Below are 56731 nucleotides of genomic sequence, written 5' to 3'. Positions count from 1 at the left end.
CAGCGCCAGCAGGGCTATCGCGCCGAGCGTCGCCGCAAGATAACTGTGCCACCAGACGCCCGTGATATCGAAACCGAGCATCGGCGCGATATAGGCGGCGAGCAGGGCACCCGCGATTCCGATCAATATCGTCACGATGAAACCGCCGGGATCCTTGCCGGGCATGATCATCTTGCCGAGAATTCCCGCGACGAGCCCGATAAGAATCCAGCCAAGAAAAGAGTTTGGCATCGCTCACTCCCTCAATTGCGGCACGCCGCTGCGTGTCCGCGTCGAAACGTCCTCTCCATAACTCCGTTATGCAACCGTTTCTTTACGGCGGCGCCTCGCTGCACTTGCGAAAACAGCCTGAAACGGCCATGGCGAATCATTCGCAAAACGACCCTTGAGGTCGGTGCCTTATTTCTATAATACAGTCGGACGTTAACGACGCCATTTGGGGGCGGGACGGGGAAAGTGACGCACATGAACTACGGGAAGCCGGCCTTCGGCAGCGACGACCACCTGGCATTGCCGGGCACGGAGGGTCGTTCGCAGCGCCGTTGGTGGATCATCGGTGCAGCGATCCTTGCGGTCCTCGTCGTGGTCGGCGTCTATTTCGCCATGTCCGGCGGAAAGAAGGGCGACGCGGCGGCGACCGCCGCCACCGGGGTCGGCGGGAAGGACGAGCAGCTGCCGACCGTGTCGGTCGTCATCCCGGGCCGCCAGTCCTCCGCGCGCATCATCTCGGCGACCGGATCGCTGGCCGCCAAGCGCGAGATGCCGATCGGCGTCGCCGGCGAAGGCGGCATGGTCACGCGCGTCCTGGTTGAACCGGGGCAGTGGGTCGCCGCAGGCCAGGTGCTCGCGACGGTGGATCGTTCGGTACAGACTCAGACCGCCGAATCGCTCGCCGCGCAGATCAGGGTGGCGCAGGCCGATGCGACGCTGGCACAGTCGGAGCTCGACCGCGCCAAGCAGCTCGTATCGCGCGGCTTCATCTCCCGCGCCGACATCGAGACGAAGACGGCGACGCGCGATTCGGCCAACGCCCGTGTCCGCGTGGCGCAGGCCCAGCTTGCCCAGCAACGCGCCACGAACGGCCGGTTGGACATCCGCGCGCCGGCAGCGGGTCTGGTGCTGACGCGCGCGGTCGAACCCGGCCAGATCGTCAGCCCGGGCTCGGGCACGCTGTTCCGCATGGCCAAGGGCGGCGAGATGGAAATGCGCGCGCAGCTGAGCGAGGCCGATCTCACCGGCCTGCCAGTCGGTGTATCGGCACAGGTCACCCCTGTCGGCGGCCAGCAATCCTTCACCGGCCAGGTGTGGCAGGTCTCGCCGGTCATCGATCCGCAGACCCGCCAGGGCATCGCGCGTATCGCGCTGAGCTACAACCCGGCGCTTCGCCCCGGCGGCTTCGCCTCGGCGACGATCCGCCGCGGTTCGACCGACGTGCCGCAGCTCCCCAACTCGTCGATCCAGAGCGACACCCAGGGCAATTTCGTGTATCTCGTCGGCGAAGGCGACAAGGTCGTCCGCCGCTCGATCAAGCTCGGGGAAGTCTCCGACACCGGCGTGGCGATCACCGAGGGGCTGAACGGTACCGAGCGTGTCGTGCTGTCGGCCGGCGCATTCCTGAATGCTGGACAGAAGATCAAGCCAGTCCTCCAGAAAAAGCAAGGCTAAGGGTCTCTCCTCATGAGCTTTCGCAACATCTCCGCCTGGTCGATCCGGAATCCGATTCCGTCGATCGTGCTGTTCTTCATGCTGACGGTCGCCGGCATCGTCAGCTTCTGGACGATGGAGGTGAACAACGACCCGGACATCGATTTCCCGGTGGTGATCGTCCAGATCAGCCAGCCAGGCGCGGCCCCGACCGAGCTGGAGAACCAGATTACCCAGAAGGTCGAATCCGCGGTCCGCAGCCTGCAGGGCATCGACGAGATCAACTCCACGGTGACCGAGGGCAGCTCGACGACGGTGGTCCAGCTCAACATCGGCACCCCGATCGACCGCGCGGTCGAGGACGTGCGCAGTGCCGTGCAGCAGATCCGCTCCGACCTGCCCGACGGCATTCTCGAGCCGCAGGTTTCGCGCGCCAACACCTCCGGCAACGATCTCGCCAGCTATGCCGCGGTCAGCACCGACATGACGATCGAGCAGCTGAGCTGGTACATCGACAATAATGTCGCGAAGGAACTGCTGTCGGTCCCCGGCATGGCGACGGTCAGCCGCAATGGCGGCGTCGACCGCGAAATCCGCGTGATCCTCGATCCCGCCAGGCTTCAGTCGCAGGGGCTGACCGCGAGCCAGGTCAACCAGCAGCTGCGCCAGGTGAATCTCAACGCGGCCGGCGGCCGCGCCGAGATCGCCGGCTCCGAACAGTCCGTCCGCGTGCTCGGCAATGCCAAGAACGCTTTCGACCTCGGCCAGACCCAGATCGCGGTCGGCGGCGGCCGCACGGTCAAGCTGTCGGATATCGCCCAGGTCCGAGACCTTTACGCCGAGCAGCGTTCAGCCTCCGAGATGAACGGCCGCCAGGTGCTGAGCTTCGACTTCCAGCGCTCCAAGGGGGCGTCCGACGTGTCGGTCTATCACGGCGCCAAGGAGAAGCTGGCTGCGCTCGAGAAGCGCAATCCGAAGGTTCATTTCCAGCTGATCTTCAACGAAGTGAAATATGCCGAGCAGCAATATCACTCTGCGATGGAGGCGATGGTCGAGGGCGCCATCCTCGCCGTGCTCGTCGTGTTCCTGTTCCTGCGTGACTGGCGCTCGACGATCATCTCGGCGCTCGCCATCCCGCTCTCGGCGATCCCGACCTTCTGGTTCATGGACCTGCTCAGTTTCAACCTGAACCAGATGACCTTGCTCGCGCTCAGCCTGGTGGCGGGCGTCCTGGTCGATGACGCGATCGTGGAGATCGAGAACATCGTGCGCCACATGCGCATGGGCAAATCCGCCTATCAGGCATCGATCGACGCCGCTGACGAGATCGGGCTGGCCGTGCTCGCCACCACCATGTCGATCGTCGCCGTGTTCCTGCCCGTCGGCCTGATGCCGGGCGTTTCGGGTCAGTTCTTCAAGAATTTCGGCCTGACCGTCGTCGTCTCGGTGCTGATGAGCCTTGCCGTCGCGCGCCTCATCACGCCGATGATCGCCGCCTATTTCCTGAAGGCGCATGGCGAAGCCAAGCATGGCGAAGGCCGCCTGATGGACATGTACATGTCCACGCTGAAATGGACGCTGAGTCACCGCTGGTCGGCGGTCGTTGGCGGGGTCGTCTCCTTCGCGCTGACCATCGTGCTGTTCGCCACCCTGCCGATGACGTTCCAGCCCGATCAGGACCAGGATTCGAGCACCGCCACGATCGAGATGGTGCCGGGCACCACGCTCGACGACACCAAGCTGGTCGTGCGCCGCGTCGCCGACTTTCTGCGGAAGCAGCCGGACGTCGAATCAGTCTATTCGCGCGCCTTTGTCGGGAATGGCCGGGTCACCGCCATCTTCAAAGAGAAGAAGTCGATGAAGAGCATCGCGTTCGAGCGGTCGCTCGCGCCCGAGCTCGCGAAGATCCCCGACGCCCGCGTCTCCTTCCGGTCGAGCAATGGCTGGGGCGGCAGCGGCCGCGACCTGACCATCACGCTCGGCGGCGACGACCCCGTGTTGCTGACCGCGACCGCGGTGAAGATCGTCGAGCAGATGGGCAAGCTGCCCTCGCTCGTCGCGCCGCGCATCACCGGTGACCTGAAACGGCCGGAAATCGTCATCTCGCCGCGCATGGACCTCGCCGCCAATCTTGGCGTGACCACCCAGGCGCTGTCCTCGGCGATCCGCATCGCGACGCTTGGCGACATCGACCAGAACAGCGCGAAATTCTCGCTATCCGATCGCCAGATTCCGATCCGCGTCGCGCTCGACCAGAATGCCCGCCAGCGCCTGTCGACGATCCAGAACCTGCCGGTTCAGACGGCATCCGGCGGTTCGGTACCGCTCAGCCTCGTCGCCGAGATCGGCTTCGGCGCCGGCCCGACCAAGATCGATCGCGTGGCGCAGCAGCGCCAGATCACGATCGGCGCCGACCGCGGCAACGACACCAACGGCAAGCAAATCGTGTCCAGCGTCGCGATGAAGCAGATCCACGATCTGCCGGCGATGAAGAACCTGCCGGTCGGCATCAGCGAACTGACGCTTGGCCAGGCCAAGTGGCAGCAGGAGATGATCAACAACTTCATCGTCGCGGTGGTGGCAGGTATCTTCCTCGTCTTCGCCGTGCTGGTGCTGCTGTACCGCCGCCTGCTGCCCCCGTTCGTCAACATGCTGTCGCTGCTGGTGGCGCCGCTTGGCGGCCTGCTCGGCCTGCTGGTGACGGGCAATCCGGTATCGATGCCGGTCTATATCGGCATCCTGATGCTGCTCGGCATCGTGGCGAAGAACTCGATCCTGCTGATCGACTTCGCGCTGGAGGAGATGAACAAGGGCGTCGAGACCGTCACCGCGATCATCGATTCGGGGCACAAGCGCGCCCAGCCGATCGTCATGACCACGGTCGCGATGGTCGCCGGCATGGTGCCGACCGCCCTGTCGCTGAGCGGCGACGGATCGTGGCGCGCGCCGATGGGCATCGTCGTGATCGGCGGCCTCACCATGTCGACCGTGCTGACCCTGCTGATCGTTCCGGCCAGCTTCAGCCTGGCGGTCGGGATCGAGCGCTGGATCGGCCCGAAGCTCGGCCGCCGCCTGCTCACCTATCGTCCGGGCGACGATGGCCGGCCGGTGATCGACCACGACCCGGCCCCGCGAATCGGATCGAAGCCAGCGACGATCGACCATCGTCCAGGCGGCGACGAGCCCCAGCCTGCCGAATGACGCGACACCCCGGCCCCGGAAAAGATCGGGGCCGGGCGTCAAATCGACTCTCCACTTGAACAATCCCGGGTTTCGGGGATTGTTTCGGTCATGAAGCTACTCGCGCGCGCACCTCGTAACGGGGAAACCATCCCGGCGGGCCTGCGCCAGATGCGCTGGATCGCGACCGGGCTGCTGATCCTGATGGCGGCGATCTTCCTGACCGCCCGCGCGCTCGACCATGTCAACCCGGTGATCGGCTTCATCCGCGCCTTTGCCGAGGCGGCTATGGTCGGCGGCCTGGCGGACTGGTTCGCGGTCACCGCACTGTTTCGCCATCCGCTCGGCCTCCCGATCCCACACACCGCGATCATCCCGCGCAACAAGGATCGAATCGGCGAGACGCTCGCTGCCTTTCTGCGCGACAATTTCCTGGTGCCCGGCGTGGTGGCCCGGCGGATGCGCCAGCTCGACGTCGCAGGCGCCGCCGGCCGCTGGCTGGCGAGTCCCGCCGGTACCCAGGGGCGGTTGCGCAAGGGCGCCTCGCGCCTCGCCGCCAACATGCTCGAGGCGTTCGACCAGCAGCGGCTCGGCGGCATGGTCAAGGCGACGATCGGCCAGCGCCTGCGGGCGCTCGACGTCTCGCCGCTGCTCGGCCAGGCGCTGACCGCGGCGATCGCCGAAGGGCGGCACGCGCCGTTGCTCGACGGCATCATCCGCTGGGCAGCCAAGGTGCTGGCGGCGAACGAGCATATGATCCGCGCGATGGTGCACGAGCGCGCCGGCTCGGTGATGCGCTGGACCGGGCTCGACGAGACGCTTGCCAACAAGATCATCGATGGCCTCGACAATCTGATGCACGACATGGCCGAGGACCCCGACCATCCGCTCCGCGCGAAGGCCGAGGAAGGCCTGGTCGCCCTCGCCCATGATCTGCAACATGACGACAAGATGCGCGACCGGGTCGAGGCGCTGAAGGCGGAGATCATCGACAACCCGGCTATGCAGCGCTGGCTCGACGGGCTTTGGGAGAGCGCGCGTGCCGGGATGCTCCGCATCGCGCGCGACCCGGATGCGGTGCTGACCGGGCAGCTCGGCGAGGCGCTGCGGCAGCTGGGCGACACGCTGCAGCATGACGAGATGCTGCGCGCCACCATCAACCGCTTCGTGCGTCGCACGGCTGTCGGCATGGCGGCGGATTATGGCGACGGCATCGTCCGCCTCGTTTCCGAGACGGTGCGCGGCTGGGACGCCCATACCATCACCAGGCGGCTGGAAAATGCGGTGGGCAAGGACCTGCAATATATCCGCGTCAACGGCACGCTGGTCGGCGGGCTGGTCGGCCTGATCATCCACAGCGTGGACGTGCTGTTATGAGAGTGTGTCTGAAAATGCGCCGTAAGCGCATTTTTGCGGCACCGGCCCGCTCCCCCTCCCGGCCACCCACAGCGTATCCTGAATGGGTGGCCGGGAGGGGGAGCGGGCCGGTGCCGCCTGTAAAATTCGTCCTTCCGCGAATTTTCGAACCTATTCCGCCCCGCTATCGTTCCCAGTCGACGATCGGCCAGCCTTTTTCCCGGGCGAGCGTACGGAGCGGGCCATGCGCGTTCACGGCGAACGGCTCGTTGGCCCAGTCGAGCACGGGCGCGTCGGACACGTGATCCGAATAGAAACGGATATCTGCATCGGCCCGATTAATGTCGTTCGCCGACATCCAGGCCTGGATCATGCGGAGCTTCGCCGGACCGTAGCAATTCTCGCCCGCGATTCGGGCGCGCAGCCGGTCATCGACACGTTCGACCTCGGTGCCGATCACGTCATCGAAGCCGAGCCGGTCGGCGATCGCGCTCGCATAGAAGCGATAGGACGCCGTCGCCATCACCAGCCGGTAGCCCGCCGCCTTGTCGGCCGCGATCTGCGCGCGGGCGCCGGCGAAGACGCCCGACGCGACGACCGAATCGGCGAAGCGCCCGGCCGCCCGCTTCGCCTGGGTATCGCGCATCGCATGACCCAGCAGCAGGCGCTGCGTGATCTGTTTCAATCGGGCACGGTCGATCGCCTTCATCGCATAGGCGCCGGTCGCCAACCCGGCGAGCGGCAGCAGGGCGAGCCGCCACGGGGCCTGGCGCCGTGCGGTCCGGACCAGGAACGACGTCCAGGTCGGTGCATGGGTGATCGTCTTGTCCATGTCGTAGATGGCAAGCTTGTGCGGAGAAGGCGTTCGCATCGTCGCACCCTATGCACGGCGCGGCTTGCCGATCCAGCGAGATTGCACCAATGGTGCCTGATATGAACGAGATGGCCGCCTTCTCGCACGATAACGCCGGTGACGGCGGCATTTTGCGTTTCACCGGCAACCTGGCGCTGGCGCAGATCGGCGACCTGCCGGAACGGCTGCGGAGCTATGGCGGCAAGGTCGATGTGATCGACCTGAGCGGGATCGACCGGATCGACACGATCGGCGCCTGGCTGATCCATCGCTTCGCCGCCCAGCATAGCGCGCGAATCGAGGGACTGAACGAGGACAGCACGCACCTCCTCCAGCAGGTCGAGGCGGCGGACCAGCCCGTGGCGATGCGGCCGGCGGTCGGATCGGGCCTTGTGCGCGTGGTCGGCGAGGTCGGTGATGCCATCGTCATCAGCCTCAAGACGCTCTACGGCCTGCTCGGCTTCCTCGGCGCGACGGTGATCGCGTTCGGCAACGTCATCCGGTATCGCCGCTTTCGCTTCAACGCCACGGTGCAGCGTTTCGAGGTAGTCGGCGTCACCGCGCTCGCCATCATCGGGCTGATGAGCTTCCTGATCGGCATCGTCATCGGGCAGCAGGGCGCGGTCCAGCTGCGCCAGTTCGGCGCGGAAGTGTTCACGATCAACCTGATCGGACGGATCACGCTGCGCGAACTCGGCGTGCTGATGACTGCAATCATGGTCGCGGGGCGGTCCGGATCGGCCTTCGCCGCGCAACTCGGCACGATGAAACTGACCGAAGAGATCGATGCCATGCGCACCATCGGGGTCTCGCCGATGGAAGCGCTGGTGCTGCCGCGCGTCATCGCCGCGGTGGTGATGATGCCGTTACTCGGCTTCTATGCGTCGCTCATTTCGATCATCGGCGGCGGTCTGTTCTGCTGGATTTCGCTCGGCATCCCGCCAATCACCTTCGTCCAGCGCATCCGGGAGGTCGTGCCGATCACCGATCTGTGGGTCGGGCTGGTCAAGGCACCGGTGTTCGGCGCGATCATCGCCATTGCCGGCTGCTTCCAGGGCATGCAGGTCGAGGCCGATGCCGAACAGGTCGGCATGCGCACCACCTCCGCGGTCGTGCAGGCGATCTTCCTGGTGATCGTGCTCGACTCCTTTTTCGCGGTGTTCTTCACCTGGATCGGCTGGACATGAGCCCCGACAAGAACCCCGATAAGAGCGGCAACAGGAACGACGAAGCCGTCATCTGCGTCCGCGGATTGAAGAACAGCTTCGGCGAGCAGGTCGTCCATGACGGGCTCGACCTGGACGTGAAGCGCGGCGAGATTTTCGGCGTGGTCGGCGGATCGGGCACCGGCAAATCGGTGCTGATGCGCTCCATCATCGGCCTCCAGGTGCCCGACGAGGGCGAGATCACCGTGTTCGGCGAGAACACCGTCGACCTCGACGAGAATGAGGCGGTCAACATCCGCAAGCGCTGGGGCGTGCTGTTCCAGGGCGGCGCGCTGTTCTCCACCCTGACCGTGGCCGAGAATACCCAGGTTCCCCTGCGCGAATTCTACCCGGAGCTCGACCAGGCGCTGCTCGACGAGATCGCCGGTTACAAGGTGGTGATGACCGGCCTGTCGCCAGACGCAGGCCCCAAATTCCCCGCCGAGCTGTCGGGCGGCATGCGCAAGCGTGCCGGCCTTGCCCGCGCGCTCGCGCTCGACCCGGAACTGCTGTTCCTCGACGAGCCGACCGCCGGACTCGACCCGATCGGCGCAGCGGCGTTCGACGAACTGATCGCCTCGCTGCAGAAGACGATGGGGCTGACGGTGTTCCTGATCACGCACGATCTGGATACGCTCTATGCGATCTGCGACCGCGTCGCGGTGCTCGCCGATCAGAAGGTGATCGCGGTCGGCACGATCGACGAGCTTCTCGCGTTGGACCATCCATGGATCCAGGAATATTTCAAGGGTCCGCGCGGGCGGGCGGCCACTGCGACGCTAGAGCACAATCGGCACGGCGCGCAGGCCACGCAACGGGCGACCGCAAGGGCGACGGACGTCGCGACAGAAGACACAGGGGCTGAGGACTGATGGAAACCCGATCGAATCATGTCCTGGTGGGCGCCGTCGTGCTGATCCTGTTCGCCGTGCTCGCGATCTTCACCGTATGGATCGCGCGGCTGAGCGGCAGCTCCGAGAAGGAGTATGACATCTTCTTCAAGCAATCGGTCGATGGCCTGAACAAGGGATCGACGGTCGCCTTTTCCGGCGTGCCGTCCGGCCAGGTGAAGGAGATCGCGCTGTGGAAGCCCGATCCCCAGTTCGTCCGGGTGCGCATCAGCGTGAACGACGAGACGCCGGTGCTGCAAGGCACGACCGCGACGATCCAGGGTGTCGGCTTCACCGGCGTCAGCGAGATCCAGCTCGACGGCGCGGTCAAGGGCGCGCCGCCGATCGCCTGCCCCGAAGTGAAGCCAGAGAATGACTGCCCGTTCGGCGTGCCGGTCATCCCGCCCAAGCAGGGTGGCCTGGGCGCATTGCTCAATTCGGCACCGAAGCTGCTCGAACGCCTCTCGACCCTGACCGAGCGTCTGACCGAGATGCTGTCGGACAAGAACCAGCAGGCGATCACCGGTATCCTCGCCAACACCAACCGGCTGACCGGCGCCCTTGCCGATCGCGGGCCGGAGATCGCGGCGACCATCGCCGAGACCCGCGGCGCGATCCAGAAGGCCGGCGACGCAGCGCAGCAGATCGGCCAGCTCGCCGCCACCACCAACAGCGTGATGGGCGACGATGTCCGCCCGGCGATGCAGAACCTGAACAAGGCAGTCGCCTCCGCGCAGCACAGCATGGAAACGCTCGATGCCACGCTCAACGACGCACGGCCCGGTATTCAGTCCTTCTCCAAGCAGACCATGCCGGAAGTCGGGCAACTGGTCCGTGACCTGCGCGTGATGTCGGCTGCGCTTACCTCGGTCGCCGAGAAGATCGATCAGGGCGGTGCCGGCGCGCTGGTCGGCGGACCGAAACTGCCGGACTATAAGGGCAAGAAGAAATGAGGTCCCCGATGGCTTTCCGCACCCGCCCCTTCGGCCTCGCGCTTGCGCTACTGGCGACGGTGCCGCTTGCCGGCTGCGTCAGCTTCGGCGCCAAGCCACCGCCCTCGTTGCTGACCATCAGTTCCGCGGCCTCGATTCCGGCGGGGCAGACCCAATCGTCGGCAACGGCGGAGACGATCATCATCCTGGTGCCCGCCGTGTCCCAGGGGCTCGCCACGACCCGGGTGCCGGTGCAGACCAGCGCGACCGACCTTGCCTATATCGTCAACGCTCAGTGGGTCGAGCCGCCAGCGCGTCTGTTCGCCCGGTTGCTGTCGGACACGGTCAGCGTGAAGACCGGCCGTGTCGTGCTCGGCGCCCAGTCGATGCTCGAACCCGGTGCGCGCCTGTCGGGCGAGCTCCGCGCCTTCGGGGTTGAGGCAGGATCGCTTCAGGCGGTGGTGACCTATGACGCCGCGCTGACGCGCAAGGACGGCAATGTCGTGGAGAAGCGCCGCTTCGAGGCGCGCGTGCCCGTCTCGGCGATCGAGCCTGGCCCGGCAGGTGTGGCGATCAACCAGGCGGCCAATCAGGTGGCGGCGGAGGTCGCCGACTGGGTCGGCCGCTGACGGCGGCTATCGGGCGTCGGCGCGGCGGGTCGCCAATGGCAGGTCGCAGATGTCGATGCCGCCGAAGCCAATCGTCGGAGGGGCCGGGTTCTCGCGCAGCCTGACATAGGCGGCAAAGCGTGCATTGTCCGTGGCGCGATATTCGAACTTCGGCCGTTCGCTTGCCGGCATGTCGCTGGCCAGCCGCACCGACACGATGCCGGTGCGCTCGGGCTCGGTCGCATAGACGCCCATGGCGGCGTCGCTGCGCGGCATGGCCGACATGTACTTCATGCCCTCGATGATCCGCCCGACGATCGTGTAGTTGCGATCGAGCCGGCGCGCGGCGCCGCTGATCGGCGTGAACAGCTCCGCGCCGCTGCCGGTCTTGGGCAGCGAGTCCCGCGCCACGCCGACCGTCCCATAACAATGCGGCATCCAGGCAGCCTTGCCGTCGGTCGCGATCGGCCAGCCATCCGCGGTGACGCCGGATGCGGTCGAATAGGGGTCGCTTCGAGTCAGGCGCTGCGCCGCATTAAAGGCCGGAATGTCGAACTCGGTCGCGATCGGCTCGACCACGCCATCGGCGAGCGGCTTCTTTTCGGTGGCGTCGCCCCACTGGGTGACCCAATTCTCCTGCACGCGGTAGACGCTGGTGCCGTCCCACCAATGCGCCAGCGCGAGCTTGCGCACATTGGCGACATGCTCGGGCGCGAAGCGCGGGGCGAGCCGGACCACGACGATCCGGTTGCCCGTGAGAGTCACGACCATAAGCTCGTCATCGGGGACCGGACGCCAGTCGGCAGCGATCGCATCGGAGGGAAGCGGCGCCGCGGGCGCGGCCTGGACGCCGGCAAGCAGCGCGAGGAGGGAAATCAGCATGGCGGCGATCCTGACACGAAGCCTGGCATCCACGCAATCGTCCGTGGCTTGCGCACCCGCCCGTCACCCTCTAGGGGGCTGCGTTCCAGGGAATGCGGAGCGGTGGCCGAGTGGTCGAAGGCGCTCGCCTGGAAAGTGAGTATACGTCAAAAGCGTATCGAGGGTTCGAATCCCTCCCGCTCCGCCACGGACCTGTTCCCGGTGGTCCGCCACGGACCACCGGTATCGACTCTTCCATCCTGTAATCTGACACTTGGCAGACCGGCTCGGTCTCGGCTGTCCGTACCCGTTCGCACCCATCTGGCGAAAACGTGCAGGCGCGGTCGAAAACGTGGTACTTTCAAGAGACCTACATTGCTGACTTGCGATGATCTGGATGGACCGCGCTCCTCATCGATGAGCGAAAAGTCCAGTGCCGCCCAGTTCAGTGCCCCTGGGTCGGATGAAGCAGCCGCAGCGACGCCGGGGCTTTGCATTTGCGAATGACCGCGTCGGCCTGCCGCGCACGCTCTACCGTGAGCGCGGTGGTGGTCAGCGCGAAGCGGCGCTCACGGGCGACTTCGCCGGCAGTGAACGGTCTGGTCCCGACCGGCGCGCTGCCTTCGCCCAGCACGAACACGACGAAGTTCATCATGTCCGCCAGTTCGCCATCATCCTTTATCCGGCTCTGCGCGACGTTGGGCAGGCGCAGCAGATAGGCGCGCGCTTCGGGCGTGCACATGAACCAGCCGACCCGGCCGCGCAGCTCGGGCAGCTGGGCCGGGGCGGTGGAACCGTTCACGCCGTGACAGCCGGCGCAGTTTTCGAGATAGTTCAAGCGGGCGAACTCGGGATCTTCCATGACCGCGGGCGATGGTGGCGGTTGCTCCGCGCGGCCGGCGACAGACGCCGCCAACGTGATGATACCAAGCCACGAGATGATCCGCGCGCGACCGCGCATGTGCGTTCTCCGTCACCCGATTACGAGGCGCATCCGGTCAGGCCGCCCCGACCAGCACCGCGGTCGAGCAGTGATATTCCATGCTGGACGTGCCAAAGCACCAGATCACGTCATTGTTGAGCTGCGGCACGTACAGCGGCGTTTCGCGATCGGTATTGTCGCAATCGCACTTCGCGCAATAGGCCTTGCCGCAGCAATCGCGGTACGCGATCAGATAGGCCTTGCCGTCATCGGGGTTGATGCAGGTGCCGACCCAGGACACGGGCGAAGGCTCCGCGCCGGGCGGGCAGGTATGGATGCCACCGCCGCAACAGCCGCACAGGGATCCGTCGATCGCACAATAGCGCCAGTAATTGCATTTTGTTTCGTCGCTGGTCTGCGCGCTACGGGCGAACGCGGTCTTTGCCTCGGGCGAGCGATCAGGCTTGGCCGCCTCGGCGCGGCTGACCGGCAACACCGGGAATACCGGCGCTGCAATCAGCGCCATACCGAACTTGGCCAGCATCCCGCGACGCGAGGTGCCACCTGCGAAGCGCCGGAGCATGGTTTCGCCAAGGCGGTCAGGATCGAACTTCTTCATAAAATGTCCCCCTATGAGGCGCCGGGCGGTCGCGTCACGCCACCTTGGTCGTGAGCGTGCCGATGTAATCCTGCACCGACCGGACCCCCATCTCATGCGCGATCACCAGGCTTTCGAGATGTTCACGGCTGTTGACGAGACCCTTGGAGAGAATGACGCCATCGGCATCGATCAGCACGGCATAGGGTAGCTTGCCCACCGCGAACGCCTGACCGACTTCGGGACCGTTGATGAAAAGATAGCCTTCGAGGCCATGGCGCCCGATCAGGTCGCGCTGCATCTGCGGCGTGTCGTCGCCGACGAAGATCAACTGTGTGCGCTCATCGCGTGCGAAGGATTTCGCCATCGGGATCAGCGCCTTGCAGAGCGGGCATGTGGCAGACACGAACATCAGCAACCGAAGGGGGACGCCCGGCGCGCTGCCGCCGACGGTCTGCTTCCTGCCGTCGAGGGTGAGCGCCGGAACGGCTGGAGCGGCGTTGCCTATGGCCGGCCCTCCGGCAGTCGTGAGCGCACCGGCGGGCGCGACCCGCATGTGCAACACGCCCACCTGCCGCGCCAGCGCCAGCACCGCGACGAGCAGCAACAGGATGAGAATCCACGAAAGAATCTGGGAAACGACAAGGGTTGTCAGCATCGACCGTCAGCTCCGCTTGGCTGCAAGCGGCGACGCGGCGAGCGCCCCGATGGCATTGAGCAGCAAGGTTATCAGGAACAGGCCAAGACCACCGGCGATCGCCGCGACAAGATCCAGCGGACTGGCCGGAGCACTCGGCACCAGGCGGGTCAGCACGATAGCTGCCAACGCCAGATTGCGACTGACCAGCGACCATCGTAGCGTTTCCCGCAGATCCGACCGGCCACAACCGCAATCGATATGGCTGCGTCCGCGGCGGAGGTTGATCGCCATCGCACCGGCGAAGACGATCAGCAGCAGTGCAGCAGGCAGCACCGCCAGCCGCAACCCGCCAGCGAGCAGCGCCAGCCCGATCGCCAGTTCGACGACGGGGAGAGCGCGCGCGACGATCCCGACCAGTGCCTCTGGCAGCAGGCGATAATTTGCGACGATGCCGGGCATTAGTTGGCGATGCTGAAGCTTCACCAAGCCGGCGTGCGTGAAGACCAGGCCGACACACAATGCACCGGCCAGGCCGATCACGCCGTAGCCCAGGGTCAGCGCACCGGGCGCCATCGCCATGCTCATGACGGGTCGGCGGCGGCGATCACACCGCTACCCGCCTTTTCGAGCTTGAACGTTTCCGCCCAGCTCTTCGCATCGAGGATATGAACGGTGCCGGCCTCACCCGAGACGATCACTTTCGGCGCCGCCTCCTGCGTGACCTCGATCGTCGACGCCGGCTCTTCGAGTGGAATGCGCTTGACGACTTTCTTCGCGGCGAGATCGAGGTCCCAGATCTCGGTACCCGGTGCCTTGTGCGACCAATATTCGCCCATGTGCATCAGCACGTAGAGATGGCCCGACGCACGGTGCAGTGCCGCCTGCTGCCAGCCGCCGGGATACCAGTTGGCGTCCAGCGGCCTGGTCTCGCCAGGGCGGACACCGGCAGCCGCCTGTAACGAGAAGGGCGCGGAGACGGTCGGCGTGGCGCCGATCTTCGCGGTGTAGATCTGGCCCGTATAGCTGAGGAACACCGCCTCCTGCTTCACCCTGTCATAGGCAAAATTGTCGAAGATCGGATCGTCCGTCGCCGAGAAGAACGAGGCGGACCTCGTGATGACAGGCTTCGCGCCGGCGACGGCGACCGTGGCGATCGTTCCGTCCGAGCAAAGCGCCGAGAAGCCGACGCCCGGATTCGGGATCAGGCTCGCGCAGCCGGGCAGTTCCACGGTGCGCACGAACTTGCGCTTGGCGAGATCGATCACGTTCACGGACGATGCCGGGCTCAGATTATAGACGAAGGCCGTCTTGCCGTCGTCGCTGACGATGAAATTGTTCTTGCGCCCACCGATCAGGATGCGCCCGGGCATAGCGATTTCCGTCTGCAATTTGAGCCCGGACGAATCGTAGATCGTGACCATGTCCTGCCGCGTGCCGCGCCAGCCCTTGGTCCACAGCGTCTCCGACACGTAGTAATATTTGCCGGCCGGATCCATCGCCACATCGGCCAGCAAGGAGGTCTCGACCATGCCGAGCATCTTGCCGGTGGCCGTGTCGTAGATCGCGGTACCGGGGAAAACGAAGCCGCGATTGACGAGGATCCAGCTCGGCTTCGGTGAGGAGAGTGTAGCGACATCCGATGTCTCGGGAGCGACGCTGGCCGGCGTTTCGGCCCTGCCAAGGCTTGCCGCGGAAACGAGCGTGAGCGTCAGGGCAGATGCTGCAAAGAGCTTCGCGATGGCGACGGACTTCATCTTGCTTGGCCCCTTTTCTCGTGCTTCGCCGAGTGCCGAGACAGTAAACTGGACATGTGTCCAGTTTTAGTCAAGCGCTATTCGTACCTCCCTTGCGACATCGGCAGTTCCGGCCAGGGAGCCATCGACACTGGAGCCCGTGCTCGCAAAGGCCGCCCAGATTACCGAGCCCAGCCCCGCCGCTAGAGCCATCAATAAACCGGCCAATAAACCGGCAGGGCCCCACAGCGCCGTTACCAGCGTACCCAGGGCCGGACCGGCGATCAGGCCGAGGCTGTGCGTGCAGACCACGAAGGTTCGGAAGCGCGGATTCGTGCTGGTCGCCGCGGCGAGGCCCGAACAGCGGATGATGATGGCGGTCGAACCGATATTGAGCAGAATGATCGACACGATGAACGCGGCGTCCGCCTCGGGCACGGTCAGCATGATCGGTGAAACCAATGCCACGCCGGCCAGCAGACCGGTAACCGGCAGCGGCACCAGCGGTTTCTCGCGCATCACGGCGAAGGCGGTCAGCGCACCACTGATCGATCCGATCGCTACTGCCCGGCCAATCGTGCGATCGGCGAGGCCGGCGCTTGTCGCCAGTCCAGCCGAGAAGCTCCAGATCAGCATCGTGGCGCAAATGAACCAGAATGTTGCGGCCGCCAGCCACCAGCCGGCGACAGGTACGGCGTCGGGCGCGTCGGGGACAACGTCGCTGGCTCCTTCGGGCTCGGTCATCAGGAACAGCGCACCGAGCGCAGTCGCCGGAGCGACCGCCATCAGCGCGAGCGCGACGTCCGCGCCGACCGCGTGACCTACCTCCGGCAGTATGAGTGAAACCAGTGTCGACAGGACAAGCTGGATCAGGAACACTGCGCCGAACGCCCGGTTGGGGTTGCGCATCGCATAGGCCGCCATGGCGTAAGCATAGACGATGCCCATCGCGAGGCCGTAACAGCAGCGGATCGGCAGCGTCGTGGCGGTGTCGTCGACACTCGTCGTGATGAGGCTGCACATCAGGGCGATCAGCGCCGCGACGATCGCGGCCTGCCGCGTCAGCAGCGGGCCCAGGCGCCAGACCACAAGAGACCCGAGCGCCACACCGGTCTGCGTACCACTGACGATGATGCCGTGTGCGGCGATCGGCACATGCGACGCCTGCGACAGCAAGGTAAGAAAGACCGGGTCGATTCCAGGCTGGAGGCAGCCCATCGCTGCGGCTAGCGGTGCCGCTGCTGTTGCCGAGAAACCATGTGGACCGATCCTCTTCAAGCTCCGCCCCCGCCGCGGCGCATTTGCGCCCGTCAGCCGATCGCGGCAGCCTCTCCGAACCTCGTGCAGCCCTGAGCGGGCCGCTTTCTATCGCAAGCCGTCAATCTGGTCGGATGTGATCGTCTTGGCAAGCGTGACCAGTGACAGGGTAGCGAGATTGATGAATTCCGGCATTTTCGCGCTCCACGGTTTCTCATATCCAAGAAATGGCGTGGATCCTTCCATCGACGCGCTGATAAACAGCGCGACGGTCTCGACCTCGTCGGCCGACAGCGCCGGATTGAGGATGGCGACATATTCGCCGATGAAGTCATGCACCTTCTGGTAGAAGGCCCGCACGCGGCCGGCGACGAACTCATTCTGGTTGGCAAGCGCCCAAAGCTCGGTGAACAACCGCGTGGTCCGCTTGCCGGCGATATCCTCGAGGCAGATGACGATGATCAGGCGCAGCTTGTCTTCGGCGCTGATGTCGGCTTGGCGCACCCGGTTATCCAGCAGCTTGTCATAGCCCTCGAGCATTTCATCGAGCAGGATCTGGATCAGCATTTCCTTGCGCGGGAAATGGTAGCTGACGTTGCCGACCTTCAATCCGCATTCGGCAGCGATGCGGCGAATGGTGAACGCTGCGGCCCCCTCATCGATCAAGACGGTTCGTGCCGCCGTGAGGATTGCATCGACCGTTTCCGTGCCGCGCGTATAGGTACCCGGGCGCGCGGCCCACAACATGATACTTTCTTCGGTCATTAGGGTTTACCTACCATGGCTTGTTCGCCGTCGCCACCCCGCACGCCCGCCGGACGCCTCGCTGAAAAATGCGGCTTGACGAATACTTGATAATTGTCCAATATTCGCTTCGGGAGCTCAAGCTACTGAAAATCCAAAATATTTAATCGACCTCGGCCTTGTCGATACCTTTTGAGGGCGACATAGGCGGCGGGACCAAGGGGCGTGTGTCATGAGAGCTGGTTGGGGTGTGATGGCCATTGCGACACTCGTCCTGGCGGTGCCCGTCCCGGCGCTGGCGACAGGGCCGCAAACCTATTCGGCGCAATGCTCGATGTGCCATCAGCCCAGCGGCGCCGGCCTGCCGGGCAGCTTCCCGCGGCTTGCCGGTCGCGTACCCATAATCGCCGGCTCACCCGCAGGCCGCCGCTATCTGGCGATGGTGCTCCTCCACGGGCTCTACGGACCGATCACGGTCGACGGCAAACGCATCAGCGGGCTGATGCCTTCCATGGCGTCGCTCAGCGACCAGGCCGTCGCCGATGTGCTCAATAATGTGGTGACACTCGAGAAAACTGCCCGCAAGATTCCCCCGTTTACTGCTGCCGAGATCGGCGCGGTGCGCGCTGGTGGTAGCAAGACGGGGAGCGACGTCGCCGCTGAACGGGCTCGATTGGCAGGGCTCAAGCTGATCCCCTAGGCTCGGCGTCAACAGACTGGAAGGACGAGAATGGCCATTGTGCTGACCGTCAATCATGACCGACGGACGATCGATGCCGAGCCGGACAAGCCGCTGCTATGGGCGCTGCGCGAGGATCTCGATCTGCGCGGCACCAAGTTCGGCTGCGGCGCCGGGCTGTGCGGTGCCTGCACGGTGATCCTCGATGGCGAAGCGGTGCGATCCTGCCTGACACCGATCAGCGAAGCGGTCGGCAAGCGGATCGTCACGATCGAGGGCGTCACCACGCTGCCGGCGGGCAAGCGCGTGGTCGACGCCTGGGTCGATCTCGACGTGCCGCAGTGCGGCTATTGCCAGGCCGGGCAGATCATGTCCGCCACCGCCCTACTGACCAAAAAGCCCAGACCGGGACATGACGACATCGTCGCGGGCATGAGCGGCAATGTCTGTCGCTGTGCGACCTATATGCGCATCCGGAAGGCGATCCGCCAGGCGGCCGGTCTTCCGGCAGTGGAGAAGGAAGCATGAGCGGCACCGGTGTCGTGAGCCGCCGTTCGTTCATTGCCGTTTCGCTGGTGGGCGGCGTGGCGCTTACCTTCGAGGCGAGGCTCGCGCTTGCGCAGACGGTGGCAGGCGTCACCGAGCCTGTCGCGATCACCGCCTTCATCCGCATCGCCGCCGACAACAAGGTCACGATCGGCGCCAAGAATCCTGAGATCGGCCAGGGCATCAAGACGATGCTGCCAATGCTGATTGCCGACGAGCTTGATGTCGCCTGGAGCCAGGTCGTTATCGAGCAGACCGATGCCGACGAAAAAAGATTTGGCTCGCAATATGCCGGTGGCAGCACCGCGACTCCAACCAACTGGCTGCCGATGCGACAAGCCGGCGCGGCTGCCCGGCAGATGCTGCTGACCGCCGCCGCGAAACTCTGGGGCGTCGAGATAGGCACCTTGACGACCTCGGCGGGCTTGGTGTTCCACAAGGCGAGTGGCCGCAGCAGCCCCTATGCAGCGCTCGCCACGGAGGCAGCGACGGTGCCGGCGCCGGATCTGGCCAAGGTCCCGCTCAAAACGCCCGATGCCTTCACCATCATCGGCACCTCGCAGCGGGGAGTCGACACGCCGAAGATCGTCATGGGCGTGCCACTCTTCGGCATCGACGCCAAGCCACCCGGCATGGTCTACGCGTCCCTGCTCAAATGCCCGGTCAACCAGGGCACGCTGATCAGCGTCGATGACGCCGCGGTGCTCAAGCTGAAAGGTGTGATCGCGGTCGTGCCGATCAACGGCGGCAGTGTGCCGATGGGCAAGCACGATGCGCTGGCGATCGTCGCCACCAGCTGGTGGACGGCGCAAAAGGCGCGTGACCTGCTCGAACCGAAATGGGATACCACTGCACAGGCCGGCTTCTCGACCGAGGGTTATGCGAAGCAGGCGGCCGCATTGCTCGGCGTGCCCGCCCAGGTCGATCTCGCCAAGGCTGGCAATGTCGATGCGGCGCTCGCCGGGGCGGCCAAGACCGTCACCGCCGACTACTCCTATCCTTTCCTCGCCCATGCCACGCTGGAGCCGCAGAACTGCACCGCGATGTGGAGCACGGAGGGCAAGCTCGAGATCTGGGCGCCGGCGCAGGATCCCGCAACCGGTCGCAAGGAAGTCGCCGCCATGCTGGGCATCGCGCCGGACGCGATGATCATCCACATGACCCGGATCGGCGGCGGTTTCGGCCGGCGCCTGATGAGCGACTATATGGTAATGGCGGCGCAGGTGGCGAAGGGCGTGCCCGGCAAACCGGTCAAGCTGCTGTTCGATCGCACCGATGACCTGCGCAACGACTATTACCGCCCGGCTGGCTGGCATCGCCTGACTGCGGGGCTCGACGCCAAGGGCGGCATCATTGCCTTCAAGGACCATTTCGTCAGCTTCGGCGCGAACGGCAAGCCGCTCCGTGCCGCGGGCATGCAGGCAGGCGAGTTCCCCGGCCCGGTCATTGCCGACATGCATTATGGCGCGTCGTATCTCGCGACCAATCTCAATACCGGCTGGCTTCGTGCGCCGACCTCGAACGCGATGGCCTTCGTCATCCAGGGCTTTCTCGACGAGGTCGCCGAGGCAGCAGGAATCGACCTGCCCGAGCTGATGCGCCGCACCCTCGGTACGCCCCGCGCGCTTCCCGCCGAACGGGGACGGCCGGTCTTCGATACCGGCCGCGCGCGCGGCGTGATCGATGCCGTCTGTGCCCTGGCGAAATGGACCGGCAAGCCATCGGGCGTCGCCGGCAAGGGGCGCGGATTCGGATTCTATTTCAGCCATGGCGGCTATTTTGCGGAGGTGGTCGACATCACCGTGGCGGACGGCGGGGTGACGGTCGACAAGATCTGGATTGCCGGCGACATCGGCAGCCAGGTAATCAACCCGCTCAACGCCGAGCATCAGATGCAGGGCGCGGCAATCGACGGCATCGCGCAGGCGCTGGTCTGGCAGCCGATCGTGCAGGAGGCCGGCGCGGTCACGCAGGAGAATTTCAGCGACTTCCCGCTGTTGCGGATGGAGACGACGCCGCGCGACATCGCAATCACCTGGGTGAAGACCGACAATCCGCCGACCGGCCTTGGTGAACCGACACTCCCACCGGTCATCCCGGCGATCGGGAACGCGATCCGCGATGCCTCGGGCAAGCGCTTGCGGAGCCTTCCCTTCTCGCTGGCTTGAGGCGGCACCCGGTTTCCAAGCCTTTAGCGTCGCGACTGCGTCCGTGCGCCGTCGCCTGCCACTGATATCGCCTTGATCAGGGCCCCATGCCGCCCGGCCGAATGATTTTTATCGCACCGCAGCGAAACCTATTGACCAATTCTGGACGTATGTCCAAACTTGTCAAATAGACCGGAAATCGAATCGAGCCGGTCCTGTCTAAGGGGGATTTCGCGAGCATGGCCTTCCCGAAAACCGACTTCAGGATTTCTGATCCGGCGCACACGGCTGACGCCTTGCCGCGAAAGCGGTTCGCCCGTCTGCTCTCGGGACGCTCGCTGTTCGCTGCCGCAGCATTGTGCTCGGCGACCGCGGTGGTGGCCCAGGTCAACAGCGTCGGCGACATGCCGGAAACCGAGGAAGGAATTCCCGTCACCGACAGCGTGACGAAGGACAAATGCGGTGCCTGCCATACGCCCGACGCAAAGGGAAACCTCTCCCGCATCTCGTGGCTGCGTACCACGCCCGAGGCATGGGCCCAGGCGATCAAGCGCATGGTCAAGCTCAACGGCCTCGATATCACGCCCGAGGAATCGCGGCATATCGTGCGCTATCTTTCGGACTCGCACGGACTGGCGCCCGAGGAGGCGAAGCCGGTCATGTACCTGCCCGAGCATCGCATCATCGACGAGACCAATATTCCCAGCGAATCCGTGCGCGGCAGCTGCGCGGCCTGTCACGCGTTCGCTCAGCCCCTGTCCTGGCGCCGCTCCTCCAAGGAATGGAAGCTGCTGCAGGAATTCCATGTCGCGCTCTATTCGCAGGCCGACACGCAATATCGCCGCCCGGCGGTCGACGAGCCCGGTCCCGTCGTCGGAACGCCGACTCCGATCGTCCAGAAGCCGGGCGGCGTGCCGATCACGCAGGGTGCGGTCGCGCTCGACTATATGCGCAAGGTTGCACCGCTTCGCACGCCCGAATGGACTCAGTGGACCGCACGAATGCAGGCGCCGCGCCTGGCCGGAAAATGGCTGATCAATGCCCTGGTCGCCGGCAAGGGCCGCTATTTCGGCACCATGACGATCGCGCCCGGCGCCGAGGCCAGCGAGTTCAAGACGCAGATCGCGATGCGGTCGCTCGAAGACGGGGCCACCATGACGCGCAGCGGCAACGGCATCGTTTATGCCGGCTATAGCTGGCGTGGTCGCTCCACCGCAGGCACAGCTAAGTCACCGGAATCGCTTGACAATCCGACGCGCGAGACGATGTGGTTCTCGCCGGACCGCAAGACGGCGCAGGGCCGCTGGTTCTGGGGCGCCTATCAGGAGTTCGGCTACGACGTGAAGCTGACCCGCGCCGACGGCGGGCCGACCATCGCCGCGATCGCGCCCTACGCCGTCAAGGCGGGCAGCAAGGGCGTCGAGATACACATTTATGGCGACAGTCTGCCGGCCTCGCCGACGGTGAAGGATATCGATCTCGGCAACGGTCTTTCCGTCACCAGGGTCGTCTCCGCGACGCCCGGCGAGATCGTCGTCTCGGTCGATGCCGCCGCAAATGCGGTCGCCGGCTTGCGCGACGTGTCGGTCGGCAGCGCAGTGCTCAGCGCGTCGCTGCCGGTTTATCGGAAGATCTCCTACATCAAGGTCACGCCGGAAACCGCGATCGCCCGGCTTGGCGGCGAGAAGCACCCCAAGGGTTACGACCAGTTCGACGCCTGGGGCTTCGACAACGGCCCGGACGGAAAACCCTATACCGCCGACGACGTGAATGTCGGCATCATCCCGGCCGACTGGAGCGTCCAGGAATTCCAGGCGACCTGGTTCGACGACGATACCAAATTCGTCGGCAAGCTGAGCCCCACCGGGTTCTTCTCACCGAATGCCGACGGGCCCAATCCGGAGCGCAGCAATCTGCGCAACAATTACGGAGACGTGTGGGTCGTCGCCACCGCCAAGACGGAGAAGGACAGCCAGGGCAAGCCGCTTACCGGCAAAGCCTATCTGGTGGTGACCGTCCCCGCCTACAAACAATGGGATCAGCCGGAGGTATCACAATGACCGTCATGCTGAACCAGCGCTATCGGCGCGGTGAATTGCACGAGTTCGAGGCAGCCGAGAACGGCTTCATCTACCTGGTGTCCGCCGGCGCGATCTTCGCGCTCGACGATGTGACCAAATCGGTGATCGACCTGCTCGCGCAGGGCGACATGGACCATGCCGATCTGGTCGGCGCGCTGGTTGCGGCCGGCAATGCACGAGAAGATGCCGAAGGCCTGGTCCGGGAGCTGCGGCTGGTCGGGGTGATCCATTACGACCAGATCACCCCCGCGCGGCCGCCGGCCGGCCCGCCGATGGATTATCCCCTGCAGGCGCTGGTGCTCAACGTCACCAACCAGTGCAATCTCGCCTGCACCTATTGCTACGAGTTCGGTTCGGACAAGATCGCCACGCCGCAAGGCAAACCCAAATATATGACGCTGGAAACGGCGAAGGCGTCGATCGATTTTCTCCTGGAGAGTTCCGGCAATCGCGAAGCAGTCCATGTGACCTTCTTCGGCGGCGAAACCTTGATGAACTTCAAGCTGCTGCGCGAAGTCGTGGGCTACGCAAATGCGCAGGCTGCGGCGCAGGGCCGCAAGATCACCTTCAGCCTGACCACCAACGGCACGCTGCTGACCGACGAGATCATCGATTTCCTGTCGGACAATGCGGTCGGCGTCACCGTGTCGATGGACGGCCCCGCCGAGCTCCAGGACAAACGCCGCGTCTACAAGAACGGCAAGGGCAGCTATGCGGTGATCGAGCCCAGGCTGCGCGCGCTGATCGCCCGCCACAAGACCCGCGCCATCACCGCGCGCGTGACGCTGACCGACGGGGTCACCGACGTGATCCGCATCTATCGCCATCTGAAGGACGATATCGGCTTCCACGAAGTCGGCTTTGCCCCGGTGACGGCCTCCGACAACCAGGATTATTCGCTCGGCGACAACGGCATGGAGACCGTGCTCGACGGTTTCCATGTGCTGGCCGACGAATGGCTCGACTATGCGCTGCGTGGGCAGATGCACGGCTTCACCAACGTCAGCGAGACGATCGGCGAGCTGATCTCGGGCACCAACAAGTCGCATCCGTGCGGCGCGGGGCTAGGCCTGCTCGGCGTAAGTCCGTCGGGCGACCTCTCGCCGTGCCATCGCTTCACCGATGCCGACACCCATACGCTGGGAAATCTTACGACCGGGCTGGACCAGGAGAAGCGCGAGGACTTCCTGAACCGTGGCCATGTCGGCGCGAAATATGATTGCCAGTCCTGCTGGGCCCGGCCGCTCTGCGCCGGCGGATGCCACCATGAGGCGTTCGTTCGCTACGGCGACACCGGACACGCCAACCTTCATTATTGTGACTGGATCCGCAGCTGGACCGACACATGCCTCAAAATCTACGGCACCATCGCCGGTCGAAATCCCGGATTTCTTGAACATTTCGCAAAGAGGAAGGGCTTGTCATGAAGCATCTCAAGCCGATCAACATCAAGGCGCAGAAGATCGAACAGAGCGTCGACGCGGTCGACGATGAGGATGTCGTCGCGCTGCAGCAGCAGCCGGGCGGTCCGCGGCCGCATGTGCCGATGGGCTGTACCCTGTCCTTCTCGCCAGGCTGGGAAGTCGATGCGGGCGGCGGCACGGCGGGCCTGTGCCAGCCAGTCGAGCGCGACATCTATGATTGTTACGTGACCTGCTTCTGGCCGGTGCAGGTGCCCGATCATGTCAATTACTCGCCAGACTGGGCGAGCAATTGCGCCGCGGCGACGAAAGACTGGCGCAATCTGGATCTCGTCTTCCCCTGAAAGACAGGGTTCCCCGGACTTCAATGGCGGCACGGCCGCCCCTTCGAGGAAGAGCAGCAGCATGACCAAGCTTCGTCCCGTTCCCGGCCGGATAGCTGGAGGCATGAAATGCCTCGCCTCGGCACTCGGCGCGGCGCTGATCGCATTCGGCCCGTCTGCCGGGGCGGATACGCTTCTGCTCGGCACCTATCCCGACAAGATGTTCACCGTCGATGAGGCCACCGGCACGATCAAGGACCGAATCCACCTCGCGGCCGGGCTGCCGGTGTCGATGCGGTTATCGAACGACAAGAAGCTCATCTATGTCACGACGATCACCACCAGCGGTGTCGTCGTACTCGATGCCGCCACGCGCAAGGTGCTGAACGAATTCAGCCTGAACACGCCGACCACGCGCTATCGCTTCAACGGCGGCGTTCCCGATCCGACCGGTCGCTATTTCTACACGCAGCTGATTCAATTCGACAAGGAAGCCGACCGCTACAAGGTCAGCAAGCCGATGTTCGCGGTGATCGACCTGCAGCAGAAAAAGGTCACGCGGACCGCTGAACTCGAGGCGGAAGACGATACGCTCGCCGGCTCGCGCTCGACCTTCATGATCTCGCCGGACGGCAAGAAGCTCTACGCCTTTCGCGACAAGGTGCTGACGATCGACACCGCGACGCTCAAGGTCACCGACCGGCTCGATCTCGCCAAGCCGGAGACGACCGGCATGGAGAATGTGAGCTTCGGCGGCGGCGTGCAGGCGCTGCAGAATCCCAACGAGTTCGTCTCGCTGTTCAACGCTGCGGATCCCTACGTCCACAACAAGATCTTCGGCATCGGCCGCTTCGATCTCGTCAATGGAAAGTTCGATTTCTCACCGATAGGGCCGGTCCCGACCCAGATGTCGGGCCTCGAAGTGACGCCTGACGGCAAGGATGGCTACACCGTCGTGACGAACGGGACGCTGGGCAACAAGCGCTGCGAAATCTGGCATTTCAACATGGCCACGACCAGTTTGCTCGACAAATCCGAGTTCCATTGCCGCTCCCGCTTCACGTTCGGCATGTCGGGTGACGGTGCGAAACTCTATGTCTACGGCGCCAGCTACGACATCGAGGTCTATGACGCCAAAACACTCAAGCTGGATCGCACCTGGGATCTCGGGGCCGATGCAACCATGGCCGGCATGCTCACCCTGAAGTGAGCGCCGCGCCGGCAACAGTGCTGATACGCGGCGGCGGAGTATCCGTCGCGACAGCGCACAGGTTGCTGCGTTGCGAGGCTTTCGAAATGACCGGCGCGGGTGGTTTCGTCCCACCTCCCGCGCCGGTCATCATGCTGAGCGAATCCGCGCTCGGGCTGTTGCGTGATATATTCGAACGGCCGGATCTCTTTTGCGGGAATGTATCCGTCGAACGGCGGATCGTCGCCTGGGGCAGTGGGGAGCCCGCCACGCTGCCGCATAGCGCCGTCATCGTCCCCGGCACCGAGGTCGCGGCGGAATTGGCGTTGCCTCTCCTGCCCATCCCCGCATCCGGCGACGAGATGTTCTTTACGCTGCACGGTGCGCCCCCTTTTCCCGACGGAGCGCTACGTCATTTCGGCCGCCGCACGGCGATGGCGGCATCGGTCGATCTATCGCCGCGCGCCGACGAGCGGGCCTGTCATATCGAGGCCATCGAGTCCGGCTGGCTGTTCCTGATCCCTTGCGGGGCGGGCAAGGCCTGGCTGCTCGGGGTCGGCGACACCCTCGATGCGCTGTTGGGTCAGAGCCGGCTGGTTTCGGCGCAGGTCGGGCATCTCGGCCCCGTTGCCGCGCGCTTCGAGACCGCCCCGCGCATGCTGGAAAGCCTGGCGGGCGATGACTGGCTCGCCTGTGGCACCGGGGCAATCGCGTTCGATCCGATCTGCGGAGATGGCACCGCGCAGTCGGCACGCACCTCGATTCTCGCGGCTGCCGTGATTGCCGGCATCCGGGGCGACAATAGGAACAGGCGGGCGCTGCGCGGCCACTATCAATCGATGTTGCTCGCCGCGATGCGCCGCCATCTTCAGATAAGCCTGCCCTTCTATCGTACTGGGGGCACGTCACCCTGGTGGCGCGAACAGGCCGCGGCGGCGGCCGAAGGCTATGCCTGGTGTACCGCGCGACTGGCGACGATGCCCGAACCGGGCTTCGTGCTGCACGGCACGCGCCTGGTGCGGCGAGAGCTGGCCGCATGAACGCCCCCCCTGCCACACCCCCGGTTGCCGAATGGCGCACCTATCGGCGGCTCATACCCTATGTCACGCCCTATATACGGGCACTTGTCGGCGTGCTCTTCATCAGCCTGCTCGCGACCGCATCTGGCCTTGCCCAACCCTATCTGTCCAAACTGATGATCGACGACGCGCTGTTGAAGAACGACATGACCGCGCTCGTCGCCGTGTCGGGAGCGATGATCGCGGTGACGCTCGGCGGCTTCGCCCTCAACATTTTCGCAAGCTATCGGCACGTCTCGCTGTCGGCCGCCATGCTGTACGATATCCGGGTGGCGCTGTTGCGCCATCTCCAGACGCTGAGCCCGCGCTTTTATGGCGGGTTCCGGCTCGGCGACCTGATGTCGCGCATCAACAGCGATGTCAGCGACGTCCAGCGTGTCGCCGGCGACACCATGCTCTCCGCGTTGAGCAATATATTGTTCCTGATCGGCTGTGTCGGGCTGATGGCCTGGCTCAACTGGCGGCTGTTCCTTGTAGGCACCGTGCTGGTCCCGGTAGCGGTGGCGGTCTTCCTCCAGCTGCAGCGCAAGGTCACCAATTTGACGCGGGAGATGCGCGAACGCGGCGCCGATCTCGGCAGCCTGCTCGTCGATACGGTGATGGGCATGCGCGTCGTCGCTGCGCTCGGCGCCGAGGAGCATGAGGCAACGCGCTTCCGGACACGCAACAACGCCTTTGTCGGTGTGATGCTGCGCATGCAGGTCGCGTCGTTCATGGCCGGCGCGCTTCCCGGCACCCTGCTGGCGGCGTCGACATCGGCAGTGACACTTTATGGTGGCTGGCAGATCATGCACGGCCAGATGACGATCGGCTCGCTGGTCGCCTTTTCCGCCTATCATATGCGGGTATTCTCGCCGGTTCAGGCGCTGCTCGGTCTCTCTTCGGGACTTGCGTCGACGCGGGTGTCGCTGGCGCGGATCTTCGAGCTGTTCGACACACCCGCCGAGGTCACCGAAGCCGCATCGCCATTGACGGTCACCCCGGTGCGCAAGGAAATCCGGTTCGAGAACGTCTCCTTCCGGCATGATCGCGACCAGGTGTTGTCGGGCATCGACCTCGCGATTCCCGCCGGCACTTTCTGCGCGATCCTCGGCGAAAGCGGTGCGGGCAAGTCCACCATGGCCGATCTGATGGTACGGTTCCTCGATCCTGGTTCGGGCCGCATCCTGGTCGACGGGCAGGATCTGCGTACGCTGCGCCTTGCCGATCTGCGCCGTGAGATCCTGCTGGTCGATCAGGCGCCCTATCTTTTCAACGATACGATCGGCGCGAATATCGGGTTCGCTGTCGGCGAGGTCACTCGGTTGCAGATCATGACGGCGAGCGCCGCGGCGGGGCTCGAGCCGCTGCTCGCCCGCCTGCCAAAGGGTCTCGATACCCCGGTCGGGGAACGCGGCATGGCGCTGTCGGCGGGCGAGCGCCAACGGGTGACGCTTGCCCGTGCCCTGTTGCGCCGACCGAGCGTGCTGATCCTCGACGAGCCGACCGCCGCGCTCGATGCGGCGAACGAACGCCACATCGCCGAAGGGCTGCGCGAAGCGCTGCCGGAGGCCACCATCATCGTCATCACGCACAAGCCGGCGCTCGCCCGCCACGCCGACATGGTGGTGACGATCGAGCATGGTAGAGCCCTGATCACGGCAGGAGCCGCCATGGAGCACGCCTTTGCCTGATGCTCCTGCGCGGGCCTTCACCGGCAAAGGCGTACGAATTGCGGTGATCGACAGCGGCGTTCATCCGGACCACCCTCATATCCGCGCCGACCGCCTTCTGCCGGGTACGGCGATATCGTCGGACGGATCGATGGTCACAGACGACGGCGCCACGCTCGATCGCCTCGGCCATGGCACCGCCGTCACTGCCGCCATCCAGGAAAGGGCTTCCGGTGCCGAGATCCTGCCGATACGGGTCTTCCATGATGCGTTGAAGACGAGCGCCCGCGCCCTCGCGGCGGCGATCAGCCGCAGCCTCGATCTCGGCGCGAATGTGGTCAATCTCAGCCTCGGCACTACCAATCAGGCGCACCACGCGCTTTTCGCCGAGCTGGCGGCACGCGCGACGAGACAGGGCGCGCTGATCGTCGCGGCGCGCGAAGCGAACGGGGCGCCCTGCCTGCCCGGAGCGCTGGAGGGCGTCCTTGGGGTCGGCCTCGACTGGGATGTACCGCGCGAAACCTGGCTGGTCCGCGATGGCGTCTTCTACGCATCGGGATATCCGCGTCCGATCCCCGGCGTGGCACAGCGGCACAATCTCTACGGCATCAGCTTTGCGACGGCCCAGGCCAGCGGTTTCGCCGCCTGTGCTCTCGAGCGGCTGCAAGCGCGTGGGGCGGATTCGTCCCTGTTGCGCGCCACGCTGCTCATATCGGATGCGATGGCGACCGCCTGATTTTTCCGGCATTGGGTAGCAAATGTACCAAGGCGATGAGGAAGGCTTTTCTTGCGGTGGCGATTGCCATCATTTGCGGTGTCAGTCCGGCTTCAGGTTACCTCGCCGGATCGGAACGAACTCACCGCAACGTCGCAAGCCTTAAGGTCGATCATGTTCCGGTAAATGGCGCGTTCCTTAATAATACCGCCCCCTTTCTTGCCAATGAGAAACGATTGCTCGCTAACGCGCGGGGTATCGTGAAACGGGGTGAGATAAGCGAGATTTACGGCGACCATGCAGACCACCTCGTCGGTATCCTTCCCAGCCTCCCAAGGCAGGTGATTCGCAGCAGTCCGGTTGACGGCTCGATAGAAAGCCCGATCTTGCGGCATCATCGTTTTCTTGCCGCCCCACTTGTTGCCGTCACGCAATTCCGCTTGTTTGGCATCGAGCTTTTCTATGCACTCTGCCCCGGTGGCAAAGAGCATGACTGCGGCCATAACAAACTCGGTCGCGACAGTGCCGCCGATATTCTTGGCGACAACGCTGTAGCTAATTGCAAGTTCGGCGTCGGTAAGCTCGAAGCTATCGACCACCAACTCGACGCCGATCCATGGGCGCAATTCATTTTCCGACGTAGTCCGCGCGTGACTCAAGGTGGCGTCGGCGGCGTCGGCGCCCCGTTTGGTCTCGTTGGAAGCGTCGCGAGCGTATATGGCGGCAGCTATCGCAGCCGCCAATGTGATGAAGCCCCCGATAGTTTGAAACCAGGCTGTCCACAGCCCTTGGCTGGCGATCTGGGTTTGCGCTTCCGCAGCATCAGCGGCGCGCGTTTGCTGAATCAGGTCGCTTGTATTCTGGCGATATTCTTCGGCTTCCTTCTCACAGGCCTCTCGCTGGCGCGTAGCTTTTCGGCCAGCCCCTCCGGCCGCGAGGGTCTCTGGATCGCACTTCTGCCCGCCGGGAGTATAATGGTCAGCGCGGGCATTCTCTTGGCTGTACGGCTGTAGCTTGGGCACAGACGGCCATGTTCCGACGCCAATCGTTAGCGCGATGAGCGCTACACATCCAATCGCAACGTAGAGGCGCCAATTGCTTCCATGCATTGGATTAAAAACACCACTGTAAATTTACCCTGCGCCAGCTTGTTCCTGATGTTCGGTTCTGAGTCCACCACGTCTATTGCAGCCAGCTTTTCCGCGCAGGGCTGCGCTTCGACACCCCGAATGCCCAAAAAAATCCCCCCATGGCATCGCCATGGGGGGACAGATCACAAAAGAGCGGCGTCGCTCAATATTTCCAGCCGACCTTGGCGCCGAAGAACTGCGGCTTGATCGGGAACGTGCGCGACGAGTTCGAGCAGAAGGTGATCGAACAGAAGGTGTTCTTCGTCAGCTGACCGCGCTTGTCGAAAGCGTTCTGAATGAAGAAGTCGATGCTCCAATGGTCCTTCTTGATGCCAGCGGAGAAGTCGACGCTGGCAAAGCCGGGCGTATCGCCGAGCAGCGCGTTGTTGAAGACGTTCAGATCCTGCGTCGCCCCGGTCTGATAGAGCACCGCCCCCTGGAGATAGGCCTTATAGTCGCCAAGATAGGTGTCGTAGCGGACCGACGTCGTGCCCTTGAACTTCGGCTGGCGCGGAAGGCGGGTGCCATCGGCCGCCGCGACCTGTGGTGTCGGGGGGCTGGAGCCGGGCACCGTCGCGCCGGCCGTGCAACTGCTCAACTGGGAGATGGATAGCGACGCCGGGGTGAAGGCGAAGTTGCAGAAGTTACCCTTCAGCTTGGCGTCGTTATAGGCACCGGAGGTCGAGAAGGTGACCTTGCCGAGCCGCAGATCGGCGTCATATTCGACGCCCTTGACCTCCGCCTTGCCGGCGTTCCCGGTCATGCCGGCGCCCTGTGCGCCCGAGACCACCACGCTATACTGGATATTGTCCCATTTTTCGAAGTAGATGGCGGCATTGAACCGGAAGATGTTGTGCCAGGTGGTCTTCACGCCCAGCTCATAATTGGTCAGCGTTTCGGACTTGAACGGCGGCACCGTCGCGACGCCGACATTGCGGATACGCAGTGGCCGATTGAAGCCGCCGGGGCGGAAGCCGGTCGAATAATTGGCATAGACCATTTTGTCCGACGCGAACTGCCAGTCGAGCGCGACCTTATGCGTCTCGCCGCTTTCCGAATAACGACCAACCTGGTCGGCGGCGGCGAAGTTGGAGTTCAGGCACTGAAGGCGCTTCGCCGGTAGCGGCAAAGGGCATCCACGGGCCCCGGTCGGTACGTAAAGCGAGGTGACGGTGTTCGCGGCGGAGCCTGCCACGCCGCTGAAGCCCGAAGTCGCGTAGTCCGTCCAGAAATAGCGGATGCCGCCGGTGAACTTCAAATTGGGCGTGATGTTGTAATGGCCCTCCGCAAAGATCGCCTCGTCGTGATAAAGCTGGTCGGTCTCGCTGATGTAGAAGCCGTCCTGCTTTACTGCGGGGGAGCTGGTCACCATCGTGCCGCCCTGGGAAACCGGAATGCCGAAGCCCCCCGGATTGCTGTCGCCGCCCCCGGAGGCGGTATAGCCGGCGATCTGGTCGAGGCCATGAATGGCGTAATAGGTGTTGTTCTCCTGTTTCTGCCGCTGATAGAATCCGCCAATCGTTACGTTGAAGGGCCAGCTGCTGGGCGTGCTCAGGCGAACTTCCTGCGTGAACTTCGTCCTCTCGGTCCCGGAATGGAAATATTGCGTCGGATTGAGGAGCTTGTTGCACTTCAGCGTCGCGCCCGATCCGGTGCAGCCGCTCTTGTCGAAGAATTGCAGGTAATTCTCATATCCGGGGCCGAAGCCGTCATAGGTGACGGTATAATAGGTATAGTCGTTGCGCAGATTGGTCTTGCGCTTGAAAAAGCCCGTTGCCGAGACCAGGTCCCAGTCGCCGATATGGCCATGGATGCTGAGTGCCGCCTGAAACCATTTATCGTCCTGGCGGGTCAGGTCGTAATCATGGACTTCAAGGTCGCCCACACGCGGGTCATAGCCGAAATATCCATAGGCGATCTGACGCTGCGCGGTGATCGACGGCGTGACTTCCCAGCCCGGCGCCAGATCCCACAGCGCCTGCAACCGGCCGCCATATTCGTAGATCGGGTTGTAATCCTTCTTCGCGATCGACGCGTTGCTCAGCGTGTAGCTCGTCGCCGGATTATTATCGCCAAGCTTGAGGACGGATGAACGGCCGTCGTTGAACTTGCCGTTGTTGGGCGTGTTGTCGACATAGCCGCCGTCGTGCCGGTAATAACCCATGGCGCGGATGGCGATCGAATTGCTGACCGGGAGATTCAGGTAAGATTCGAACTGGCCGCCAAAGGCGCCCTTGCCGTATTTATTGGCCTCCGTATCGAAACCGAACTCGAACTTGTCGAGCTTGGGCTTGTTGCTGATGAAGCGGATGGTGCCTGCCAGCGAGCCGGCGCCATAAAGCGTGCCCTGCGGACCGGACAGCGCTTCAATTCGCTCCAGATCGTAGACGTGAATGTCGGGGACGCCGGTGCCGGTGATCGGAATGTCGTCGAGATAGTAACCGACCGAGGCATAGTTTCCGCCTGCCGGGACGATGCCGCGGAAATAGGCCGTCTGACGGCCCGGCCCAAGGCCCGCGAAGGACACCGAGGGAAGCAGCGCGACGAAGTCGGACAATCCATTGACCTGCCGCTGCTCCAGCTTCTCCATGTCGAGCGCCTGCATGGAGATCGGCACTTTCTGCACGCTCTGCGCCTGGCGCGTCGCGGTCACGACGATGTCGCCCAGCCCCGGTACGGAATCTTCTTCGGGTACGGGCGGCGTCGTGACATCCGCAGCCAGCACTGCGCGCGGTTCCTCGGCGGCAAGCGCCATGCCGGGTAGGGCAAGGCCGGCCAGAATGGTTGTCGCCCCCAAGGTTTTGATGAAGTGCGCCCGGCGGCGAGATTGCATTTTCATACCTAAAGACTCCCCTGATGAAAACTTCCTCCCTCTCCTCTCCAGGCTCGACGTCAGGCACGCGCATTTATTGCGCCGCACCATAGTCGAGGGCACTTTTTTGGCGCTGATCCCCGCCAGGCAAAAAGCCTCCGCAGCCGGAAACACCATGTGTTCTCCAGCTTGCCGCACGCGGGCGCAGCATAGTCTTCTGAGGTAACTTCCCCTTGGACGTCCGCCATTTTCTGTGAAATATGACGACCGTCCAAGTTTCATAATGCTGCAACGTAACAAAGAGTCAACTCAAATTTCGCCACCGTCCGGCGCCGCCGGAATCAGGGGTTGCGAAACCACCGAATCGGTTTCATTCTGCAAGTGCGAAGGAAAAAGGGGATCCCGATGGACGCCGCCGCCCGTACCGATCGCACCATGACGAGTAGCTCGCCGGCTCAAGCGCTCGAACAGGCCGCGCGCCTGATCGACACGCAGCCCGGGGCGGCGCTGGCCCTGGCCGAAGCCATGCTGGAACAGGCGCCGGGCTTCCCGCCGGCGGAATTTATCGCATGCCAGGCATTGCGGCGCCTGGGCGAACCCGCGACCGCGCTGCCACGGCTTTCGGCACTCGCCCGCAGCCAGCCGCGCGCACTGGCGGTGATCTGGGAACTGGCGCAGGCCGCGAGCGAGGCCGACGCCGCCGGTCAGGCTGTCGCCGCGCTGGAAAGCCTGACCCGGCAACAGCCGGCGGTGGCGACTGGCTGGTTCCTGATGGCGCAGCAACTGAGAAAGCTCGGCCGTACGGAAGATGCGTGGCGCGCCGATCTCTCGGGTGTTCACGCCTCCTCCCGCGACCCTGAATTGCTCGAGGCCGCGGTGGCGATGAACGAAAGCCGGCTCGACGATAGCGAGACCATGCTGAAGGCCCGGCTCGGGCGGCTACCCGACGATCCGACCGCCTACCGCCTGCTCGGGGAGATCGCGTGGCGACGCGGTGACATGACCGAGGCGCTGGCGCTGGTCGGACGCGCGGTCGACCTCGCCCCGGGCTATGATCTGGCCCGCGACTTCCTCATCCGCCTGCTGCTCCAGAGCAATCGCCTGCCCGAGGCGCTTGAGCATGCCGAGGTCCTGGCGACCTCGCCGTTGAAGAACCCCGGCAATGATGGGCTCAAGGCGTCGGTGCTGGTGCGCCTGGGTGACCAGGATCGGGCGAGGGAGATCTACGAGAAGCTGTTGGCGCAGCAACCGGATCAGCCGCAGGTCTGGCAGAATCTGGGCCATGTGTTGAAAACGCTCGGAAGGCAGGCCGATGCCATCCACGCCTATCGCCAGGCGGTTACCCACCAGCCCACCATGGGCGAAGCGTGGTGGAGCCTCGCCAACCTCAAGACGGTCAAGCTGGACGCCGAAGACATCGCCGCGATGGAACAGGCGCTCGACACCCTGGAGCAGAGCGAGGCCGACGCCCAGGAAGACATTTTCCATCTTCATTTCTCACTGGGCAAGGCCTTTGAGGACGCGAAGGATTATACCGCCTCCTTCCGCCACTATGATCTCGGCAACCATCTGCGCCGCCCGATGGTGGCACACGACGCCGACGACTTCTCCGCCGAAGTTGCCGCTACTAGCGCGACCTTCACCAGCGCCTTCCTGGTCGGCATGGGGGAAGGTGGCTGCCCGGCGCCCGATCCTGTCTTCGTCGTCGGCTTGCCCCGTGCCGGCTCGACCCTGGTCGAGCAGATCCTTGCGAGCCACAGCCAGGTCGAAGGGACGATGGAACTGGCGGAGATGATGATCATCGCCAGCCGCCTGCAATCGCGGGTCGACGAGGGCGAATTCCCTGATTTCCCCGCGATGATGGCCTCCCTCACGCCTGCGGACCGACTGCGCCTGGGAGAGGAATATATCGAGCGCACCCGCGTCCACCGCCAGTCGGACAAACCGCTCTTCATCGACAAGATGCCCAACAACTGGCAGCATGTCGGCCTGATCCGGCTTATCTTGCCGAACGCGAAGATCATCGACGCCCGCCGCCATCCGATGGCGTGCTGTTTCTCCGGATGGAAGCAGCACTTCGCGCGCGGCCAGGCCTTCTCCTATGACCTCGTCGATATCGGCCGCTATTATCGCGACTATGTCGTGCACATGGCGGCGTTCGACCGCGCCGCGCCCGGCGCCGTCTACCGCGTGATCTATGAACGGATGGTCGCCGATACGCCCGCCGAGGTCCGCCGCCTGCTCGATCATGTCGGCGTTCCGTTCGAGGAGGCCTGTGTGGAATTCTGGCGCACGCGCCGCGCGGTCCGCACCGCCAGTTCCGAACAGGTGCGGCAGCCCATTTTCACCGACGCACTGGACCATTGGCGGATGTACGCCGCGTGGCTCGGCCCGCTGGAGGCCATATTGGGCGATCTGGTTCAGCGATATCCGGAGAGTGCGTGACGCAGAACGATGCCCCGAGGTGGTGGCGAGCGGGGGAATGCGCGACATTGCACAGGCGAGCGGCCTCCTGTTCGCGTGAATCGGCCGGTCGCTATTCCATGCACCGCAGCAGCCGGTCGACCGTCGTCGTGGCGAAGGCCGCGAAATTGTCGGCCACGCCATAGGGGATCATCACCTCGCGCCCCTGGATCATCGCGCCGCAGCTATAGACGACGTTGGGAACATAGCCGTCCCGTTCGTCGGGGCTGGGGGCGAGGATCGGTTCGGGCGTGCGCGCCAGCAGCTTCGACGGGTCGGCCTTGTCGAGCAGGCAGGCGCCGATGCAGTAATTGCGCACCGTGCCCACGCCGTGGGTCAGCACCAGCCAGCCCTCGTCGATCTCGATCGGCGAGCCGCAATTGCCCATCTGGACGAATTCCCACGGATAGCGCGGCGAGACGATCTTCCCGCCGCCGTCCCAGTGAAGAATGTCGTCGGAGGTATGAAGCCAGATGCTCTCGCTGTCCTGCCGGCCCAGCATGGCATAGCGCCCGTCGATCCGGCGCGGGAACAGGGCCATGCCCTTGGCGCMCGCCGCATCGCCGGTCAGCGCGCACATAGTGAAATTGTGGAAATCATTGCCCGACAGCAGTTCGGGCCGCGCGTCCGCCCCGCTGAACGCGGTATAGGTGCCGTGATAGGTCACGCTGCCATCGTCATCGGTGAAACGAACGAGGCGGAGGTCCTCGATCCCCTGGCGCTGGCTCGGCAGCATCGGAAACAGCACGGTTTCCGATATGTCGCGGCTGCCGCCGCAATGGAGCTGGATCACCGCGAGCGAATCATCCTGCCCGTCGGCGATGATCGGCGGCACTGCGGTGGGGCTGGCCGGATCGACCTTGATATCGCCGCCGGGCATCCAGATGCCGGTGCGGAAGGTCACCGACGACACATGGCCCTCGCCGATCCCGCGCAGCGAGAGGATGAAGCGCACCGCGCCCTCGGGCACGCCCGACTGGTCCGGCGCCAGCACGGCGCTGGGGTTGAACAGCGCCGCCGCCTCGAACGAGAATTCCTCGCTGAAATAAGCGCCGATCAGGCGCCGCCGCGCGTCATCGACGATGACCTCTCCGGCCAGTTGCTTCGCGACCTCGTCGAAACGCCGCCGCAGCATGTCATCCACGTCGCGGTGGCGTTCGTCGAGCGAATGGGTGAGCAGCGCGAGTTCGCCGTCGAGCGCCCTGTCGTCGAGCGTCAGGATGCGATCGACGATCGCCTGCGCGCGTGGGTGCCCTTCGACCCGGAAGCGGCCGGGATATTCCAGCTCGAACGGCCGGACGACGGTGCGCGACGGATCGGGCCGCAGGATGATATCGTGATGATCGAGGACTGGCTCGGCCTGAAGCATCGGGGTTCCTGACCTATCGGGGTTGGCACGGCCGCAGGGAATCGGCGGCGTGGGTATCGGGCGCCTGAACGTGCATGATGGCCGGAGGGTCCATCATAGCCGGATCGGACGAGAGATCGGGCGCGAAATCATCGGGGCGCCAGCATGGCCGGCGGGGTCCCGAGCACCGCGCCGGTATAGCGTTCGACCACCTGGCTGAACGGCGTGCCGTCGGGCAGGCGCAGGACGGCGCGATGCTCGATCACATGCGCCGGAATCGGCAGCGGCCGGGCGGCATGGCGCGGCAGGGCCTCCGCCGCACTATCCCAGCCATCGGGCAGCGGCGACCAGAGCAAGGTCGCGCTCAGGGTCTGGCGACGGAAATGCAGCGCCTGCACCGCGCGGCCGAACGCCGTGTCGCCGGTATCGAGGACGTCGTTCATCGCCGGCGTGAGGCGCGACGGGACGTACCAGTTATCGGCTTCCGACAGGACATGGTCGCCGCAGCGCAGCCGCACCCGGCGATAGCGGACCGGTTCTTCCGCCCCGACCTGGAGCGCCGTGCGCACGTCCGGCGTCGCGACCTTGTCCTGCCCCTTGACCCGCTCCGCCACGATCCGGCTTCCGGCGGGCGCCAGCCGGCGGCGCGCGCACCAGCCATCCAGGGTCAGCGTCGCGCTGTCATGGCTGAGCAGTTCGGCGTTGAGCGTCTGCAACAGCGCCAGCGCGCCGGTGCGGGCAAGCGCCGTATCGGGCCAGGCGGGCGGCCGTACGTCCTTCGCCCGGGACACGCCGGGAAGGAAGGCCAGGGCGAGAGCGGCGGATGCCGTCAGGATACGAATCACGCGCCTTCATAGCGCCCGGACACCATGACACGCCACGCCCGATCGTCAGGCCGTCCCGTTCCGGCGTCGCGTGTCCCAGCCCTTGCGCGCCGCCGCCGACCGTTGTTCGGCCGAGCCCGATTCATGCGCCCGGCCGCCGCGCGACGAGGAGACATGGGTATCGGGCTCGCCCCTGCCCGATCCCGATTTGTTGCCGCCACCGGATTCCTTGTTCACCGTGGCCCAGGCGCGGCTCTCCGCCTCTTTCCTGGGCACGCCGCGATCCTCATATCCTTGCTCGATATGCTCGGCCTTGCGCTTCTGCTTGTCGGTATAGGCGCTCTTGTCTCCACGAGGCATGATCTTCTCCTGGTGAAATGATCAGCAACAACGCGCGGCGCAGAACCGATATCCCCGCAGCGAATTTGCCTAGCCGGAACTGCCTCTCCCCGCCGTCCGGGCGAACGGGAGAGGTGGTGTGGTCAATCGACGTTGCCGTTGACGGCCAGCGTCAGCGATCCCGCCGAGCCAGTCGCGACCGACAGCGCCTCATATCCCGACGTACCGAAATGCGTTGTCGCAAGCGGGTGCGTGTGCGTGGCCGTAATCACCACCACGCCGCAGCCGGCCGCCTCGGCGGCGGCGATGCCGGCCGACGTATCCTCGAACACGAGGCAGTCGGCGGCCGCAACGCCGAGGCGGGTGGCGGCGAGCAGGAAGCAATCGGGTGCGGGCTTGCCATGGTCGACATCCTCTGCGGCGACCATCACCGCCGGCATGGGCAGCCCGGCTGCCTCCAGCCGCCGTGTCGCCAGGGCGCGCGGGGCGGAGGTGACGATCGCCCAGCGCTCCACCGGCAAGGACGCGAGAAAGGCCGCGGCGCCGGCAATCGCCTCGACACCGTCGACATCCTCGATTTCGAGGCGGGTGATCTCGGCCGCCTCGGCCTCGGGATCGATGCCGGGCAGTCCAAGACGGCGAACCGTCTCGACGCTGCGCCTGCCATGGATCGTGGGCAGGAAGGCCTCGACATCGAGGCCATGGCGGCGCGCCCAGCCGGCCCAGACCCGCTCGGCCGCGGCGATCGAGGTGAGGATGGTGCCGTCCATGTCGAACAGGAATGCGGCGAAGCGGCGGTCGGGGAAGGGCTTGCTCATCGTGCGCGCTCCTGCGCCCGGCGGGCACCGGGTGCAAGCCGCGCGGCTATCGTCATTGCCTCGCGATGTCGCTAGAGCGCCGCCCATGCCGGCGCTTCACGCCCTTCGGAACGATCTCATCCAGCTTGCCGCGCAGGACCGGTTGCGCACGCTGGTGCCGCGTCGCGGCGTGGATGTTTCCTCCAACGATTATCTCGCGCTGGCGTCTTCGCCGCGGCTGACGCGCGCGGTGACGCAGGCCGCCGAACGCGGGGTCCCGGTCGGCTCCGGCGGGTCGCGCCTGTTGCGCGGCAATCACCCGGAGCATGAGTCGCTGGAGGCCGAGGCCGCAGCCTTTTTCGACAGCGAGGCGGCGCTGTTCTTCTCGAGCGGCTATACCGGCAACGCGACGCTGTTCGCGACCGTGCCGCAGCGGGGCGACCTGATCGTCCATGACGCGCTGATCCATGCCAGCGCGCATGAGGGCATGCGGCTGAGCCGGGCTGGCTCGGTATCCGCTGCGCATAACGATCCCGATGCCTTTGAGGATGCGATCACCGGCTGGCGCCGGGCGGGCGGCACCGGGCGGCCCTGGATTGCAGTGGAGAGCCTGTACAGCATGGACGGCGACCGGGCGCCGCTGGACGCGCTGGCGGCGGTCGCCGACCGGCATGATGCGATGCTGCTGGTCGACGAGGCGCATGCGACCGGGGTGTTCGGAGAGGGCGGGCGCGGCCTCGCCGCGGCGCTCCATGGGCGCGAGAACGTCATCACGCTCCACACCTGTGGCAAGGCGATGGGATGCGAGGGCGCGCTGGTCTGCGGTCCGGCGGTGGTGCGCGACTTCCTGGTCAATCGCGGGCGCGGCTTCATCTTCTCGACCGCCCCCTCGCCGTTGATGGCGAGCGCCGTGCGCGAGAGCCTGCGGATTCTGGCCGACGAGCCGGAGCGACGAGCCGCCCTGTGGGCGCTGGTCGGCACGGCAGAGCGGGCGCTGGAGCGCTGCGGCGTGGTGCCGACCGGATCGCAGATTCTGCCGCTGGTGCTGGGCGACGATGCGCGGACGATGCGGGTCGCCGCCGCTGTTCAGGCCGCAGGATTCGACGTGCGCGGCATCAGGCCGCCGACGGTACCGCAGGGCAGTTCGCGGCTGCGCATCTCGCTGACACTCAACCTGACGGCGGCGGAGGTTGATGCGCTGGCCGATGCCATCGCCGGGGCGTTGCGGTGACGGCGCCGCGGATCGTTATCACTGGCACCGACACCGATGTCGGCAAGACGGTGTTCGCCGCGGCGCTCGCCGGTGCACTGGGCGCGTCTTACTGGAAACCCGTCCAGGCCGGGCTCGCGGAGGGCAGCGACGCCGCCACCGTCGCACGGCTGAGCGGCCTGGCGCCGGACCGCATCCTGCCCGAGGCCTATCGGCTCGTCACGCCCTGCTCGCCCGATCGCGCGGCGGAGATCGACGGCGTGACGATCGATCCCGAGCGGCTGACGCCACCGACGGTCGACGGACCGCTGATCGTCGAGGGTGCCGGCGGCGCGCTGGTGCCGGTCACGGGCGATCTGGTCTTCGCCGACCTGTTCGCGCGCTGGAGCCTGCCGGTGGTGCTGGTGGCGCGGACGACGCTCGGCACGATCAACCACAGCCTGTTGTCGATCGAGGCCTTGCGCGCGCGCGGCGTACCGATCCTGGGCGTCGCCTTCACCGGCGACGCGGTCGAGCATAGCGAGGCGACCATCGCCCGGATCGGCCGGGTGAAACGGCTCGGCCGGTTACCGCATCTGGCCCCGCTCGACGCGGATACGCTCGCCGCCGCCTTTACCGCCCATTTCGACGTGACGGATTTCCGGTGAGCGGATCGGCGATCTGGCATCCCTTCACCCAGCACGGCCTGGGCGAGCCGATACCACTCGTCACCCATAGCGAGGGCGCGGCGCTCTACACCGCCGACGGACGTCGTGTCGTCGATGCGATCTCCTCCTGGTGGGTGACCACCCATGGGCACCGCAACCCGCGCATCATGGCCGCGATCGCCGAGCAGGCAGGCAAGCTCGACCAGATCATCTTCGCCGGCTGGACGCATGAACCCGCCGAGACTCTTGCGCGGGGCCTGCGGGAGATCATGCCCGCCGAGCTGACCCGGGTCTTCTTCTCCGATTCGGGGTCGACCAGCGTCGAGGTCGCGCTGAAGATGGCGCTCGGTTTCTGGGCCAATCGCAGCGAGCCCCGCCACCGTATCCTCGTGATGGAGCACAGCTATCATGGCGACACGATCGGCGCGATGTCGATCGGTGCGCGCGGCGTGTTCAACCGGGCCTATGCGCCGCTGCTGTTCGATGTCGGCACCCTGCCCTTTCCGGCGGCGGGCCGCGAACAGGATACGCTCGACGAGCTTGAGGCGGCCTGCCACGCTAGGCCTGCCGCGCTGATCGTCGAGCCGCTGATCCTCGGCGCGGGCGGCATGCTGACCTATCCGGCCCGGGTGCTGGCCGAGATGCGCGCGATCTGCGCGCGGCACGGCGTGCTGTTCATCGCCGATGAGGTGATGTCCGGCTGGGGCCGCACCGGCACCCTGCTGGCCTGCGAACAGGCCGATGTGGTGCCCGATATCCTCTGCCTGTCCAAGGGGCTGACCGGCGGCGCGGTGCCGCTGGCCGTGACCATGGCGAGCGAGCCGATCTATCAGGCGCACCTGTCGGAAGACCGGGCGCGGATGTTTTTCCATTCCTCCAGCTACACCGCCAATCCGATCGCCTGCGCCGCCGCCAACGCCAACCTCGCCATCTGGCGCGAGGAGCCGGTGCTCGAGCGGATCGCCGGCCTGGCGACACGGCAGCAAACGCGCCTGGCGAAGATCGCGGCCCTGCCGGCGGTGCTGAATGCGCGGCAGATCGGCACGATCACCGCGATCGAGATCGCCGACGCGACGGGCGATTATCTGTCGTCCATGGGCCCGCGCCTGCTTGCGTTTTTCCGCGACCGGGACCTGTTGCTCCGGCCTTTGGGCAACACCGTCTATGTCATGCCGCCCTATTGCATCGATGATGCGGACCTCGACCTGATCTATGCCGCGATCGCCGAGGCGTGTGAGGGGGGCGTTACCAGGTGATGGAGATGTGCTCGGCTTCCCAGGAACAGGCGGGGCACTTCGCAACAGCATTGCCCTTCCCCGGCGAAGGCCGGGGTCCAGTCGGGAAGGCAGATGTAACGGCGCGCAACGATCACCATGACTGTCCCCCAACTGGGCCCCGGCCTTCGCCGGGGAAGGCTGGAAGATTGGGTCGGTTGCTGGTTCCGGCACTGGCAATTTCGCTGCTCACCAACGCCTGCACCTCGAAACAAGCCGCCCCCACCTGCGCCGACCTCTCAAAAGCCCCGATGGTTGCTATCCCCGGCGGCAGTTTCACCATGGGCGACGACCCGCTCTACCGCGAGGAAGGCCCGCCCCGCACCGTCAGCGTCAAACCCTTCTGGATCGACTCCCATGAGCTGACCAACACCGAGTTCGCCGCCTTCGTGAAGGCGACCGGCTACAAGACCATGGCCGAGCGCGATCCGCCCAGATTGCCCGGCGCGCCGCCCGAGATGCTGGTACCGGGCTCGGCGGTCTTCGCCGTCCCCAGCCAGGACGATCCACGCTGGTGGCGCTGGTCGGTCGGGGCGCAGTGGCGGCACCCGTCGGGGCCGGCCGAATCGATTGCCGGACGCGACCATGAGCCGGTGGTGCAGATCGCGTTCGAGGATGCCGAAGCTTATGCGCGCTGGGCGGGCAAGCGCCTGCCGACCGAGGCCGAATGGGAATATGCCGCGCGCGCCGGGCAGAAGGCCCTGCCCGAGCCGGTCGATGGCGAGGGCCGCCCCCAGGCCAATTATTATCAGGGCGTCTTCCCGCAGCGTGACCTTGGGCTCGACGGCTACAAGGGACGTGCGCCGGTGGGGTGCTTCAAGCCCAATGCCTTCGGGCTTTACGACATGATCGGCAATGTCTGGGAATGGACCAGCGACCCAGGCGGACCACAGGGCGACATGCATGTGATCAAGGGCGGCTCCTATCTCTGCGCCGGCAATTATTGCGCGCGCTACCGCCCCGCCGCGCGCCAGTTCCAGGAGCGCGGGCTCGGTACCGACCATATCGGGGTGCGCCTCGTCGCCGACCGGCCGGTGCCGCCCCGCGATTGACCCGCGACCGATGATATGACACTTTGACTGCCAATATATAAGCAGGAGAGTCGGAATGCAGGTGCTGAGGACACCGGACGAGCGATTCGCGGGACTGGCCGATTATCCCTTCGCGCCGCACTATCTGACGGTCACCGATGCCGATGGCACCGATCTGCGGATTCATTATCTCGACGAAGGGCATCCCGACGCGCCCGCCGTGCTGCTGATGCATGGCGAGCCGAGCTGGTCCTATCTCTATCGCAAGTTCGTGCCCGTGCTGGTCGCCAAAGGCTATCGCGTGATCGCGCCTGACCTGATCGGGTTCGGCAAGTCCGACAAGCCGGCGGCGCGGGCCGATTACACCTATGAGCGCCATGTCGCCTGGATGAGCGACTGGCTGACCGCGCTCGACCTGACCGGCCTCACCCTGTTCTGCCAGGATTGGGGCGGGCTGATCGGGCTGAGGCTGGTCGCCGCCTTCCCTGGCCGGTTCGCCCGGCTGGTGATCGCCAATACCGGGCTGCCGGTCGGGACCGGGTCCTCGGCCGGGTTCGATGCCTGGCTTGCCTTCAGCCAGAATGTGCCGAACTTTCCGGTCGGCTTCATCGTCAATGGTGGCACGACGCGCGAACTGAGCCCGGCCGAGATCGCCGCCTATGACGCGCCCTTTCCCGACGAGAGCTACAAGGAAGGCGCACGGCAGTTCCCGACCCTGGTGCCGGTCACGCCCGATCATCCGTCGGTGGCGGAGAACATTGCCGCCTGGGAAGTGCTGGAGCGGTTCGAGGGACCGGTGCTGACCGCCTTTGCCGACAATGATGCGGTGACGCGCGGTGGCGAGAAGGTCTTTATCGAGCGGATGCCGGGCGCGCGACACCAGTTGCATGTGATCGTCAAGGATGCCGGGCATTTCCTGCAGGAGGACAAACCCGAGGCCCTGTGCACATTGATCGACAGCTTCGTGCGGCAGGGGCCGGCGGAGATCGCGGCATGAACGTCACCAATGCCGTCTTCCCCGGACCCGAACAGGCAGCGGCCTTTTTCGGCGGCGCCGAGGACGGACCGTTCGTCATGATCAACCTGCTGAAGTTCCGGGAGCGAGCCGAGTACGCCGATGGGTCCGAGCCCGAGCTGAGCGGGCGCGATGCCTATCGCCGCTATGGCAAGGCGGTTCAGGCCTGCCTTGCCTCGGTCGGGGCGCGATCGGTCTATGCCGGCGACGTCACCGAGCTGATGCTCGGCGAGGTCGACGAGCTGTGGGACATGGTCGCACTGGCGGAATATCCGTCCCGCGCGGCGATGATGGCGATGGTGTCCTCGCCCGACTATCAGGCGATCGAGAAGCACCGCATCGCCGGGCTTGCCGGGCAGCTCAACATCCGCACCAAGGCGCTGGGCGGATGACGCTGACCTATGACCTCTACTGGTCGTTCCGCTCGCCCTATTCCTATCTGGTCACGCCGCGGCTGGTCGCGCTGGAGCGGGACAATGACGTCGCCGCGACGGTCCGCCCGGTCTATCCGATCGCGGTGCGGCAGCCGGATTTCTTCGCCAACAACGATCTGCTCTGGGTGACCTATTTCCTGCGCGACATCGGCCGCAGCGCCGAGTTCGTCGGCCTGCCGTTCCGCTGGGCCTCGCCCGATCCGGTCAGGATGGACATGGCGACACGCACCTATCCGAAGGAGCAGCCTTACATCCACCGGCTGACCCATCTGGGTGTCGCCGCGGCCGAACGCGGGCGCGGTCTTGCCTTTCTCGACGAGGCCAGCCGGCTGATCTGGGGTGGCGCGGTGACCGACTGGCATCTCGGCGACCATCTAGCGCTGGCGGCGGGACGTGCCGGGCTAGACCTGGCCGAGATGGATGCGGCGATCGCAGCCGACCCGGAGCATTTCGTGGCGGTGGTCGAGGCCAATCAGGATGCGCAGCGGGCCGGCGGCCATTACGGCGTCCCGCTGATGGTGTTCGAGGGCGAGCCGTTCTTCGGCCAGGACCGGTTCGACCAGCTAAAATGGCGGATGGAGCAGCGGGGGCTGGTCAGGCGGTGACCGCCCCTTTTCGTCACCCCGGACTGGTTCCGGCATCCATGTCTCCACAAGCGCCGCAGTCCTTGCGTTTGCGGGCCGATGGCCCCCGGAACAAGTCCGGGGTGACGGGTTAGCCTGAGGCCCGCCTCCGTCGCCACCACACCGCCCCCGTCACCAGCGCGCCGAGCGCCAGCAGCATCGCCAGCGCCCTGAGCAGTTTCGGCCGCACGCTCTTGTTGAAGCCGTTGCGGTTGATCTGTGCCTCGGCGGTATAGCCTGCCGGCATCGGCAGCACCTGATCGCGCTTGGCGAACGCCGCATAGTCGCGCAGCAGGGCGGCGAAGAGAGTCGGCATCGCCGTCGCGAGATCGTTCGTCTCGCCGGGATCGCGGGCGATATCGTAGAGATGCCATTCGCCGGTGCCGGTCGGCGGAAGGTTCTTCACCAGCTTATAGTCGCCGCGAAACACCGCCGCATTGCCCGACAGCTCATAGCCGATCGCCTGGGTCGCCGGATGGACACCGGCCGCCGCGCCGGTCAGCACCGGCCAGAGATTGGCGCCGGTCATCGGCTCGACCGGCTTGCCGCGATAGGTGGCGCCGTGACCGGAAACCTGGGCGAGCGCGAGCAGGGTCGGGGCGATATCGGTGACATAGGCGAAGCTGCCGGCGATGGTGCCAGCCTTCATCGCCGGATTGCCCGGCCAGGCCATGATCAGCGGCACCCTCAGCCCGCCCTCGGTGGCGGAGAATTTATAGCCACGCAGCGGGGCGACGGCGGCGCTTGCCCAGCCCGGGCCGATCGAGGTGAAGGAGCCACGCCGGCCCTGGGAATCCGGCGCCAGATCGTAATGGATCCGGCTGTTCAGGCGACCGAGAAAAGTCCCCATCGGATCGAACGGCTCGGCGCCATTGTCCGACAGGAAGACGAAGACGGTATTGGTATAGTCGCCGGTCGCCTTGAGATGCGCGACCAGGCGGCCGACCTGGGCGTCCGCCGCCTCGGCCATGCCGCCATAGGCCGCCATGGCGCGGGCCTGCGCCGCGCGCTCGGCCTCCGGAAGGGCGTTCCAGTCCCGGGTGCTGCCCATCGTCACCATCGGGGTGGCGGCGGAGATGATGCCGAGCGCCGCCGCCCTGTCGCGCCGCGCGGTGCGCAGCGCCGTCCAGCCGCCCTGATAGGCCGTACGATAGCGCGCGATATAGGCGTCCGGCGCCTGGACCGGGATGTGGTTGGCGAGGAAGTTGATCGAGGCGAAAAAGGGTTTCCCGCCCGATCGCCCGCGATCGATATAATCGATCATCTTGTCGACGACGAAGCGCGACGAATAAAAGTCTTTCGGCAAGGTGGCGGGCCTGCCGTCCTCGGTCCAGTCCGCGGTGTCGTAGAGCCCTTCGATCGGGCGCTGCTCGAAATTGTCGGCGCCGGCATCGGCCAGCGAAAAGGCGTGGTCGTAGCCGCGTGCGGTCGGCAACTTGTCCGCCGTACGGCCGAGATGCCATTTGCCGGTGAGATAGGTGCGATACCCGCCGTCGCGGAACAGGCTGGCCATGGTCACCACCCGGTCGTTGAGCACCGTGTCATAGCCGGGTTTGCCGACATGTTCGGGCGGGATCGTCTCGGGCATGTTGCCCAGGCCGGCGCGGTGGTTGCTGACTCCTGTTTGCAGCATCGCGCGCGTCGGTGAGCAGGTGCCGGCGACATGGAAGTTGGAGAAGCGCACGCCGGCCGCGGCGAGCGCGTCGATATTGGGCGTGCGGATCTCGCTGCCGAAGCTGCCCACATCGCTGAAGCCCCAGTCATCGGCGAGCAGGATGACGATATTGGGCCGTTTCTTCTCCGCCGCCGCCGCGCCGGACGCGAGCGCGACCGCCGCGAGCAGGGTGATACCGCGCTTCACCGGTCGAGCAGCCGTGTCAGCGTGATCTCGTCGCCGCCGGCGGGCAGGCTCAGCATCATGCCATCCTCTCCGACCGTGATCGGGCCGTCATAATAGCGCCCGGCATCGCCCAGAAAGGCCGGATAGGCGAAGCGGATCGGCATTGGCGGGACGATGTGGTTGAGCATCAGATACCGCACGCCCGCTGCCTTTGCCGCCTGCGCCGCCTGTTCGGGTGTAGAGTGATAATCGATGATGTCGCGGGTGACCTGCGCCATATTGGCCTGTCCCCGCGCGTCGAGCCCCTTGGTCAGCAGGGCGACCAGCTTCGGCTGGAGTGCTTCGTGCACCAGCACGTCGGCGCCCTTCGCCGCCGCCACAAGCGTGGGCGTCGGTGCGGTATCGCCGCTCAGCACGACCGACCTGCCCTTATAGTCGAAACGATAGCCGACCGCCGGCTCGACCGGGCGGTGATTCACCCGGAACGCCGTCACCTTCACGCCGCCGTCATCGAGCAGCACCAGGCTGTCGCCCTGTCCGGGCGGCGGCAGCGCGAAGGGCAGCGCCGTCCCGCCGGCGCCCGCAGGCGGCAGGATCTTCGGGCCGTGGTGCGCGATGCGGTATCCGGTATCGAGCGTATAGGCAGTGCGGAATCCCGCCAGCACGCCCTCGACGCCGGCTGAGCCGTGGACGGGCAGGGGCGTCTGCCATGATTTGCCGGACCAGCGCAGCAACAGGATCTGGGCGAGGCCGTCGATATGGTCCGAATGATAATGGGTGAGGAACAGCGCCTCGATCCGGCCGGGCGGGATGCCCATCTGGACGATATTCTTTCCTCCGCCCTCGCCCGCATCGACCAAGAAGATGCGCTTGCCCGCGATCACAACTGTGCAGGGGCCGGCACGGGTCGGATCGGGCAGCGGCGAGCCGGTGCCGCACAGGGCGACGTGCAGTCCGTCGGGGAGGCCGGCGGTCGCATCGCGGCCGACGCGCTGGTCGACCACCCGTTCGAGCAGCGCCGTGCCGATCTGCCGCTGGAACAGCTTTACGCCGGCCAGCACGAGCACCACCAGCGCCGCACCGATGAGCGCCCATTTCAAAGGTCTGCGCATCTTTGTCTCTCCCGATCGGGAAGATGCGCCGATGAAGTGGCATTATCAATGCCAAATCTTGCAAAGGCCCCGCACAGTGATAGCATGCGGCAAAACAGGAGAGATGGTCATGCGGACGGCGATTCGTGGTGCGATCGCGCTGGTCGGGGTGTTCAACCTCGCGATCGGCCTCGCCTTTCTGGTCGCGCCCGCCCGGCTCGGCGTCCAGTTCTTCCTGCTGCCGGCCGGCATCCAGGGGCTGGCGACGATGCGGGCCGATTTCACCGCCTTTTTCGTGACCGGCGGCACCTTCGCTCTCCTGGGCGCCTGGCGCGGACGGGCCGAGCCGCTGACCGTGCCGCTGCTGCTGCTCGCCATCGCCTTGCTCGGGCGCTGCGTCGGCATCGCGGTGGATGGCGCCTCGCCGACCGCCTATGAACCGATGATCGCCGAGGCCGTGATGATCGCAGTCCTGCTCGCGGGGCGCCGCATCCTCTCCCTCCCGCGCTGAGGATCGACCGATGAAGACCTGGCTGAAAATCCTGCTCGGAACGGTCGCACTGCTGCTGGTCGGCGGGTATCTCGCCAGGGATTATGTGCTGCTCCACCTCGCCGGATGGATGTCGCCGCACGTCTATCCCAACCGGCCGGTCGCCTGGCAGAAGGGGCCGGCGACACCGCAGGTGCCGGCGAACAAGCGTCCGCCCAACATCGTCCTGATCGTCGCCGACGATCTCGGCTATAACGACATCAGCTTCAATGGCGGCGGCGTGGCCGGCGGCCTGCTCAAGACGCCCAATATCGACGCGCTCGGCCGGGGCGGGGTCAGCTTCGCCGACGGCTATGCCGGCAATGCTACCTGCGCGCCGTCCCGCGCCGCGCTGATGACCGGGCGCTATCCGACCCGCTTCGGCTTCGAGTTCACGCCGACCGATACCCGTTTCGCGCGCACGATCGCCGGCTTTCCGACGACATGGGCGCATCGCACCATCTTCGACGAGGATGCCGCACGGAACGACCCGCCGGCCGACGACAAGGGCGTGCCGGGATCGGAACTGACCATCGCCGAGCTGATGCGCGGCAGGGGCTATCACACGCTGCATCTCGGCAAATGGCATCTCGGCGGCGCCAAGGGCATGCGGCCCGAGGACCAGGGTTTCGACGAGAGCCTGGGCTTCATCATCGGCGCGCAGATGTTCCTGCCGGAGAACGACCCGAACGTCGTCAATTCGAAGCAGGATTTCGACCCGATCGACAAATATATCTGGGCGAACCTGCCGTTCAGCGTCCAGTATAACGGCAGCGCGCCGTTCCGCCCCAACCGCTACATGACCGATTACCTGACCGACCAGGCGATCGACACGATCCAGGCCAACCGCAACCGGCCCTTCTTCCTGTACCTCGCCTATAACGCGCCGCACACGCCGCTCCAGGCGCTGAAGGCCGATTACGACGCGCTGCCGCAGATCGCCGACCACCGCACCCGGGTCTATGCGGCGATGATCCGCGCGCTCGATCGCGGTGTCGGGCGGGTGACCGCCGAGCTCAAGGCGCAGGGGCTGGACGAGAACACGCTGGTCATCTTCACCAGCGACAATGGCGGCGCGCATTATATCGGCCTGCCCGACATCAACCGGCCCTATCGCGGCTGGAAAGCGACCTTTTTCGAGGGCGGGATGAAGGTGCCGTTCTTCATGCGCTGGCCGGCGCAGATCAAGCCGGGCACGCGCATCACCGGGCCGGTGAGCCATTTCGACATCTTCGCCACCGCCGGCAAGGCGGCGGGCATCGCCATGCCGCGCGACCGCGCCGTCGACGGCGTCGACCTCCTGCCCTTCGTCGAGGGCCAGAAAACGGGCAACCCGCACCAGACATTGTTCTGGCGCGACGGTGCCTATCGCGTGGTGCGCGACGGCGACTGGAAACTGCAGATGCTCGACCTGCCGCACAAGGCGCTGCTGTTCGATCTGCGCACCGACCCGACCGAGCAGCGCGACGTTTCGGGCCTGCAACCCGCCATCGTCGCCCGCTTGCAGGCATTGCTGGCAAAACATGATAAAGAGAGCGTCAAGCCTGCATGGCCATCGCTGATCCGGTCTCCGATCGCTATCGATAGACCGCTGGGCACCAAATCCAAACCGGGTGAGGCCTATATCTATTGGGCGAATTGATGGCTGAAGACGAGGTACGTTCCGCCGACGGGCGCAGGAGGCGGTCGGAATCGAGCCGCGACAAGATCGTCGAGGCGATGCTGGCGCTCGTCGCCGAGGGGAAGATCACCCCGAGCGCCGAGCAGGTCGCCGGCCGCGCCGCGGTAGGCCTGCGCAGCGTGTTCCGTCATTTCAAGGACATGGAGAGCCTGTATGCCGCCATGACCGCCAGGCTGGCACGCAATTACGAGATGTGGCTCGTCCCGTACAAATCGGATGACTGGCGCGAACAATTGTCCGAGACGACCGACCGGCGGCTGAGCACCTATGAGAAGCTGATGCCGTTCAAGCGTGCGGCCGACGCGCACCGGCACGAATCGGCGACGATCCAGGCCGAACATGCCCGGACCCTCGCCTTCATGCGCGCCAAGCTGAAATCGGTCCTGCCCAAGGAGATCGCCGACGACATGCTGGCCTTCGAGGCGATCGACCTGTTGCTGAGCTTCGAGACATGGCAGCGGCTGCGCATGGACCAGAAGCTGTCGGTGCGAAAAGCGGATGCGGTGGTGCGCGCGCAGGTTGATCGGCTGGCCCAACCGCGCCAGTGATGGGCGGGTGACCCCAGACGCCCCTTCCGCAGACCATTCCGGGCAGATCCCCGACGATATCCGCCATCCACCCTGGCTGATGATCGGTGCGGGCGCGGTTGCCCTGGCGGTGCTGATCCTCGGCCTGATCGGCACGCTGATCGATCGCGGGATCCAGTTCGATTTCGATCGCAACCTGCTGCTCGCGATGCGCCACGGCACGATGCACGGTGCGCCGATCGGGCCCTTCTGGCTGAAACAGGCGATGATCGACGTGACGGCGCTGGGCGGCGAGACCGGGCTGGTGATCCTCGTGACGATCATCGCCGGGTTCCTGGCAGTGCAACGCCACTGGCTGACCATGGCGCTGGTACTCGGCGGGACCATCTCCGGATCGATTGCCGTTGCGATAGCCAAGGCCCTGATCGGTCGCGCCCGCCCCGAACTGACCGATCATCTCGTCCAGGTAACCTCCGCCAGCTTCCCGAGCGGCCATGCGGCGAACAGCGCGATCATCTATCTCACCATCGCCTCGCTGATCGTGCAGATCGTCGAGGAACGACGCGCCCGCATCTATATCCTGATCGTCGCCGCGCTGCTCGTCACCGCGATCGGTTGCAGCCGGGTCTATCTCGGCGTGCATTGGCCGAGCGACGTGATTGCCGGATGGAGCTTCGGCACACTCTGGGCGCTCGCCTGGTGGGCGCTCGGTGCCTGGCTACGCCTCAGGCGTGCCGGCGCATCGACCATCTTCGCAGACGCGTAACGCCACGACCTGGCAACGCAGCAATGACAGCAGTTCGGCGATGAGGCGTGCACGGGCGACGGCGAACAGTTATTGATACCTTGTAACATGGCATATACTGCACTGCACAATGCCCCGTCGGAGTGTGCCATGACGTTGAAGATCGCCCTGCTTGCGGGATCCGCCCTGATGATCGCGAGCCCGGCGCTTGCGCAGGATGCAGCGTCGGCGCCGGTACGGGATTCCGCCCCTGTCGCCGACCAGGGCCATGACGTGATCGTCACCGCGCCTTTCCGCCAGAGCGAGACCGACGTTCTCTCGGGCACGTCAGTGGTCAGCGGCGAGGAACTGACCCGCAACCTGAAGCCGACGATCGGCGAGACACTGGCCAGGCAGCCCGGCGTTTCGGCGACCTCGTTCGGCCCGAGCGCGTCGCGCCCGATCCTGCGCGGCTTCCAGGGCGAGCGCGTGCGCGTGCTGACCGACGGCATCGGATCGATCGATGTCTCCAACACCTCGGTCGACCACGCGGTGATCATCGATCCGCTGCTGTCGGAGCGAATCGAGGTGCTGCGCGGCCCCTCCGCCTTGTTGTTCGGCTCCTCGGCGGTCGGCGGCGTGGTCAACGTCATCGATACGCGTATTCCCCGCGCCATTCCGGCCAGGGGCTATCGCCTCGACGGCATCGCGACCTATGGCTCGGCGGCGAACGAGCGGTCCGGGGGCCTTGCCGGCGATGTGGCGTTCGGCGAGCACCTCGTGCTGCATGCCGACGGCTCATATTCCAAGAGCGGCGACCTCAGGATCGGCGGCTATGCGCTGACCGACCAGCGCCGCCACGAAGCGATCGCGACCAGCAAGCTGCCGGCGGCCCCGCCCGCACCCGGCGAGGATCCGATCGACTATGCCGCGAATGCCGCGATTCGCGGCACCCTGCCCAATTCGGCAGCGGAGACCTGGACGGCGGGTGTCGGCGCCTCGATCATCACCGACACGGGCAGCCTGGGCGTATCGTACAGCCATTATGACAGCCTGTACGGCGTGCCGATCCGCTATGCGACGCTCCCCGATCAGGGCCAGGAGGCGCCGCGCCTCGACATCGTGCAGAACCGCTTCGACCTGCGCGCCGAGGTCAATACCGGCGGCGGCTTCCTCGACAAGATCCGCCTGCGCGCCGGCCATGCCACCTATCGCCATTTCGAGCTCGAGCCGGACGGCGCGATCGGCACCGCGTTCTACAATAACGGCACCGAGGCCCGGATCGAGCTGGTCCAGGCCAAGAAGGGTGCATGGGTCGGCGCGTCGGGCGTGCAATATTTCAACCGCGTGTTCGACGTGGTCGGCGACGAGGCGTTCCTGCCCAAGAACGAGACCAACCAGACCGGCCTCTTCACCTTGCAGCAGCTCGACATGGGCACGTTCAAGGCCGAGGCGGGCCTGCGCTACGAGCTGTCCGACGTCGCGGCGCGCACGCCACTCGGCGACGAGCGCTTCTTTGCCGGGCAACGGCACTTCGAAGCGCTGTCGGGATCGATCGGCGCGTCCTACGGGATCAGCGACGCGGTCCGCATCGGCCTGAACCTGTCGCGCACGGAACGCGCGCCTTCCGCCGAGGAGCTGTTCGCCAACGGCGCCCATGCAGGCACTCAGGCCTATGAGCTCGGCAATCCCGATTTCAGGCTGGAGAAGAGCTGGGGCCTAGAAGGCACGCTGCACGCGCATGGCAATGGCTTCAGCTTCGACGCGTCGGCCTATTACAACCGCTTCACCAACTATATCGCCGACATTCAGGTCGCGCAGGCGGTGTGCGAAGCCGCGGCCGCGCCGAGCGGGCGCACCGTCGAGTTTCCGTGCTTCCAGTCGCAGCAGACCGATGCGACCTATTATGGCGTGGAGGCCGAGGCGTCGGTGCTGCTTGGGCAGATCGGCGGCTACAAGATCAATGCCGATGTGCTGGGCGACTATGTCCATGCCTCGATCGTCGACCAGGGGCCGCTGCCGCGCATCCCGCCGGCGCGCGTGCTTGGCGGCGTCGAGGCGCAGGGCGACACGCTCAACGGCCGGCTCGAGGTTGAGCATGTGTTCGACCAGAACCGGATCGCGGCGTTCGAGACGCCGACCGACGGCTATACGATGGTCAATGCCTCGCTGGGGATCAAACCGTTCGGCCAGGCCAACAAGACGATGCTGATGATCAGCGCCAACAACCTGTTCGACGTCAATGCGCGCCGTGCGGCGAGCTTCCTCAAGGATTTCGCACCGCTCGCCGGCCGCGACATCCGCGCGACGCTGAAGTTCAACCTTTAATCCAATTGTCTCGCGCTCCCGCGATCCTATTGGGAGGGCGAAGGCCAGTCGAACCCCTATTGCCTGGCCGCGATCCCACTGAAGAAGCTGCGCAAGAGCTTTGCCAACCGGTCGAAGACCGGGGTGGCGGCGTAAGCTCCGAACGCCCTCCCCTTCAGGGAAGGGCGTTTCAGGATCAGAGCGCTTCGCCTTCGATCGGCGGCTTCTTCGACGCATCGGCACCGAGCGTCTTGTAGGCGAGGCCGCCGAGCAGCCCGCCAACGATCGGCGCGAGCCAGAACCACCAGAGCTGCTGCAGCGCCAGCCCGCCGACGACCAGCGCCGGGCCGGTGCTTCGCGCAGGGTTCACCGAGGTGTTGGTGACCGGGATGCTGATCAGGTGGATCAGGGTCAGCGCAAGGCCGATCGCGATCGGGGCGAAGCCGGCGGGTGCGCGGGTGTCGGTCGATCCCATGATCACCAGCAGAAAGAAGAAGGTCAGCACCGCCTCGATCGTCAGGCCGGCGACCAGCGAATAATGGCCGGGCGACAGCGATTCGAGCCCGTTCACTGCCATCCCGTTGGCCGGCAGCGTAAAGCCCGGCGCGCCGCTGGCGATGAAATAGAGGAGATAGGCGGCAACCGTCGCGCCGAGGACCTGGGCGATGACGTAGAGCGGGATGTCCTTGCCCGAGAAGCGCCCGCCGGCCCACAGGCCGAAGGTGACCGCCGGGTTGAGGTGGCAACCCGAGATATGGCCGATCGAATAGGCCATGGTCAGCACGGTCAGGCCGAAGGCGAGCGACACGCCGACAAAACCGATGCCGAGTTCCGGAAAACCCGCCGCCAGCACCGCGCTGCCGCACCCGCCAAATACCAGCCAGAAGGTACCGAGAAACTCCGCGAGCCCCCGCTGCGTGTTCGTCACCATGGTTTCCTCTTTCTTTACCGAGTCGTTGGAGGTGACGTTAGCGGCCGTTACGGAGACGTAAAGAGGTCAGTCGCGGTACGCCGCCCGCCTGAGCCGGTCGTTGATCGCCACGCCGAGGCCTGTTTGCGGGACGGGCGCGACGGCGATGCGCGGTTTTGTCGAGGAATCGGCACGATGCAGGGCGGAAAACAGCGCCGCCGCGGCTTCGGTCAGGTCGCCCGCCGCCGACAATGTGTCGTCGCCGGAGATAGAACCGAACCCGATCGACCACTCGTCGGGGGCGGGTGCACTGGCATTGATGCGCAGGGGTTTGGAGGGGGCGTAGTGGCTGTCGAGCTGGCCGGGCGCTGTCACTACTCTGCTCCCCCGCGAAGGCCGCGGCCCAGTATCGGAGAGACCGGTATCGGAGGGAGCCGCAACTGGGCCCCGGCCTTCGCCGGGGAGCAGGTCGGAGATGGCTTCCGCCGTAATCGGGCCCGGGCGCAGCACCTGCACGCCGTTGCCCGTCATCACGATCGTCGACTCCAGCCCCGCCTCGGTCGCGCCATCGTCGACGATCAACGCTATCCGCCCGCCCAGGCTCGCCAGCACATGCGCCGCCCGCGTGGGGCTGATCGAACCGCTGGCATTGGCCGACGGTGCGGCGAGAGGTTTGCCCGTCGCCTCCAGTAGCGCCCGCATCGCGCGGTGCGCCGGGACGCGGATCGCGATGGTATCGAGCCCCGCCGTGACCAGCGACGCAATCCCGGTGTCAGGCCGGAGCGGCAGCACGAGGGTCAGCGGCCCGGGCCAGAAAGCATCAGCCAGGTTGCTCGCCGCCGCGTCGAACGTCGCAATCTTCTCGGCCGCCGCGCGATCGAGCACATGAACGATCAACGGGTTGAAGCTCGGCCGGCCCTTGGCGGCGTAGATACCCGCCACGGCACGCGAATCGGTCGCGTCGGCGGCGAGGCCGTAGACCGTTTCGGTCGGAATCGCGACCGGATCGCCCGCCGCGATGACGGCGGCGGCTTCGGCGATTGCGGCCTCGCCGTAGGGTAAGGTGCGCGTTAGGGCGGGTGGGTTTGGCGGGCTCATCGTGCGGCGCTATAGCGCGGCCGATTGCAGGAAGAGAAATGTCATGAGTTTCACCGCCCCCACCGCCGACCAGCGCTTCGTCCTCGATCATGTCGTCGGCATCGGCACGATTGCCGACTCCGAGCGTTTCGCCGCCGCGACCGAGGACGTCGTCGAGGCGGTGCTCGAGGGCATCGGCGATTTCGCGGCCGGCGAATGGGCGCCCCTGTTGCGCGACGGCGATACGGTCGGCGCGAAATGGACACCCGACGGCGTCGTGATGCCCGATGGCTTCGGCAAGGCGTATCGCGACTATGTCGAGGGCGGTTGGGGCACGATCGGCGTGCCCGAGGCCTTTGGCGGCCAGGGGCTGCCCTTCGCGATCCAGACCGCGGTGCTCGACACACTCGGCGCGGCGAACATGGGCCTGGCGCTCGCGCCGACGCTGACGGTCGGCGCGATCGAGGCCCTGATCCATCACGGGTCGCCCGAGCAGCAGGCGCTGTACCTGCCGCATCTCGCAACCGGCGCCTGGACCGGCACGATGAACCTGACCGAGCCCCAGGCCGGATCCGACGTCGGCGCGCTGCGTACCCAGGCAAAGCCACGTGGCGACGGCACCTGGAGCATCAAGGGGACCAAGATCTTCATCTCGTTCGGCGACCATGACATGGCGCCCAACATCGTCCATCTCGTGCTCGCCCGCACGCCCGACGCGCCGCCGGGCACCAAGGGCATCTCGCTGTTCCTGGTGCCCAAATACCGGCTCGATGCGGACGGCAATCCTGGCGAACCGAACGATGTCCGCGTCGTTTCGATCGAGCACAAGATGGGGCTTCATGC

The 56731-nt window shown here is 65.6% G+C and carries 52 protein-coding genes and 1 tRNA gene (2 of these 53 only partly in view); 32 read left to right on the top strand and 21 right to left on the bottom strand.

Annotation, left to right across the window (positions count from 1 at the left end):
• On the bottom strand, positions 1–231 hold the 5' portion of the coding sequence (locus AC1DT7_RS02975) for a GlsB/YeaQ/YmgE family stress response membrane protein (RefSeq protein ID WP_478034105.1). 33 nt of this gene lie to the left of the window's left edge; 231 of the gene's 264 nt are visible here — the first part of the coding sequence; it begins with the start codon at positions 229–231; its stop codon lies off the left edge, out of view.
• A 234-nt stretch (positions 232–465) separates the two neighbouring features.
• Here AC1DT7_RS02975 and AC1DT7_RS02970 point away from each other — a divergent pair, with 234 nt between their 5' ends.
• The 3 genes from AC1DT7_RS02970 (at position 466) to AC1DT7_RS02960 (ending at position 6201) form a co-directional block, all read left to right on the top strand.
• Positions 466–1665: an efflux RND transporter periplasmic adaptor subunit gene (locus AC1DT7_RS02970; protein ID WP_478034104.1), complete on the top strand. Its 1200-nt coding sequence runs from the start codon at positions 466–468 to the stop codon at positions 1663–1665.
• A 12-nt stretch (positions 1666–1677) separates the two neighbouring features.
• Complete coding sequence (locus tag AC1DT7_RS02965; RefSeq protein WP_478034102.1) at positions 1678–4845, top strand: efflux RND transporter permease subunit; 3168 nt, start codon at positions 1678–1680, stop codon at positions 4843–4845.
• Between the two features lie 90 nt (positions 4846–4935).
• Entirely contained in the window at positions 4936–6201 is a 1266-nt protein-coding gene (locus AC1DT7_RS02960; protein ID WP_478034101.1) for a DUF445 domain-containing protein, read from the top strand.
• Between the two features lie 163 nt (positions 6202–6364).
• On the opposite strand, the gene AC1DT7_RS02955 is transcribed toward AC1DT7_RS02960, so the two are convergent.
• Complete coding sequence (locus tag AC1DT7_RS02955; RefSeq protein WP_478034100.1) at positions 6365–7051, bottom strand: HAD family hydrolase; 687 nt, start codon at positions 7049–7051, stop codon at positions 6365–6367.
• Between the two features lie 62 nt (positions 7052–7113).
• Between AC1DT7_RS02955 and AC1DT7_RS02950 the strand changes: the two genes are divergently transcribed.
• From AC1DT7_RS02950 to AC1DT7_RS02935, 4 genes are read left to right on the top strand one after another with little or no spacing between them, the layout of a single operon-like run.
• Positions 7114–8220 (top strand): ABC transporter permease, encoded by a 1107-nt coding sequence (locus AC1DT7_RS02950; RefSeq protein ID WP_478034099.1) that lies wholly within the window; start codon positions 7114–7116, stop codon positions 8218–8220.
• Positions 8217–9110 (top strand): ABC transporter ATP-binding protein, encoded by an 894-nt coding sequence (locus AC1DT7_RS02945; protein ID WP_478034098.1) that lies wholly within the window; start codon positions 8217–8219, stop codon positions 9108–9110. Before AC1DT7_RS02950 ends, AC1DT7_RS02945 begins: the two co-directional genes overlap by 4 nt.
• Positions 9110–10081, top strand: a complete 972-nt coding sequence (locus tag AC1DT7_RS02940; RefSeq protein WP_478034097.1) for an MlaD family protein — start codon at positions 9110–9112, stop codon at positions 10079–10081. The genes AC1DT7_RS02945 and AC1DT7_RS02940 overlap by 1 nt, the downstream gene beginning before the upstream one ends.
• Before the next feature lie 8 nt (positions 10082–10089).
• Positions 10090–10689, top strand: a complete 600-nt coding sequence (locus AC1DT7_RS02935; RefSeq protein WP_478034096.1) for an ABC-type transport auxiliary lipoprotein family protein — start codon at positions 10090–10092, stop codon at positions 10687–10689.
• A gap of 6 nt (positions 10690–10695) precedes the next feature.
• Here the strand turns inward: AC1DT7_RS02935 and AC1DT7_RS02930 are convergent, their stop codons facing one another.
• Positions 10696–11550, bottom strand: coding sequence for a peptidylprolyl isomerase (locus AC1DT7_RS02930; protein WP_478034094.1), 855 nt, complete (start codon positions 11548–11550; stop codon positions 10696–10698).
• A gap of 96 nt (positions 11551–11646) precedes the next feature.
• Between AC1DT7_RS02930 and AC1DT7_RS02925 the strand changes: the two genes are divergently transcribed.
• A tRNA-Ser gene (locus AC1DT7_RS02925) sits at positions 11647–11737 on the top strand.
• 237 nt (positions 11738–11974) lie between these two features.
• On the opposite strand, the gene AC1DT7_RS02920 is transcribed toward AC1DT7_RS02925, so the two are convergent.
• The 7 genes from AC1DT7_RS02920 to AC1DT7_RS02890 all read right to left on the bottom strand — a co-directional run bounded on the left by AC1DT7_RS02920 (position 11975) and on the right by AC1DT7_RS02890 (position 17426).
• Positions 11975–12490, bottom strand: coding sequence for a c-type cytochrome (locus AC1DT7_RS02920; protein WP_478034093.1), 516 nt, complete (start codon positions 12488–12490; stop codon positions 11975–11977).
• 37 nt (positions 12491–12527) lie between these two features.
• On the bottom strand, positions 12528–13070 hold the full coding sequence (locus AC1DT7_RS02915; protein WP_478034092.1) for a methylamine dehydrogenase light chain: 543 nt from the start codon (positions 13068–13070) through the stop codon (positions 12528–12530).
• 34 nt (positions 13071–13104) lie between these two features.
• The gene (locus tag AC1DT7_RS02910) at positions 13105–13656 is read right to left on the bottom strand and encodes a thioredoxin domain-containing protein (protein ID WP_478034091.1); all 552 of its coding nucleotides are present in this window, start codon (positions 13654–13656) and stop codon (positions 13105–13107) included.
• Positions 13657–13713: 57 nt separating this feature from the next.
• On the bottom strand, positions 13714–14274 hold the full coding sequence (locus AC1DT7_RS02905; RefSeq protein ID WP_478034089.1) for a MauE/DoxX family redox-associated membrane protein: 561 nt from the start codon (positions 14272–14274) through the stop codon (positions 13714–13716).
• Positions 14271–15443, bottom strand: coding sequence for an amine dehydrogenase large subunit (locus tag AC1DT7_RS02900; protein ID WP_478034087.1), 1173 nt, complete (start codon positions 15441–15443; stop codon positions 14271–14273). The genes AC1DT7_RS02905 and AC1DT7_RS02900 overlap by 4 nt, the downstream gene beginning before the upstream one ends.
• A gap of 66 nt (positions 15444–15509) precedes the next feature.
• Complete coding sequence (locus AC1DT7_RS02895) at positions 15510–16700, bottom strand: MFS transporter (protein ID WP_478034086.1); 1191 nt, start codon at positions 16698–16700, stop codon at positions 15510–15512.
• An 87-nt stretch (positions 16701–16787) separates the two neighbouring features.
• Positions 16788–17426 (bottom strand): TetR/AcrR family transcriptional regulator, encoded by a 639-nt coding sequence (locus AC1DT7_RS02890; protein ID WP_478034085.1) that lies wholly within the window; start codon positions 17424–17426, stop codon positions 16788–16790.
• A 229-nt stretch (positions 17427–17655) separates the two neighbouring features.
• Between AC1DT7_RS02890 and AC1DT7_RS02885 the strand changes: the two genes are divergently transcribed.
• The 10 genes from AC1DT7_RS02885 (at position 17656) to qhpE (ending at position 29276) form a co-directional block, all read left to right on the top strand.
• Complete coding sequence (locus tag AC1DT7_RS02885) at positions 17656–18123, top strand: c-type cytochrome (RefSeq protein ID WP_478034084.1); 468 nt, start codon at positions 17656–17658, stop codon at positions 18121–18123.
• A 30-nt stretch (positions 18124–18153) separates the two neighbouring features.
• Entirely contained in the window at positions 18154–18630 is a 477-nt protein-coding gene (locus AC1DT7_RS02880; RefSeq protein ID WP_478034082.1) for a (2Fe-2S)-binding protein, read from the top strand.
• On the top strand, positions 18627–20816 hold the full coding sequence (locus AC1DT7_RS02875) for a xanthine dehydrogenase family protein molybdopterin-binding subunit (RefSeq protein WP_478034080.1): 2190 nt from the start codon (positions 18627–18629) through the stop codon (positions 20814–20816). The genes AC1DT7_RS02880 and AC1DT7_RS02875 overlap by 4 nt, the downstream gene beginning before the upstream one ends.
• A 218-nt stretch (positions 20817–21034) precedes the next feature.
• A complete protein-coding gene (gene peaA, locus AC1DT7_RS02870; RefSeq protein WP_478034079.1) occupies positions 21035–22855 on the top strand; it encodes a quinohemoprotein amine dehydrogenase subunit alpha in 1821 nt (606 codons plus the stop codon).
• Positions 22852–24303 (top strand): quinohemoprotein amine dehydrogenase maturation protein, encoded by a 1452-nt coding sequence (gene peaB, locus AC1DT7_RS02865; RefSeq protein ID WP_478034078.1) that lies wholly within the window; start codon positions 22852–22854, stop codon positions 24301–24303. Before peaA ends, peaB begins: the two co-directional genes overlap by 4 nt.
• Complete coding sequence (gene qhpC, locus AC1DT7_RS02860) at positions 24300–24641, top strand: quinohemoprotein amine dehydrogenase subunit gamma (protein ID WP_478034077.1); 342 nt, start codon at positions 24300–24302, stop codon at positions 24639–24641. Before peaB ends, qhpC begins: the two co-directional genes overlap by 4 nt.
• Before the next feature lie 61 nt (positions 24642–24702).
• The gene (locus AC1DT7_RS02855; protein WP_478034075.1) at positions 24703–25830 is read left to right on the top strand and encodes a YncE family protein; all 1128 of its coding nucleotides are present in this window, start codon (positions 24703–24705) and stop codon (positions 25828–25830) included.
• Positions 25831–25916: 86 nt separating this feature from the next.
• Positions 25917–26849: a hypothetical protein gene (locus AC1DT7_RS02850; RefSeq protein ID WP_478034074.1), complete on the top strand. Its 933-nt coding sequence runs from the start codon at positions 25917–25919 to the stop codon at positions 26847–26849.
• On the top strand, positions 26846–28561 hold the full coding sequence (locus tag AC1DT7_RS02845) for an ABC transporter ATP-binding protein (protein ID WP_478034073.1): 1716 nt from the start codon (positions 26846–26848) through the stop codon (positions 28559–28561). Before AC1DT7_RS02850 ends, AC1DT7_RS02845 begins: the two co-directional genes overlap by 4 nt.
• Complete coding sequence (qhpE, locus tag AC1DT7_RS02840) at positions 28554–29276, top strand: subtilisin-like serine protease QhpE (protein WP_478034071.1); 723 nt, start codon at positions 28554–28556, stop codon at positions 29274–29276. Before AC1DT7_RS02845 ends, qhpE begins: the two co-directional genes overlap by 8 nt.
• Positions 29277–29368: 92 nt before the next feature.
• On the opposite strand, the gene AC1DT7_RS02835 is transcribed toward qhpE, so the two are convergent.
• The 3 genes from AC1DT7_RS02835 to AC1DT7_RS02825 are packed head-to-tail and all read right to left on the bottom strand — an operon-like array spanning position 29369 to position 33224.
• Entirely contained in the window at positions 29369–30277 is a 909-nt protein-coding gene (locus AC1DT7_RS02835; protein ID WP_478034069.1) for a hypothetical protein, read from the bottom strand.
• Positions 30278–30318: 41 nt separating this feature from the next.
• Positions 30319–30492, bottom strand: a complete 174-nt coding sequence (locus AC1DT7_RS02830) for a DUF6471 domain-containing protein (protein WP_478034068.1) — start codon at positions 30490–30492, stop codon at positions 30319–30321.
• 56 nt (positions 30493–30548) lie between these two features.
• Complete coding sequence (locus tag AC1DT7_RS02825; RefSeq protein ID WP_478034066.1) at positions 30549–33224, bottom strand: TonB-dependent receptor; 2676 nt, start codon at positions 33222–33224, stop codon at positions 30549–30551.
• Between the two features lie 378 nt (positions 33225–33602).
• Between AC1DT7_RS02825 and AC1DT7_RS02820 the strand changes: the two genes are divergently transcribed.
• Positions 33603–35642 carry a tetratricopeptide repeat-containing sulfotransferase family protein gene (locus AC1DT7_RS02820; RefSeq protein WP_478034065.1) on the top strand — a complete coding sequence of 680 codons (2040 nt, stop codon included), beginning with the start codon at positions 33603–33605 and terminating at the stop codon, positions 35640–35642.
• A gap of 91 nt (positions 35643–35733) precedes the next feature.
• Here the strand turns inward: AC1DT7_RS02820 and AC1DT7_RS02815 are convergent, their stop codons facing one another.
• From AC1DT7_RS02815 to AC1DT7_RS02800, 4 genes are all read right to left on the bottom strand, one after another.
• Positions 35734–37029 carry a glycoside hydrolase family 130 protein gene (locus AC1DT7_RS02815; RefSeq protein ID WP_478034064.1) on the bottom strand — a complete coding sequence of 432 codons (1296 nt, stop codon included), beginning with the start codon at positions 37027–37029 and terminating at the stop codon, positions 35734–35736.
• A gap of 128 nt (positions 37030–37157) precedes the next feature.
• Positions 37158–37853, bottom strand: a complete 696-nt coding sequence (locus AC1DT7_RS02810) for a hypothetical protein (RefSeq protein WP_478034062.1) — start codon at positions 37851–37853, stop codon at positions 37158–37160.
• Between the two features lie 45 nt (positions 37854–37898).
• Positions 37899–38192 (bottom strand): plasmid stabilization protein, encoded by a 294-nt coding sequence (locus AC1DT7_RS02805; protein WP_478034060.1) that lies wholly within the window; start codon positions 38190–38192, stop codon positions 37899–37901.
• Between the two features lie 122 nt (positions 38193–38314).
• Positions 38315–38989: an HAD-IA family hydrolase gene (locus AC1DT7_RS02800; protein WP_478034059.1), complete on the bottom strand. Its 675-nt coding sequence runs from the start codon at positions 38987–38989 to the stop codon at positions 38315–38317.
• 85 nt (positions 38990–39074) lie between these two features.
• On the opposite strand from AC1DT7_RS02800, the gene AC1DT7_RS02795 reads away from it, so the two are divergent.
• The 7 genes from AC1DT7_RS02795 (at position 39075) to AC1DT7_RS02765 (ending at position 45184) form a co-directional block, all read left to right on the top strand.
• A complete protein-coding gene (locus tag AC1DT7_RS02795; RefSeq protein WP_478034057.1) occupies positions 39075–40199 on the top strand; it encodes an 8-amino-7-oxononanoate synthase in 1125 nt (374 codons plus the stop codon).
• On the top strand, positions 40196–40825 hold the full coding sequence (gene bioD, locus AC1DT7_RS02790) for a dethiobiotin synthase (protein ID WP_478034055.1): 630 nt from the start codon (positions 40196–40198) through the stop codon (positions 40823–40825). Before AC1DT7_RS02795 ends, bioD begins: the two co-directional genes overlap by 4 nt.
• Positions 40822–42081 carry an adenosylmethionine--8-amino-7-oxononanoate transaminase gene (locus tag AC1DT7_RS02785; protein WP_478034054.1) on the top strand — a complete coding sequence of 420 codons (1260 nt, stop codon included), beginning with the start codon at positions 40822–40824 and terminating at the stop codon, positions 42079–42081. Before bioD ends, AC1DT7_RS02785 begins: the two co-directional genes overlap by 4 nt.
• 269 nt (positions 42082–42350) lie before the next feature.
• Positions 42351–43151, top strand: coding sequence for a formylglycine-generating enzyme family protein (locus AC1DT7_RS02780; RefSeq protein ID WP_478034052.1), 801 nt, complete (start codon positions 42351–42353; stop codon positions 43149–43151).
• A gap of 55 nt (positions 43152–43206) precedes the next feature.
• On the top strand, positions 43207–44127 hold the full coding sequence (locus AC1DT7_RS02775; RefSeq protein ID WP_478034051.1) for a haloalkane dehalogenase: 921 nt from the start codon (positions 43207–43209) through the stop codon (positions 44125–44127).
• Entirely contained in the window at positions 44124–44537 is a 414-nt protein-coding gene (locus AC1DT7_RS02770) for a DUF1330 domain-containing protein (RefSeq protein ID WP_478034050.1), read from the top strand. The genes AC1DT7_RS02775 and AC1DT7_RS02770 overlap by 4 nt, the downstream gene beginning before the upstream one ends.
• Positions 44534–45184 (top strand): DsbA family protein, encoded by a 651-nt coding sequence (locus tag AC1DT7_RS02765; RefSeq protein ID WP_478034049.1) that lies wholly within the window; start codon positions 44534–44536, stop codon positions 45182–45184. The genes AC1DT7_RS02770 and AC1DT7_RS02765 overlap by 4 nt, the downstream gene beginning before the upstream one ends.
• Positions 45185–45293: 109 nt before the next feature.
• On the opposite strand, the gene AC1DT7_RS02760 is transcribed toward AC1DT7_RS02765, so the two are convergent.
• A complete protein-coding gene (locus AC1DT7_RS02760) occupies positions 45294–47063 on the bottom strand; it encodes an arylsulfatase (protein WP_478034048.1) in 1770 nt (589 codons plus the stop codon).
• The gene (locus tag AC1DT7_RS02755; RefSeq protein ID WP_478034047.1) at positions 47060–48154 is read right to left on the bottom strand and encodes an MBL fold metallo-hydrolase; all 1095 of its coding nucleotides are present in this window, start codon (positions 48152–48154) and stop codon (positions 47060–47062) included. The genes AC1DT7_RS02760 and AC1DT7_RS02755 overlap by 4 nt, the downstream gene beginning before the upstream one ends.
• Before the next feature lie 109 nt (positions 48155–48263).
• On the opposite strand from AC1DT7_RS02755, the gene AC1DT7_RS02750 reads away from it, so the two are divergent.
• The 5 genes from AC1DT7_RS02750 (at position 48264) to AC1DT7_RS02730 (ending at position 53922) form a co-directional block, all read left to right on the top strand.
• Positions 48264–48644, top strand: coding sequence for a hypothetical protein (locus AC1DT7_RS02750; RefSeq protein ID WP_478034046.1), 381 nt, complete (start codon positions 48264–48266; stop codon positions 48642–48644).
• A 10-nt stretch (positions 48645–48654) separates the two neighbouring features.
• On the top strand, positions 48655–50304 hold the full coding sequence (locus AC1DT7_RS02745) for a sulfatase-like hydrolase/transferase (RefSeq protein ID WP_478034044.1): 1650 nt from the start codon (positions 48655–48657) through the stop codon (positions 50302–50304).
• Positions 50304–50891 (top strand): TetR/AcrR family transcriptional regulator, encoded by a 588-nt coding sequence (locus AC1DT7_RS02740; protein WP_478034043.1) that lies wholly within the window; start codon positions 50304–50306, stop codon positions 50889–50891. Before AC1DT7_RS02745 ends, AC1DT7_RS02740 begins: the two co-directional genes overlap by 1 nt.
• Before the next feature lie 7 nt (positions 50892–50898).
• Positions 50899–51636 (top strand): phosphatase PAP2 family protein, encoded by a 738-nt coding sequence (locus AC1DT7_RS02735; RefSeq protein ID WP_478034041.1) that lies wholly within the window; start codon positions 50899–50901, stop codon positions 51634–51636.
• A gap of 129 nt (positions 51637–51765) precedes the next feature.
• Positions 51766–53922 carry a TonB-dependent receptor gene (locus tag AC1DT7_RS02730; RefSeq protein WP_478034039.1) on the top strand — a complete coding sequence of 719 codons (2157 nt, stop codon included), beginning with the start codon at positions 51766–51768 and terminating at the stop codon, positions 53920–53922.
• A gap of 175 nt (positions 53923–54097) precedes the next feature.
• Here the strand turns inward: AC1DT7_RS02730 and aqpZ are convergent, their stop codons facing one another.
• Complete coding sequence (aqpZ, locus tag AC1DT7_RS02725) at positions 54098–54832, bottom strand: aquaporin Z (RefSeq protein ID WP_478034037.1); 735 nt, start codon at positions 54830–54832, stop codon at positions 54098–54100.
• A gap of 66 nt (positions 54833–54898) precedes the next feature.
• The gene (locus AC1DT7_RS02720; protein ID WP_478034035.1) at positions 54899–55909 is read right to left on the bottom strand and encodes an L-threonylcarbamoyladenylate synthase; all 1011 of its coding nucleotides are present in this window, start codon (positions 55907–55909) and stop codon (positions 54899–54901) included.
• 43 nt (positions 55910–55952) lie between these two features.
• Between AC1DT7_RS02720 and AC1DT7_RS02715 the strand changes: the two genes are divergently transcribed.
• Positions 55953–56731, top strand: the 5' end (the start) of a protein-coding gene (locus AC1DT7_RS02715; RefSeq protein WP_478034034.1) for an acyl-CoA dehydrogenase. It continues 946 nt past the right edge of the window; the window shows 779 of its 1725 coding nt (coding positions 1–779); it begins with the start codon at positions 55953–55955; its stop codon lies off the right edge, out of view.

The sequence above is a fragment of the Sphingomonas sp. P3_C6 genome (assembly GCF_056402595.1).
The sequence above is the reverse complement of the archived record's forward strand: the minus strand, read 5'-3'. Positions and strand labels throughout refer to the sequence as shown.

What these genes read in the sequence shown, in the direction of transcription:
- AC1DT7_RS02970 (WP_478034104.1), top strand. Translation starts at nt 466, where the DNA reads ATGAACTACGGGAAGCCGGCCTTCGGCAGCGACGACCACCTGGCATTG.
- AC1DT7_RS02965 (WP_478034102.1), top strand. Translation starts at nt 1,678, where the DNA reads ATGAGCTTTCGCAACATCTCCGCCTGGTCGATCCGGAATCCGATTCCG.
- AC1DT7_RS02960 (WP_478034101.1), top strand. Translation starts at nt 4,936, where the DNA reads ATGAAGCTACTCGCGCGCGCACCTCGTAACGGGGAAACCATCCCGGCG.
- AC1DT7_RS02955 (WP_478034100.1), bottom strand. Translation starts at nt 7,051, where the DNA reads ATGCGAACGCCTTCTCCGCACAAGCTTGCCATCTACGACATGGACAAG.
- AC1DT7_RS02950 (WP_478034099.1), top strand. Translation starts at nt 7,114, where the DNA reads ATGAACGAGATGGCCGCCTTCTCGCACGATAACGCCGGTGACGGCGGC.
- AC1DT7_RS02945 (WP_478034098.1), top strand. Translation starts at nt 8,217, where the DNA reads ATGAGCCCCGACAAGAACCCCGATAAGAGCGGCAACAGGAACGACGAA.
- AC1DT7_RS02940 (WP_478034097.1), top strand. Translation starts at nt 9,110, where the DNA reads ATGGAAACCCGATCGAATCATGTCCTGGTGGGCGCCGTCGTGCTGATC.
- AC1DT7_RS02935 (WP_478034096.1), top strand. Translation starts at nt 10,090, where the DNA reads ATGGCTTTCCGCACCCGCCCCTTCGGCCTCGCGCTTGCGCTACTGGCG.
- AC1DT7_RS02930 (WP_478034094.1), bottom strand. Translation starts at nt 11,550, where the DNA reads ATGCTGATTTCCCTCCTCGCGCTGCTTGCCGGCGTCCAGGCCGCGCCC.
- AC1DT7_RS02920 (WP_478034093.1), bottom strand. Translation starts at nt 12,490, where the DNA reads ATGCGCGGTCGCGCGCGGATCATCTCGTGGCTTGGTATCATCACGTTG.
- AC1DT7_RS02915 (WP_478034092.1), bottom strand. Translation starts at nt 13,070, where the DNA reads ATGAAGAAGTTCGATCCTGACCGCCTTGGCGAAACCATGCTCCGGCGC.
- AC1DT7_RS02905 (WP_478034089.1), bottom strand. Translation starts at nt 14,274, where the DNA reads ATGAGCATGGCGATGGCGCCCGGTGCGCTGACCCTGGGCTACGGCGTG.
- AC1DT7_RS02900 (WP_478034087.1), bottom strand. Translation starts at nt 15,443, where the DNA reads ATGAAGTCCGTCGCCATCGCGAAGCTCTTTGCAGCATCTGCCCTGACG.
- AC1DT7_RS02890 (WP_478034085.1), bottom strand. Translation starts at nt 17,426, where the DNA reads ATGTTGTGGGCCGCGCGCCCGGGTACCTATACGCGCGGCACGGAAACG.
- AC1DT7_RS02885 (WP_478034084.1), top strand. Translation starts at nt 17,656, where the DNA reads ATGAGAGCTGGTTGGGGTGTGATGGCCATTGCGACACTCGTCCTGGCG.
- AC1DT7_RS02880 (WP_478034082.1), top strand. Translation starts at nt 18,154, where the DNA reads ATGGCCATTGTGCTGACCGTCAATCATGACCGACGGACGATCGATGCC.
- AC1DT7_RS02875 (WP_478034080.1), top strand. Translation starts at nt 18,627, where the DNA reads ATGAGCGGCACCGGTGTCGTGAGCCGCCGTTCGTTCATTGCCGTTTCG.
- peaA (WP_478034079.1), top strand. Translation starts at nt 21,035, where the DNA reads ATGGCCTTCCCGAAAACCGACTTCAGGATTTCTGATCCGGCGCACACG.
- peaB (WP_478034078.1), top strand. Translation starts at nt 22,852, where the DNA reads ATGACCGTCATGCTGAACCAGCGCTATCGGCGCGGTGAATTGCACGAG.
- qhpC (WP_478034077.1), top strand. Translation starts at nt 24,300, where the DNA reads ATGAAGCATCTCAAGCCGATCAACATCAAGGCGCAGAAGATCGAACAG.
- AC1DT7_RS02855 (WP_478034075.1), top strand. Translation starts at nt 24,703, where the DNA reads ATGACCAAGCTTCGTCCCGTTCCCGGCCGGATAGCTGGAGGCATGAAA.
- AC1DT7_RS02850 (WP_478034074.1), top strand. Translation starts at nt 25,917, where the DNA reads ATGACCGGCGCGGGTGGTTTCGTCCCACCTCCCGCGCCGGTCATCATG.
- AC1DT7_RS02845 (WP_478034073.1), top strand. Translation starts at nt 26,846, where the DNA reads ATGAACGCCCCCCCTGCCACACCCCCGGTTGCCGAATGGCGCACCTAT.
- AC1DT7_RS02825 (WP_478034066.1), bottom strand. Translation starts at nt 33,224, where the DNA reads ATGAAAATGCAATCTCGCCGCCGGGCGCACTTCATCAAAACCTTGGGG.
- AC1DT7_RS02820 (WP_478034065.1), top strand. Translation starts at nt 33,603, where the DNA reads ATGGACGCCGCCGCCCGTACCGATCGCACCATGACGAGTAGCTCGCCG.
- AC1DT7_RS02805 (WP_478034060.1), bottom strand. Translation starts at nt 38,192, where the DNA reads ATGCCTCGTGGAGACAAGAGCGCCTATACCGACAAGCAGAAGCGCAAG.
- AC1DT7_RS02800 (WP_478034059.1), bottom strand. Translation starts at nt 38,989, where the DNA reads ATGAGCAAGCCCTTCCCCGACCGCCGCTTCGCCGCATTCCTGTTCGAC.
- AC1DT7_RS02795 (WP_478034057.1), top strand. Translation starts at nt 39,075, where the DNA reads ATGCCGGCGCTTCACGCCCTTCGGAACGATCTCATCCAGCTTGCCGCG.
- AC1DT7_RS02780 (WP_478034052.1), top strand. Translation starts at nt 42,351, where the DNA reads ATGGTTGCTATCCCCGGCGGCAGTTTCACCATGGGCGACGACCCGCTC.
- AC1DT7_RS02775 (WP_478034051.1), top strand. Translation starts at nt 43,207, where the DNA reads ATGCAGGTGCTGAGGACACCGGACGAGCGATTCGCGGGACTGGCCGAT.
- AC1DT7_RS02770 (WP_478034050.1), top strand. Translation starts at nt 44,124, where the DNA reads ATGAACGTCACCAATGCCGTCTTCCCCGGACCCGAACAGGCAGCGGCC.
- AC1DT7_RS02765 (WP_478034049.1), top strand. Translation starts at nt 44,534, where the DNA reads ATGACGCTGACCTATGACCTCTACTGGTCGTTCCGCTCGCCCTATTCC.
- AC1DT7_RS02755 (WP_478034047.1), bottom strand. Translation starts at nt 48,154, where the DNA reads ATGCGCAGACCTTTGAAATGGGCGCTCATCGGTGCGGCGCTGGTGGTG.
- AC1DT7_RS02750 (WP_478034046.1), top strand. Translation starts at nt 48,264, where the DNA reads ATGCGGACGGCGATTCGTGGTGCGATCGCGCTGGTCGGGGTGTTCAAC.
- AC1DT7_RS02745 (WP_478034044.1), top strand. Translation starts at nt 48,655, where the DNA reads ATGAAGACCTGGCTGAAAATCCTGCTCGGAACGGTCGCACTGCTGCTG.
- AC1DT7_RS02740 (WP_478034043.1), top strand. Translation starts at nt 50,304, where the DNA reads ATGGCTGAAGACGAGGTACGTTCCGCCGACGGGCGCAGGAGGCGGTCG.
- AC1DT7_RS02730 (WP_478034039.1), top strand. Translation starts at nt 51,766, where the DNA reads ATGACGTTGAAGATCGCCCTGCTTGCGGGATCCGCCCTGATGATCGCG.
- aqpZ (WP_478034037.1), bottom strand. Translation starts at nt 54,832, where the DNA reads ATGGTGACGAACACGCAGCGGGGGCTCGCGGAGTTTCTCGGTACCTTC.
- AC1DT7_RS02720 (WP_478034035.1), bottom strand. Translation starts at nt 55,909, where the DNA reads ATGAGCCCGCCAAACCCACCCGCCCTAACGCGCACCTTACCCTACGGC.